The sequence below is a fragment of the Clostridium polyendosporum genome (genome assembly GCF_018332455.1).
GTDB classification, from domain to species: domain Bacteria; phylum Bacillota; class Clostridia; order Clostridiales; family Clostridiaceae; genus Clostridium_AY; species Clostridium_AY polyendosporum.
Genome location: NZ_BOPZ01000031.1, coordinates 1 through 40,577 on the forward strand (window position 1 = coordinate 1; position 40,577 = coordinate 40,577).

General features: G+C 28.0%; 33 protein-coding genes. 3 read left to right on the top strand and 30 right to left on the bottom strand.

Annotation, left to right across the window (positions count from 1 at the left end):
* From CPJCM30710_RS14620 to rfbB, 17 genes are all read right to left on the bottom strand, one after another.
* The coding region (locus CPJCM30710_RS14620; RefSeq protein WP_212904910.1) for a DUF4372 domain-containing protein at positions 1-302 on the bottom strand (302 nt) is incomplete at its 3' end.
* A gap of 182 nt (positions 303-484) precedes the next feature.
* A complete protein-coding gene (locus CPJCM30710_RS14625; protein WP_212904911.1) occupies positions 485-1,399 on the bottom strand; it encodes an NAD-dependent epimerase/dehydratase family protein in 915 nt (304 codons plus the stop codon).
* Positions 1,400-1,724: 325 nt separating this feature from the next.
* Positions 1,725-2,603: a UTP--glucose-1-phosphate uridylyltransferase GalU gene (gene galU, locus CPJCM30710_RS14630; protein ID WP_212904912.1), complete on the bottom strand. Its 879-nt coding sequence runs from the start codon at positions 2,601-2,603 to the stop codon at positions 1,725-1,727.
* A 458-nt stretch (positions 2,604-3,061) separates the two neighbouring features.
* Complete coding sequence (locus tag CPJCM30710_RS14635; RefSeq protein WP_212904913.1) at positions 3,062-3,373, bottom strand: hypothetical protein; 312 nt, start codon at positions 3,371-3,373, stop codon at positions 3,062-3,064.
* A 468-nt stretch (positions 3,374-3,841) separates the two neighbouring features.
* A complete protein-coding gene (locus tag CPJCM30710_RS14640; RefSeq protein WP_212904914.1) occupies positions 3,842-4,354 on the bottom strand; it encodes a hypothetical protein in 513 nt (170 codons plus the stop codon).
* 9 nt (positions 4,355-4,363) lie between these two features.
* Entirely contained in the window at positions 4,364-5,743 is a 1,380-nt protein-coding gene (locus CPJCM30710_RS14645; protein WP_212904915.1) for a VgrG-related protein, read from the bottom strand.
* A 55-nt stretch (positions 5,744-5,798) separates the two neighbouring features.
* Positions 5,799-7,418, bottom strand: coding sequence for a triple tyrosine motif-containing protein (locus tag CPJCM30710_RS14650; RefSeq protein ID WP_212904916.1), 1,620 nt, complete (start codon positions 7,416-7,418; stop codon positions 5,799-5,801).
* 256 nt (positions 7,419-7,674) lie between these two features.
* The gene (locus CPJCM30710_RS14655; protein WP_212904917.1) at positions 7,675-10,107 is read right to left on the bottom strand and encodes a glycosyltransferase; all 2,433 of its coding nucleotides are present in this window, start codon (positions 10,105-10,107) and stop codon (positions 7,675-7,677) included.
* Positions 10,108-10,137: 30 nt separating this feature from the next.
* The gene (locus CPJCM30710_RS14660; RefSeq protein WP_212904918.1) at positions 10,138-11,235 is read right to left on the bottom strand and encodes a glycosyltransferase family 4 protein; all 1,098 of its coding nucleotides are present in this window, start codon (positions 11,233-11,235) and stop codon (positions 10,138-10,140) included.
* On the bottom strand, positions 11,235-12,350 hold the full coding sequence (locus CPJCM30710_RS14665) for a glycosyltransferase family 4 protein (protein WP_212904919.1): 1,116 nt from the start codon (positions 12,348-12,350) through the stop codon (positions 11,235-11,237). The genes CPJCM30710_RS14660 and CPJCM30710_RS14665 overlap by 1 nt, the downstream gene beginning before the upstream one ends.
* A gap of 15 nt (positions 12,351-12,365) precedes the next feature.
* Entirely contained in the window at positions 12,366-13,409 is a 1,044-nt protein-coding gene (locus CPJCM30710_RS14670) for a mannose-1-phosphate guanylyltransferase (RefSeq protein ID WP_212904920.1), read from the bottom strand.
* A gap of 17 nt (positions 13,410-13,426) precedes the next feature.
* Positions 13,427-14,083, bottom strand: a complete 657-nt coding sequence (locus CPJCM30710_RS14675) for a sugar transferase (protein WP_212904921.1) — start codon at positions 14,081-14,083, stop codon at positions 13,427-13,429.
* A gap of 23 nt (positions 14,084-14,106) precedes the next feature.
* A complete protein-coding gene (locus CPJCM30710_RS14680; RefSeq protein ID WP_212904922.1) occupies positions 14,107-14,952 on the bottom strand; it encodes a glycosyltransferase in 846 nt (281 codons plus the stop codon).
* Between the two features lie 395 nt (positions 14,953-15,347).
* The gene (locus CPJCM30710_RS14685) at positions 15,348-16,472 is read right to left on the bottom strand and encodes a polysaccharide pyruvyl transferase family protein (RefSeq protein ID WP_212904923.1); all 1,125 of its coding nucleotides are present in this window, start codon (positions 16,470-16,472) and stop codon (positions 15,348-15,350) included.
* Between the two features lie 15 nt (positions 16,473-16,487).
* A complete protein-coding gene (locus CPJCM30710_RS14690) occupies positions 16,488-17,900 on the bottom strand; it encodes a lipopolysaccharide biosynthesis protein (RefSeq protein WP_212904924.1) in 1,413 nt (470 codons plus the stop codon).
* A gap of 116 nt (positions 17,901-18,016) precedes the next feature.
* Positions 18,017-19,129 carry a glycoside hydrolase family protein gene (locus tag CPJCM30710_RS14695; protein WP_212904925.1) on the bottom strand — a complete coding sequence of 371 codons (1,113 nt, stop codon included), beginning with the start codon at positions 19,127-19,129 and terminating at the stop codon, positions 18,017-18,019.
* Between the two features lie 484 nt (positions 19,130-19,613).
* Positions 19,614-20,648: a dTDP-glucose 4,6-dehydratase gene (gene rfbB / locus CPJCM30710_RS14700; RefSeq protein ID WP_212904926.1), complete on the bottom strand. Its 1,035-nt coding sequence runs from the start codon at positions 20,646-20,648 to the stop codon at positions 19,614-19,616.
* Between the two features lie 221 nt (positions 20,649-20,869).
* Here rfbB and CPJCM30710_RS14705 point away from each other — a divergent pair, with 221 nt between their 5' ends.
* Positions 20,870-21,310, top strand: a complete 441-nt coding sequence (locus CPJCM30710_RS14705) for a hypothetical protein (RefSeq protein ID WP_212904927.1) — start codon at positions 20,870-20,872, stop codon at positions 21,308-21,310.
* Positions 21,311-21,418: 108 nt separating this feature from the next.
* Here CPJCM30710_RS14705 and CPJCM30710_RS14710 read toward each other — a convergent pair whose 3' ends face one another.
* From CPJCM30710_RS14710 to CPJCM30710_RS14720, 3 genes are read right to left on the bottom strand one after another with little or no spacing between them, the layout of a single operon-like run.
* Positions 21,419-22,312, bottom strand: a complete 894-nt coding sequence (locus CPJCM30710_RS14710) for a hypothetical protein (protein ID WP_212904928.1) — start codon at positions 22,310-22,312, stop codon at positions 21,419-21,421.
* Entirely contained in the window at positions 22,312-22,968 is a 657-nt protein-coding gene (locus tag CPJCM30710_RS14715; RefSeq protein WP_212904929.1) for a class D sortase, read from the bottom strand. Before CPJCM30710_RS14715 ends, CPJCM30710_RS14710 begins: the two co-directional genes overlap by 1 nt.
* 22 nt (positions 22,969-22,990) lie before the next feature.
* Positions 22,991-23,521: a hypothetical protein gene (locus CPJCM30710_RS14720; RefSeq protein ID WP_212904930.1), complete on the bottom strand. Its 531-nt coding sequence runs from the start codon at positions 23,519-23,521 to the stop codon at positions 22,991-22,993.
* A 378-nt stretch (positions 23,522-23,899) separates the two neighbouring features.
* On the opposite strand from CPJCM30710_RS14720, the gene CPJCM30710_RS14725 reads away from it, so the two are divergent.
* Together CPJCM30710_RS14725 and CPJCM30710_RS14730 are read left to right on the top strand one after the other, a co-directional pair.
* Entirely contained in the window at positions 23,900-24,922 is a 1,023-nt protein-coding gene (locus tag CPJCM30710_RS14725; protein WP_212904931.1) for an acyltransferase family protein, read from the top strand.
* 566 nt (positions 24,923-25,488) lie between these two features.
* On the top strand, positions 25,489-27,468 hold the full coding sequence (locus tag CPJCM30710_RS14730; protein WP_212904932.1) for a heparinase II/III domain-containing protein: 1,980 nt from the start codon (positions 25,489-25,491) through the stop codon (positions 27,466-27,468).
* Positions 27,469-27,643: 175 nt separating this feature from the next.
* On the opposite strand, the gene CPJCM30710_RS14735 is transcribed toward CPJCM30710_RS14730, so the two are convergent.
* From CPJCM30710_RS14735 to CPJCM30710_RS14780, 10 genes are all read right to left on the bottom strand, one after another.
* Complete coding sequence (locus CPJCM30710_RS14735; RefSeq protein ID WP_212904933.1) at positions 27,644-28,624, bottom strand: hypothetical protein; 981 nt, start codon at positions 28,622-28,624, stop codon at positions 27,644-27,646.
* A gap of 863 nt (positions 28,625-29,487) precedes the next feature.
* The gene (locus tag CPJCM30710_RS14740; RefSeq protein ID WP_212904934.1) at positions 29,488-30,918 is read right to left on the bottom strand and encodes a lipopolysaccharide biosynthesis protein; all 1,431 of its coding nucleotides are present in this window, start codon (positions 30,916-30,918) and stop codon (positions 29,488-29,490) included.
* Positions 30,919-31,015: 97 nt separating this feature from the next.
* Entirely contained in the window at positions 31,016-32,164 is a 1,149-nt protein-coding gene (locus CPJCM30710_RS14745) for a glycosyltransferase (protein ID WP_212904935.1), read from the bottom strand.
* A 30-nt stretch (positions 32,165-32,194) separates the two neighbouring features.
* On the bottom strand, positions 32,195-33,442 hold the full coding sequence (locus CPJCM30710_RS14750; RefSeq protein ID WP_212904936.1) for a hypothetical protein: 1,248 nt from the start codon (positions 33,440-33,442) through the stop codon (positions 32,195-32,197).
* Between the two features lie 223 nt (positions 33,443-33,665).
* Entirely contained in the window at positions 33,666-34,694 is a 1,029-nt protein-coding gene (locus CPJCM30710_RS14755; RefSeq protein ID WP_212904937.1) for a glycosyltransferase family 2 protein, read from the bottom strand.
* Positions 34,695-34,704: 10 nt separating this feature from the next.
* Positions 34,705-35,802, bottom strand: coding sequence for a glycosyltransferase family 4 protein (locus CPJCM30710_RS14760; RefSeq protein ID WP_212904938.1), 1,098 nt, complete (start codon positions 35,800-35,802; stop codon positions 34,705-34,707).
* Positions 35,802-36,554 (bottom strand): WecB/TagA/CpsF family glycosyltransferase, encoded by a 753-nt coding sequence (locus CPJCM30710_RS14765; RefSeq protein ID WP_212904939.1) that lies wholly within the window; start codon positions 36,552-36,554, stop codon positions 35,802-35,804. The genes CPJCM30710_RS14760 and CPJCM30710_RS14765 overlap by 1 nt, the downstream gene beginning before the upstream one ends.
* Positions 36,555-36,778: 224 nt before the next feature.
* Positions 36,779-38,080, bottom strand: a complete 1,302-nt coding sequence (locus CPJCM30710_RS14770) for a UDP-glucose dehydrogenase family protein (RefSeq protein WP_212904940.1) — start codon at positions 38,078-38,080, stop codon at positions 36,779-36,781.
* A gap of 77 nt (positions 38,081-38,157) precedes the next feature.
* Complete coding sequence (locus CPJCM30710_RS14775; RefSeq protein WP_212904941.1) at positions 38,158-39,207, bottom strand: mannose-1-phosphate guanylyltransferase; 1,050 nt, start codon at positions 39,205-39,207, stop codon at positions 38,158-38,160.
* A gap of 11 nt (positions 39,208-39,218) precedes the next feature.
* Positions 39,219-39,914 (bottom strand): sugar transferase, encoded by a 696-nt coding sequence (locus CPJCM30710_RS14780; protein ID WP_212904942.1) that lies wholly within the window; start codon positions 39,912-39,914, stop codon positions 39,219-39,221.
* Positions 39,915-40,577: the final 663 nt, after the last annotated feature.

The window sequence follows — 40,577 nt, forward strand, 5'->3', positions numbered from 1 at the left end:
TTATAAAATATATCCTCAAATATTCTATAATCACGCGATGCGTTTTTACGCGAGAATTGAGATACACTTGGAACATTGATTAAACTTCTTAGCTTTTTATTACAATTTACTTCAGCTTGTATTTCCCTTAAACTCTTGCAGTTCTTTAAATTAGAATAAAGTAAAGAATACAAATGAGATTTTGAATCAAAATGTTGACTTCTATAGTCTCCGCCATACTTTTGTATGATTCGGTTTAGAAATGTTCCTTCAATTTCCGCTATTAATTTATGAAAAACTAATTTATTATTATTATTGAACATGAATGATAAACCTCCTTGTGATTGGTTTCTGGACAAAACCATTAAAACACAAGGAGGTTTATTTTTTTACTATTAATTTTTACCAATAACTGCTACGCGCCGTGTCAACAAGTAAGTTTTACTTTGATGCAACAGCAGAACCAAACTGGCCCTTAATTATTTCTCAGTTTGCTGCTTTAATTTTATTTACTTTTGTAAAAAGCAATAGTTTCATCTAATCCTTCTTTTAATGAATACTCAGGCTTCCATCCACATGCCTTACTAATCTTTTCATAAGTCATATAGCTATATTTAATATCGCCTGCTCTTTCTTCTTTATAAACTGGTTCCAGGTTAGAACTTGTTAATTCGTTAAATATGTTGAAAAGATCATTTACCGAAACCTCAACATTAGTTGATACATTAAAGATTTCATTATCAAGACCTTCTAAAGCTTCAGCATTGGCCTTAGCTACATCCTTAACATAAACAAAGTCTCTCGTTTGTTCTCCATCACCAAAAATATATGGTGCTTCATTTGCTAAAAATTTCTCACTAAAGATTGCTACAACTCCACCTTCTCCAGTAGCATCCTGTCTAGGACCATAAACATTAGCATATCTAAACACAGTATACTTTATTCCAAATAACTTGTAATAAACATCAAGATAATGTTCCACAGTGTGCTTTGTTACACCATAACCACACTGCATATTAAGTGGATGCTTCTCATCTACAGGAAGATATTGAGGCTCTCCAAAGATAGCTGCTGATGCAGGATATATTACTTTTTTAACTCCGTATTTTTTACAACATTCTAAAATATTAAGAGTTCCCATGACATTGATATCTGCATCTAAAAATGGGTCATCTATAGAGTGCGGAACACTTATTTGAGCTGCTTGATGACAAACTACATCAAACTTTTCCTCCTGAAAAATCTTATAAAGCTCTTTATCTCTTATATCAAGTTTATATAATTTTGCATTTGAATTTACATTCTCCTCTTTGCCATGAGACATATCATCCACTATGCACACCTCATGACCAAGGCCTATATATAAATCAACAATATGTGAACCTATAAAACCAGCTCCACCTGTCACTAATATCTTCATAACTAAACTCTCCTTCTTGCAATACATTAATATATTTAAATTATACTTAATAATATAATTATATACAATAAAGTTTAATAGGCATAGAGCTTACTCAGTTTAAACAATCTTTAATGCACATCACCCTATTAAATATGAGCGAGATTTCACTTTGTGAAATGAAAGCAAATCGGACTTCACTTTATTAATAAAAGCAAATAAAGTTAAATAGGTATTAAACCCCTTCACCCTTGTAAGACTTCACCAAGTGAAATCACAATAAGTAAACATAAAAGGAACTGCACTGTAGCATACAGTACAATTCCTTTAATTAAATTTCTGCAAATTATTTTATGTTTTCCCAAGGTTTTGAGCTTAAATATTCAATAAAGTTGCTTCTTAAATCATCTCTTCTTAATGCATATTCAACTGTAGCTTGAAGGAATCCAAGCTTATCTCCAACATCATATCTTTGACCTTCAAAGCTGTAAGCATACATTGCTTCATCTTTGATTAAAGTAGTTAAAGCATCTGTAAGTTGAATTTCTCCACCCTTTCCAGGCTTAGTGTTTTCTAAAACTTCAAATATCTTTGGAGTGATAATATATCTACCTAATATAGCAACATTACTTGGAGCTTCTTCTACTGATGGCTTTTCTACAAGGTCCTTTACCTTATATACTTTGTCTTCAATATGTATACCATTTACGATTCCATATTTGTTTACATTTTCTTGAGCAACTTCCTGAACACCAAGAATAGTAGTCTTATATTCGTTATAGCAGTCAATAAGCTGCTTTAAACACGGCTGCTCATTATTATAAACTACATCATCACCAAGTAGAACAGCAAAAGGTTCATTACCTACGAAAGTCTTCGCACAGTAAATTGCGTGTCCTAATCCCTTTGGTTCCTTTTGTCTTATATAATGAATATCCACCAATCCGGATATATCCCTAACAATCTCTAAAAGTTCACTTTTTCCTGACTTTTCAAGTTCCATTTCTAATTCTACTGATTTATCAAAATGGTCTTCGATACACTTTTTGTTTCTTCCTGTTATTATTAAGATTTCTTCAATTCCTGAAGCTACTGCTTCTTCAATTATGTACTGGATTGTAGGCTTATCCACTATAGGAAGCATTTCCTTTGGTTGAGCTTTTGTTGCTGGTAAAAATCTTGTTCCTAATCCAGCAGCAGGAATTATAGCCTTTTTTACTTTCATAGTTAAATCCCCCATTCTTAATCATTCCCTCTATTTCTAATAATTAACTTTTAAAACTACATCATTAACACTATTCTATCATATTGTGACAAGTTAAACAATTTTTTTTTAGCAATTGTTAACGTTTTAACCTAAAAATTTACATTATTCAACTATTTATTAATAATTTGTTTTAATTAGATTTATATATAGATTAAACACGATCAAATATATAAGGCTCTTCACAATGTACTCTTGCAACACTAAAATATATTGTGAAGAAAGATAGAACTATTTATGTTAACCTTTATCTTGGCAAAAATTTAATTAAATATTGAATCAGCAGGTTATATATGATTAAAACAGGTAAAAGAAAGTAGCATTAAGCTACTTTAATAAATCTTATTAGGAATATATATTTAGTTAAACATTATTATCAACAAATTACGATATTAAAATACTATAAAATCTGTTCACCTTTAAACAGTTGACGTTATATTTCTAAGCTTTTCTATTATTTTTTTATCTATTGTATTGTCTATTGTATTATTATTTTTCTTACAAGCAATTTTTTCGTATTCGGCAGAAGTAATTGGATGGAGTACTTCTTTTTTAAACAGAATTCCCTCTCTTACTACTTTTGCATAAAAAGAATCATTTGTACCCACTTTATATTTTTTTGTAGCTTCATTTTTAGCTATATAAAACTTATTTTTAAAAACATCTTCCCCAAGGAAATATTTGGAATTATTTTCAATAATAGTACATCTATATAGTTTCAAATCATCCATTCAACATCCACCTTTCATAAAAACAATATATCAATTTTTAAATAATTAACCATAAAACAATAAGTTGTTAACAAATCCTTAATAACATTTTATCACCTTTATTAGTATTTTCAACATATAGAAAACGTTTACGTAAAAGTTTTCCTGTTTTTTGTAATATTATTGTATACTTTAATTTTGCTTTTAATCCAATTAAATAATTAAAAAAGATAAAATCAGTTATATTCCAAAAACATCCATTTTTTTCACCAAACGATTATCATCACATACTGACAATCATTTAAATCTTTAGCAAATTACACTTTATATTTTTATTATTTTATACTTTTGCATCCTCCCCCTTCTTTATTTCTGATAATGGATACTATTTACCCTAATAAAATAAACCTAATTAGGCATAGAAACTATTGAATTTTAGTTAGATTGGCTTTGTGAAATCACAGCAAATAAAAAAAGCTAGTTTTAACACTAGCTTTCCTCATACCTTAATAAGCCCTTTTTATCCTTTGAAAACTCAACAAAAAAGACTACATTCTTTTCATTAGTAGCTTTCTTATTATTCTTATCAACCACAGTTTGTTTTAAATTGACTTTTACTTCATATATATCTTGATCTATTTTTTTTATTTCTGTAATTAAATAGTTATCAAAATGTATGGTTTTACCTTGGGCTCTATATGTACTAATATTATTTTCAAATAAGTTTTCTGCCTCACTATTTTTGATAACAACATCATTTAAGAAACTTATGTCCGCGCTACTATTGTTTACTAAATCGGAATAAATACCAATAAAGCTAGCTACTAATTCTTCAACATATGCTTCATTATTCTTAGCATGCGCTTCTTCAACAAATTCACTACCCTTAACTGGTTCCCCAGTAACTCTTGTAACTTGTTCATTTTTAATAAATACGTAAGTTGAAAAGCCAACAATTACTGTAATAAAAACTAATATAATCAAAATTCTTTTTACTCCCATATTATCACCTTAATAACTTATCTCCCTTTGATAAGTTCTAATTATTTCTGCACTCTCTTCATCAAATCTTTCTTTAACACCATTATATATGGCTACTACCCCTGGATCTGAACTATCTGGAGGATAACTAGCTGCTATTATTACAAATCTAGCTTCATATACTTTTCTAATATAATCTTCCATAGGTAAATTAGAATCTATATTAGAAAAAATCCTATATGCTCCTGTTGGTCCGTGCTGTATTGCAGTAGACCATATCATATTCCTAGTAGAACTATGATTTAAAAGCCTTCCTGGTTCATATCCATTTGTTCTAGCAATTTGAATAAATTCATCATAAAATAAGTTTTCAGCAAATTCCTGCTGTATATTAAAGAACTCATCATAATAATTATTTGCTATAGATATCCATGCAGCTTTGAAATTATCCTTATAACTATTATCATCTTTAACTCTTGCATCATTTAATACTGTATAAAATTCTGGTTTACGAGATTGAAGCCACATCATGAATCTTCCTAAAGATCCTGCATTACTAGAAAATTGCCAAACTCCACAGGATACTCCTCCTAAATCACTAGGCTTGTCCAATATAGCTGCCGGATTAAAATCTGATTCTTCTTTCCCTGATATGTATCCAAGCATAGAATTGTTTTTATCATCTTGAATAAAATCAAGATAATAAGGAACATATCCTGTTAAAACAGTGCTTTCATCCTTATGCCACTTAACCTCATAGAAACTATTAGTTCTCCTTACGACTTCTACCAGTGCAGCACTAGGAACATCTACATCTGATTTTGGAGACCAACTCGGTTGTTGTCTAAGATTTACTGCACACTGTGCTACTGCTAAAACGCCTTTATAACCTGTAGTATTATTCAAAAGCTCTGTACCAAACTTTGTTATAACCTTACCATTTCTTATACTTGAAGTATTTTGGACAGCATCATAATAATTAGGGAATTTTGTTATTAGTGTCTCTCCATTATATGTCCAATATCCAGTACTATCCCATATAATCTTATCTTCATTTTTTACTACTGCATCTTTGTATCTAGATGCAGTTTTTATAGCTTCTATTAATTTTCCATTAGAAAACCCTTGTATAAACTTTCCACTTGAATCGAAAACCTTAAAAGCAGATTCATTAATATTTTTTGATATTTTAGCAATATCAAAAATATCAACAATTCCATCTTGATTTAAATCATATTTGGAGTTATTTGTATTATAATTAATTTCAGCTTCAATTATATCTCTTATATCTATTATACCATCACCATTCACATCTGCATTTGCTGTTAAAGCACTAACATTTTTTCCTGGTGTACTATATATAAACATGCAGAGTAAAGTAAGAAATAAACACTTTTTTTTAAACTTCATTATATCACCCTAAACTTAATTTTATTTCTAAGAAAAACGGCAAGTAAAAACCTGCCTAGTTTACCTTATAATATATTTCTCTAAACTTATCTACCCCGTTACCAGAATATCTATTCTTAACATCAACCCATATTCTATAATTTCCTGCTTTTGCTGGAGTAAAGTAATAAATATTATTCGCTGAATAACTTTGTACTATATTCCACGTATAGCCATCAAAAATTGTAAATCTATATAGCAGATCTGGTCCACCAGATGTATTTGCTGTTACTTTAATTTTATTTCCTACAGTTTGAGGAGATGGTTTATCCGTCGTTATGGAATAAAAATCAAAATTATTTATTATTTTATAACTTATTTCTCTAAACTTATCTACAGTGTTATTTGAATATCTATTTTTAACATCAACCCATATTCGATAATCTCCTGCTTTTGTTGGAGTAAAGTAATAAACATTATTCGCCGAATAACTTTGTACTGTCTTCCACGTATAACCATCAAAAATTGTAAATCTATATAGTAGATCTGATCCACCGGATGTATTGGCTGTTACTTTAATTTTGTTTCCTACAGTTTGAGCAGATGGTTTATCCGTCGTTATAGAAGAAAAATCAAAATTCTTTATTGTATAATTTATCTCTCTAAACTTATCAACAGCATTATTTGAATATCTATTCTTAACATCTACCCATATTCGATAATTTCCTTCTTTTGCAGGACTAAAGTAATAAATATTATTCTCAGAATAGTCTTGTACCATTTTCCATGTATAACCATCAAAAATTGTAAATCTATATAACCAATCTTGTCCTCCAGATGTATTTGCTGTTACTTTGATTTTATTTCCTAAAGTCTGAGGAGATGGTTTATCTGTTGTTATGGAATAAAATTCAAAATCCTTTATCGTATAATTTATCTCTCTAAACGAATCAACCCTATTAGGTGAACTCTTATCTTTTACATCAACCCACAGCCTATAGCTTCCAACACTTGCTGGTTTCCATAGATAAGTATCTGAGGCAGAGTAATCTTGAACTACTTTCCAAGTCTTTCCGTCAAAGATTGTGAACTTATATAATATGTCTTTTCCTCCAGCTACATTTGCTTTTAACCTAACATCTTGGCCTATACCTTGTGGTGTAGGCTTATCAGTAGTTATACTTTGTATAAATACCTTTTCATACAAAGGAAAGCTTAAGTTTTTATAATTAAAATTTATAGCATTAGCACTAGAATCAGCTAATTTAATCTTAAAATTATTAAGAAAGTTAAAATCTAATTGACCCTTTCCAAGTGTTTTTATTCTGATTTTAAACAACGTGCTTTCATTTGTTATATTTAAACTGTTGCTTTGACCTAACATAGTTATAGCAAGATCAAGCTTTCCTGTACTAGTATCATTTTTTTGTATTTTATAGATCTTATTATCTGGAAACAATCCAATACTATAATTTTCAATGCTTACTAGACTTTTATTATAAGTCCATTCCAATGATGCTCCATATAAATTACTAACATTTGATACATTTATGGATATATCATATGCTTGTCCTTCAATACCGTATAAACTTGAAGGTTTAATTGAAACATCAGCAGCCATAGCTGATTTATCGTAAACAAAAAATAGTATAAAAGTTAAAACAAAGATCTTAAATAGATTTTTGCAATTGTTCAACTTTCTCCCCCTTTCTGAGCATACATTAATATTATACGTTTTTTTCCTACATTTTTCGAGGTTATATAATAAATTTTAACTTAAAGTTTAAAAATATGCAGTTATTATATAATAAAATAGCAAAATCAGTCAAATTTTTCTCTATAAATGGGATCAAATAAAAAGGAATAGGTATCAAACCTATTCTCTCTTTTATCTAAATTCACTTTATAAAGTTACATAAAATAGGAACAATAGTAGATATTGAATACACTAACTATCTATTATTCATTTCAATATATAAATTCTCTGTCTTCTTAACCATATCTACATGCCTAAAATCATTTAAAAATATTTCATATCCTTCATTTCCCATAGAAATTCTTAGAGCTTCATTGGAAGAAAGTTCTTCAATAGCTTTCTTTAATTCTTTTGTAGATTTTGGTTTTACTAACAACCCATTATTTCCATGCGATATTATCTCAGATACACCTCCAACATTAGATGCAATACAAGGTTTTTTATGACTCATAGCTTCTAATAAAACAAGAGGTAGACACTCTCTATAAGAAGTTAACACTAAGATATCTATAGCTTCATACACAGATTGAACATCATTTGTAAAACCAAACATAATTACTCTATCATTTATATTCAGTTCAGAGATCTTATCTGTAATGTCATCCTTAAGTTCTCCATCACCTACAATAATTAACTTTACATTCTTATTATCTATTTTGCTAAATGCCTCTAATAATAATAAATGACCTTTTTCGTAACTAAGTCTTCCTACAATCCCTAATAAAACATCCTCTTCTTTTATATTAAGCTCTTCTCTTAAGTTAGTATTTTTTTCTTCAACACATTCATCACCAATACAATTATGTATTACGACAATCTTATTTTCATCAAAATATGCATTATCTACTAAAAAGCTTTTTACAGCATTAGCTACAGCTATTATCTTTGTAATAAATAGCGATAGCAATCTGTGTATAAAAAGATGTATTTTATTAGATATCATAGACATTTCTTCATTAAAGGAACTCCAAAGATGTTCTGTAGTAATTATCGTCTTAACTCCTGCTAATCTAGCTGCAATTGTTCCCATAAGAGTACTTATACTTAAGTGGTTGTGAACTATATCATAATTTTCTTTTTTTATCAGCTTATACAAATCAATTATTGCACGTAAATCCTTATTACCCTTTACTTGAATTGTATGTACCTTAACACCCATACTTTTAAACTTTTCTTCCAGTGTTCCCCCACAACATATTACATCTACTTGGAACTTTGATTTATCAAGCTTTCTTACCAAATCAATAATATGCTTTTCAGTTCCTGCAATATGTGAGGATAAAATCACTTGTAATATCCTTATCAAGTTTCCTTCTTTTAAGTTTCTATAATATATAACACCAGCTAAATAAAACCAAAATATTTCTTGATAGAAGATATTACTTAAAGTTAAACTAGAAAAAATACTACAAATCATTATTGGCAATAAGGACGCTACTATCCAATATTCTTCAAAGTTTTCTTTAATCTTTATTACATTTACTACTGACATCTTTAAAAATTTCACTATTAAAATCACCATTACTATAAGAGCAAAAATACCAGTCTCAGCAGTTATTTCAAGTAATGAATTATGTGCAACAAAAGGTGGAATTTTAGCATTATACTTTGAAAATATATGCACAAAATTACCAGCACCTATACCAAGTAAAGGATGATCCTTAATCATAGCAAAAGCTACATTCCATATCTTAAATCTTACATTTACATCTCCTCTACTAAAGTTGAACGCACTAAGCAACCTCTTAACAAAAAGCGAATCTTTAAAAACAATGATAGCAATTATAAATATTAATACCATACTTAATAAAACATAATAGAAGGCTTTTCTTCTCTTTTTGTCTTTCAATAAGTAGATAGATATAGAAATCACAAAGCCTATAACTATACTTAGTGTAGCACCTCTAGATAGAGAAACAAAGGTAGCTGCTACCGAACTCAACATAGTAACTAAATAAATAATAGTACTTAAGTTTACTTTAAGCTTATACTGATATATCCACTTATTTAATGCCAACAGAAATATAGGAACTAAATAAGCACCTAGGTAATTTGCATCTGTAAAAGTTCCATCCGCTCTAATAACACCTTGGTAATTTCCTTCAATATTAAATAAAAAGTTACTTAAACCAAAATACGCAAAGCCCCACTCTATAATAGTATATATGCTGATAAATAAACCTATATATATCATATAATTAAAGAAGTCTTTTCTTTTATTTGCTGTCATTTCACGAAGTGAAATCTGACTCAAGCTGAGTAGGCTCGATGCCTGATCAGCTTTATTTCTTATAAAAAGGTTATATACAGTAAAATACACTGTAATATCTAATAAAATTTTTAATAGCTTTTTAAAAACCCCAATATAATTTACGGCATTTATGAGAGATAGTAAATTTATCGATACTAATAACAGGACAAAAAGCATACCATAAGGTATCTCTAAATTTTTTTTAAACACTCCATATATGCATAATAGAGTAAGAATTATTAAAAAGAACTGATTTAAAAGCAATCCTATACCAAACAAATTTATTGCAAAATTCTGCAAAGGAAAAGTTATTAAAAAAATTAATAAAAGTTTATCTAGTAGAAAATCAAAGGTTAATCTATTCTTAAATGTAATCATAATTGCCCCCGCTAAGCTAAAGAAGCTCAGTTATATCTCCTTGTAAATTTCATAGGTTAAATCAAATGTATTTTGCCAATCATATCTATTCATCCAATCCTTTAATTCCTTCTCATTATAAAGTAATGGACTTTCAATACACTGGTTTATCTTATTAGATAGGTTAATATGATCTTTAGCATCAAACTTTAATCCATAATTTCCAACAACTTCTGGTAATGATGAAGTATCGGAAACTATTACTTGGCAACCACACGCCATTGCTTCAAGTGGTGGAAGACCAAACCCTTCATAAAGTGAAGGAAATACAAATACCTTTGCTTCACTATAAAGTACTGGCAGATCCTCATCATCAACAAAACCAATAAACTTTATTCTATCATTCACATCATATTCTTTTATAACTTCTCTAAGTTTATCATTTAACTTACCATTCATCACTAGAAAATAATTTTTATCTTTAACAGTCTTCATAGCCTTAACCAATGTCTCAACATTCTTATGAGGCTTCAAGTTACCTATATATAAGATAAATTTATCTGGCAAATCATATTTATACTTAACTTTTTTAAGCGTTGTTTCATCAGATATATGTTTGAAATCCGAATCAATACCATTGTATGTAACAACAACTCTGCTATCTTCACACTTTAACCATCCAAGTAATTCGCTTTTCGCAAAATTAGAAACAGTAAGTACTTTCTTACTGTTTAAAGCTGATGGCTTTACAATGTATTTATAATAATATTTATGAAAAGGTGTATAAAATTGAGGATATCTGATATGATTTAAGTCATGAATAGTCATAACTGTATCAATTTTAATAAATGGACTGCTAACAAAAGATGGTGAATGGAATATAGCTTTCCCTTTATACTTATTTAAAATCCTAGGGAGTTCTATCTGCTCTTTTAAAGACAAGAACTTTGAATTCATTTTAATAAATTCCAAATTATCGACTTTATTAAATATAACTTTTGCTTTCCTTACATCGTTAACTAAAAGCGTATATTTAACCTTACCGCTAGCAGCACCTTTTTTAATAAGTTCATAAGTATATCTTGCTATTCCATGTAGATGCTCATCAACCATTCTAGCATCAATTATTACGTGCACTTTATCCTTCATTACTTCAGCACCTTCCAATGCTTTGTTGTATTAAACTCTTCATATTTTTCATTTATAAAACTTTCTATCTTTTTCTTAAAAATCTCTTCATCGAAAGTCTCTGCATGTTTTCTTATTTCAAGCTTATCAAAACTCATTTTTTCAAATTCTTTTACTGCATCAACCAATGAAGTAACCGTTTGATCATTAAAGAAAATCCCTGTTTTTCCTTCAATAACAGTTTCTAATGCTCCACCTTTTCCGTAAGCTATAACAGGTCTTCCACTTGCCTGTGCTTCTAAAGGAGTTATTCCAAAGTCTTCTTCACCAGGAAAAACAAATGCTCTACATTTTGAATAATATTCTTTTATAACCTCATCCGGCTGTCTGCCTAAAAATATTATATTTCCTTTTGCCATTGATTGAAGCTTTTCTCTTTCTTCACCATCTCCAATGATAACTAAAGGTAATCCTAACTCATTAAACGCTTCAACAGCCAAGTCTAGTCTCTTATATGCAACTAATCTTGAAAGGATTAAGAAAAAATCCCCATCTTCTTTGCCAATATTAAACAACTTACATCTTACAGGCGGATGTATAACAACAGACTCTTTTCTATAATGTTTCCATATCCTACGTGCTACATTTTCTGAATTTGCGATGAAATAGTCTACTCTATCAGCAGCTAATCTATCCCACATTCTCATATAATTCATAAAGTACTTTAAGAATAACTTTTTAAATTTTCCTATGTCTGTTTTATCTGCATACTCATAATAAAACTCCCATGCATATCTCATAGGAGTATGACAGTAGCACACATGCATTGTACTTGGATTAGTGACTACCCCTTTAGCACAGGATGAACTACTACTAAGCACTACATCATATCCATTTAAGTCAAAGCTTTCAAAGGCCATTGGCATAAAAGGTAGATATCTTTGATGACCCTTTTTTACTTTCTTTTGTAAAAAGGATGTACGTACATCAATATCTTGTAACTCTTTATCAAGCTTTTCTGGATTATACATTGTTGTATATATTGGTGCTTCCTTATATAATTCTTTAAAATTAATTACAACTCTCTCTGAACCTGCCATGTTAGTTAACCATTCATGAACTAATGCTACTTTCATTTAACCACCTCATAATCATAAGTGCTCTTTTGCAACTTTAATATCCTGCTCATGTATTTTTGATGAAATCATAATATAATCATCTGTTTCTACTATAATCAAATCATTTATATTATTTAATAGTATTTTCTTATTGGTCAAAACTATATTATTATTAGATTTAAAAAGATATCCTTGTGCATTAAAAACATTTCCCATAGAATCTTTATCAGAATATCTTTCTATACTAGTCCAGTTACCCACATCATCCCATCCAAAATCACAAGGTATAACATAAATACTTTCTGCTCTTTCCATAATTCCATAATCTACAGAAATATTATCAACTTTTTCATAATTTTTATCAATAAGATCCTGAAGTTCGTCTTCACTTACATCATCTATGAATTTTAAGGCCTTATATGTAAAGGACAGATACTCTTTAGTAAGGTTTATAATATTATTTGCCTTCCAAATAAACATTCCACCATTCCATAAGTAATTTCCAGACATTAGATATTCTTCTGCTTTTTCATAGTTAGGCTTCTCAACAAACCTATCTACCTTCATTATTGAATTTGTTTTTCCGCAAACTTCCTTGTTTCCAATCTTAATATATCCATAACCTGTTTCCGGTCTGTTTGGTTTCATTCCTAATGTAACTATTGCATCCGTATAATCATTTATAAATTCATTTCCACACTGTAAAACTTGTAAAAATTCTTCTTCATCTCTAATAAGATGATCAGAGGGTAATACCGCAATTGCTGCATTTTCATAATACCTTTTAATTATAAAAGCTGATAAAGCTATACAAGGTGCTGTATTTCTCCCCTCCGGTTCAACAATAATATTTCTTTCAGGAAGATATGGAAGTTGTTCCCTAACTAAATCAACATACCCTTTTCCAGTACAAACGAATATTCTATCCATAGGAATAAGTTTTTCAATTCTTTTAACAGTCATCTGAATCATTGTATCATCGCTTAAAAGTTTTAAGAATTGTTTTGGCTTATCCTCTGTAGATAAAGGCCAGAATCTAGTGCCTTTTCCTCCAGCCATTATTAAAGCACAAAGCATTTTATCCCTCCTTTTCTCTACATTGCTCCTTCTTTTCTGATTACAGAAATAAATGTTTTTGCAATGATTTTTATGTCTAACCATAAAGATCTATTATCAATGTAATACATATCCATCTGAACTCTTTCTTCATAAGTTGTATCGCTTCTTCCATGTGCTTGCCAGTAACCTGTTAACCCCGGTTTCACACTAACTAGCTTATTTGCATACTCTTCATATTTTTCGATCTCTTTTTCAACCACAGGTCTTGGTCCTACTATACTCATGTCACCGATAATTATATTCCAAAGTTGTGGCAACTCATCTAAACTAGTTTTTCTTAAGAAATTTCCTACTTTTGTGATTCTAGGATCATCTTCAAGCTTGAAATTTATCTCAAATTCTTTTTTCTGATCAGGTGTAAAGTTTCTAAACACTTCTTCTGAATTCACAACCATTGACCTAAATTTGTACACCTTTATAATTTTACCATCTTTACCTATTCTATTATGTCCATAAATTATAGGCCCTTTGGAATCAATTTTAACACAAATACATAGTATTATATAAACTGGCAGCAGCAAAATAAATCCAACTACACTAAGAGTAAAGTCAAATATTCTTTTTATAAAATTGTACGAACTATATTGCTGTTCTGTACTTTGAATATTATAAACTTTATTATATTCTGTCATGAAATACCTCCACTACTATAATTTTAATTTTTATAAACGAACTTCTTAACCAGTATATAGATTACTTTTAAAATCTTATATTTTATATCATCCACTTTATTAACTACGCCATTAACATTATATGAAAGGTCTTCCATATTGTGATTTGTATCTTTATTAATTAATCCATTCTTATACATATATTTAACATGGCTTGTCATTAACTTTTGCTTTGTTAAATTACTTTGAGAAATCCCATTATTTCTTATTCTGTAACTAATTAATGGTTTATCAATATTTGAAACCTTGTACCCACTTTTAATAATTCTGCATATCAAATCATAATCTTCTGCTAGAGGTATATCCCTATAACAGCCAATACTTTTTATAATATCGGTTCTATACATTAAGGAAGGGTGAAAAAAAATATTTCTATAATTTAATGCTTTGCTTATAAAAAAATCTTCTTCCATTAAATACTTCTTATAGTAAAGAAACTCATCATTCTCCCCAATTCTATATGCATTACTACCCACAAGTACTATATCTATATTGTTTTCTAAAAAATCATATTGTTCTTTCAATCTATTTGAAGCCGCAATATCATCTGCATCTATTCTCGCAATATATTTACCTTTTGCTAAACTAATACCTTTGTTTAATGATTTAACTAAACCTAAATTCTTTTCATTTTTAACAAAGATAATCCTTTTATCTTTATAACTTAAAATAAAATCCTCTAACTCTTTATTATCAGGCTTGTCTAATATAATTATAAATTCAAAGTTACTAAAAGTTTGAATTAAGATAGAATCTATTGTCTTTTTAATCCATTCAATTCTTTCATTATAAGTAGACATTACAACGGAAATTACTGGTATATACTTCATTTTTCCTCCATACTTTCAAAATTTTATGAATTATCAAAACATCAATATCATACAAGAATGATATCATAAACTTAAAATATATACTAATCTCAATGCTTTTCTATGGTTTTAATATTATGTTACAGTAGGCTATTATAAGTGATATAGTATATAACTTTATCAATAAACGTTAAAAACTACACTAATATTAAGATTTAGCGTAGTAAAGATAAACAACTTCAATCTTTAAACAATTCCTGAAAATAGCCTCGACATTCAATGCTTTTTCAGGAATTATAAGTTAAATTATGAAGTTGTATATCTATAACATCTTATTTCCTTTATTCCCTAACTTGTATCCTTTAGATATACAACTTTCAGTTGATATTAAACTAATGAAAAATTGATTCCTTTACTTAGGAATTTTCGTTATAAACTTTGCAACTATTGAACTTTTGTAAAATCTCCATAGAAGAATAATCTTGTATTTGTATTACATTCTCTTCTAATCCAAGCAATTTATAAAATCCAACATTTTTTATATAATAATACTTATCAGAATATAAGCCTAAAGTTGGTTTAGCTAATGAATTTGAAAAAACATTGAAATGATATGATAAGCCCATACACATATCCATTTTGCTTATTATCCACTTTATATTTTGTGGATTGATCTTTTTTACATCTATAAAATCTTCAACAAAAAATATACCTTCACGGTTATGTAATTCTTTCTTTAAAAATCCATTATCTATATATTCTTCACTTCCACCATAAGCTATAGGTATAAAATAAACATCATATTTATTTTCCTTCATTAAATACTCAACAAATTCTATAATATGCTGTTTGAAATTCTCAATATTATTCCATGGTCTAATGCTTATACCAACTTTGATTTTATCTCTATTTAAAATCTTTAATAGAGAATTATCCTCGATTGGCGCTACCTTTAGATCCCAGGCCTCATCAATATCCACTTTAATCTTATCTTTTAGTCCCATTTTCACTGCTAAGTTATAACTTTCATGCTCTCTAACTAAAAATTCATCAGACATTTTAATTATCTTTTTTAGCATGTATTTGCAAACAGCACCTTTTATTCCTTTAAATGGTCCTAAACTTTGAGGTCTAAAATATACCTTTTTACCGTTACTCTTAAACAGTTTAGTTATAGTATATATATCAAACATGGTACCTAAATATATTGAGTTTAGGTTACCTCCACCACACATAGTAAACTTAGAATATTCTTCAATAGGACTTTTTAATCTTAACTTAACATGTTGTTTACTACTATCAAAAATTGAGCCAAGAAAAACCTTAAGTTTTACAAATTTATTTGTGTTTACGCCTTCAAAAGGATTATAAAAGCAATGCTGTGGGTACTGCTCAGCAGCTCTTTTATAAAACGTAGACATAACTTCAACATTTTTAGAATGTAATAATGAACTTTTATCCAAGTAATTTATAAACATACTCTCATCGCCATAGTTATCATTTCCTACAGTTGAAAAAATTAATTCCTTACCATTCTTCAAAACTTTCACCTCTCCTTAATTAATTGCCTTACTCTTTAGTTTCCTCTTACCAAAATAACTTCCAAACTTCTTAATAAATTCTAGGTTCAGGTACCCGAATACTAATACCCCTCCTACAATCAATATAACTGATAGAATGAAATTTTCAATATATGATAAATAAATATATATACCCATTAAGAAATTTAATAATAGGAACTTTTTAGTATCTATATCAACATTTACAAACTCCTTAGTATGAACAGCTCTCATTATGAAAATAACTATATATGAAATCATGGTAGATAATGATGCACCTTGTATTCCAATAACAGGTATAAGAACTACATTTAAAACTATATTTATTAATGCACCAATCACTGAAGTATAGAAATTTCCTTTTGTATTCTTAACACTTAAATAAAACACACCATAAAATGAAGAAAACACCGAGAAAACCACTCCAACATAAAGGAAAGGTGTATACTTCCATGCTTCATAAAAGTCAGGACTAACTAAAAACTTCATTAAATACTTATTAATAGATATCAACCCTATTGCTGCAGTACATTGTAAGACCATTAATAAAGAAAACATTTTAGAATAATCTTTTTTATTTGAATCATGTTCTGAAATAACAGTATCCTGCCAAGCTAAATAAAAAATAGTATTAATAGTAATCAATATGCTTGGCAATTTATTTGCAATAGCATATATCCCTGTTGATTCAATTCCTTTATAGTAAAGTAATAAATATCTATCTGATAGATTAGTAACCCACCAACTTAGCGCATTAGGGATTAGTGGTAAAGAAAACTTCAATAATTCATTTCTTATTTTTCCGTTAACCATTGAAAAATTAATATACTGAAATAAATCTATTGTTTTTGCTATGTATAATATACTCACTACACTAGACAAAATAATTGATATTAAGAGTGCTTCAACTTTTAACCCTAGAAAAACAATTAATATAATATTACTAATTAAGTTTACAAGGGTATTTAACATACCAGCATATGAGTATTCCTTATTTTTTTCTAAACCTCTAGCAACCTGAAGAGTTATATCTTGAGTGCACATAAAAATAACCTGGAATAATACTAAATATACAAACTGAAATTTATAGAATAATTGTATAAGTAAAACTAATAATATAAAAATAATCAAATTCTTTATCACTATAAAATAAGAGTTTGTTATTATTCTTGATTTTTCTTTTTCATCATTAGTATCTAATATATATCTATATAATCCTTGGTTAATTTGACATGATACAATTGGTGCAATAAACCCTATCAAGGTCATAATAATATCATAACTACCAAACTCACTTTGAGTTAAGTAATATGAATATAAGGGTAATAATAAAAACACTAATAACTTAGATCCTAAGTTTCCTATTGCATAAATAATAAAATTATTTACTAATTTACTCTTCTTCTGCATTCTCTCTTCTCCCTTTAAAATACCTTAAACCCGAAAAATATCACACCAAATTATATCATAGTCAATTATTAAAAAGCAAAGTGGAATAATAATACAAGGATTGAAGTTGTGTATCTCTACCACAATGGATAATTTCTTTTATAATCTCCGTGTGAAAATATCTGCCACTCATCTGTTCTACGTCTCCATAATCCTAAAAGTCTTGTTTTATTACTGTAACTCCAAGCTTGAAAATCACCTTTTATCTTATTACTTGTTATATTACCGCTCTTAACATCCTTTAAGAGAGTTGAACTTGATAAACCGCCCGAACCACAATTGAATGCAAAGCTAACTAATGCATCAAATTGTTGTTGAGTTAAATGAACGCCTGAAACCAATCTATTAACCTCATTAACTGTTCTTTGCAAATCCTCTTTTAATAACTCTTTTCCTTTTTGTCGTGTGATTCCATTACTAAAATTTTCACCTGAACGTATTACGTGACCATATCCAATTGTTGCGTGTTGTTCCCCAAATCCACTATAAGGTTTTGAGGAAAACCATTCATACTGAGCGATAAAGTTAACCAAATTATCACTAACTTGCATAGACTTTGCAGTAGAATTCTTGGAATAATTTTTAGTAGTAGTTAAAACTGTTTGTCCTGCATTTACTTTTGAATATGAAGATGTAGTTGTAGTATTATTGGTCAAATAAATATATCCTTTTAAATACAAAGTTCCTCTTTTTATCATTTTATCTTTAGGTAAGCTTTCTAACGCACCATCATAAGCTCTATATCTATCCAAATTAGCTTCATTAAAATATACAGTATTACCTTCAACCTTCTCTACAAAGGCTACATGTCCATAATTGCCATTACCGCCTCCCCAAACTGCTATAGAGTTTGCTCTCGGCTCATTTCCGTAATTATATTTTTTTGATTTTGCATTATTATCCCACCAACTTGATGCATGTCCCCAAAATTCACTTGATAATTTTATATTTAGTTTTTCTGATACCCTTCCCCAACAAAACCAAGTACCTCGTCCTTTATAATTCTCACCAAAAATATTTTGACTACCATAACTGCTACTACTTAAATTAGGTGTATTAGAAATAGTAGCCGCGTAAGCTTTAATTGTAACAATGAATAAATCATCTGATAAGTTTAATAAAGGACAAAAATTAAGGATACCTACAACCATAATAACTATGTGTATGGTTCTAAAAATATTTTTTTTCAAATTACCATCCCTCCAGTACATTATCTGTATGTCTTAAAAGATTATTTATTTAAAAAAGCACTGCTTTATTTAGCAGTGCTTTGTTCTTGTATAATACCATCTTTTTTTGGTATAATTTACATATATTTCAAATTAAGTCTTATTCTCTCATTGCACTGCAAGATAATATTAATAATGCTATTTATGTAATAATTATTACATATTTTTGCAGGAATTAAAACCACTTTTTTGTAAAAATTTAATATTTTCTTTATTTTAATTAAATTTTTAATTAAAGTTATTTCTGATGCCGGTAATTACATATAACTTTATAACTAAATAACAGCAATATAAAAAGGCAGCATATGGATTCCCCCCTATACTACCTTAATTTTTTCAATTTAAACTGAAGTTTAACCTTATCAAACCTAAATTAGTTTTAAAGTTCCGATAATCAACAAATTGCCTAATAAGTAAGACTGTGATTATTTAATCGATGGATTTTTCATAATAATTCTAATATTCTACGAGAAGCAGCATTCTTTATCCACTCTTGATTATCTAAATACCATTGAATTGTCTTCTTTATTCCAACCTCAAATGTTGTTTCTGGATACCACCCTAACTCTTCTTTTATCTTAGTTGGATCAATTCCATATCTTCTATCATGACCTTTTCTATCCTCAACATATTTAATTAAACTCTCAGTTATTTCTCTATCTAAATGCTTATTTAAATAAGCTATTACTGTCTTAACTATTTGTATATTAGTTCTTTCATTATGACCACCTATATTATAAACCTCACCAAACCTTCCATTGTTTATAACCATATCAATTGCCCTACAGTGATCTTCAACATATAGCCAGTCTCTTATATTTAATCCATCTCCGTAAACTGGAAGATCTTTATGCTGTAAGCAGTTATTGATTAATAGTGGTATAAGCTTTTCTGGAAACTGGTATGGTCCGTAATTATTTGAGCATCTTGTTATGTTTATTGGCATCTTATATGTATCACGATACGCCTTAACCATTAAGTCCCCACTAGCCTTACTTGATGAATATGGACTATGTGGATCAAGTGGGGTTGTTTCCGTGAAGTATCCCATTTCCCCTAACGAACCGTAAACCTCATCTGTTGAGACTTGAAGAAATTTAATACCGTCCTTCCATTTACCTTCAGTTTCCCATGCCTTCTTAGCACAGTTTAATAGATTTACAGTTCCTAAAACGTTTGTTTGAACAAACATTTCGGGATTTCTTATACTTCTATCAACGTGGGATTCTGCAGCAAAGTTAGCAACATAATCTATTTGATACTTTTCAAACAATCCTTCAATTAGTTCTTTATCACAAATATCTCCTTGAACAAATATATGCTTTGAATTATTTTCTACTTCTTTTAGATTTTCTAAGTTTCCCGCATAAGTTAGCTTATCTAAGTTTATTATTTTAATGTTATTATATTTCTTTAACATGTAGAGTATAAAATTTGAGCCTATAAATCCCGCTCCTCCTGTTACTAAATACGTCTTCATTTCATTATTTCCCCTTAGATACAAATGATATATATATTATACAATCTCTTTTCAGTTATTTTCATATTCTCATATTATTCGATATAAATTATAATCTCCTATAATTCATACCTGCCAGCAAAATCTTTAATGCTACTTTTATTTTACCAAAAACAGCATATTACATGTATTTTTAGTTAATACTAAATATTAAGTTATTATGCATCTAATGAGGTATTTCTATGAAACATAAAAAAAATGTAGTATTTATAATAATTATCTTGTTACTAATTGCTTTATACTATTGCGTATTAACTATAGCTAATACTCCAAATTCTGTAGTAACTAATAAAACACTTAATGAAAATAATCCTATAGAAAAAAGAGGAAATCCAACCTACGATTATATAATAGGTAAATATGGCTTACCTCATTATCGTGTATTCTTTTGGGTTCCAAAAAACTCTACTAAGTACATACCTTATGCTGATAATGGTATAAATACCAACGTGTCAAATCATGGTTCTGTTGAAAAATGGACTGTTGTTGAAACAAAAGAAATAACAGAAAATGAAAAATTAGTTTTTATATACGTTCCTAAGACTTTTGTTTTTCTACATGGAAAAGATTTTGAAAAGGTAATTCATTTATACTATAAAAACATCTCTGAGATTAGTCCATAATTTATTGGCTTGTCTCAGAGATGTTTTTATAATTTGTTAATTTCCCCGTAAATTATTTAATCTAAACTAATATACCAAGAATAAAGCACCACTAAATTTAGCAGTGCTCTATTCTTGTATAACATCAACTTTATTAGATATTACTTCTCTATTGCTTAAGCAAATATACATAGCTAGTAATGTAATACCTAATGCAATAAACAAAAGACCAATAAATAGTAAAAAATATGCATACTCCAGCATAAATTTAGTTAGCCCTTCTTTGATATATGGTGTAGCAACTGAAATTCTATAGGGTAACTTATAAACTAAAGCAATTGTCGCTGGAATTAGTGTCATTAAACCTGCTGGTATAAAACTACTACCAACCCACATAAATGTATTCCAAGGCCTTCTTCTGTTTAATAATCTTAATATTAACATCAAAATTACTGAGGATATAATATATAATAAACTATAATTGCCCAGGAAATAGCATATCTTTCGAAATTTTTGAAATTCCCCAAATTTCGCAACCGCTCCAAGATTAAAAAGATTAGTATAATCATTAATACGATCACTAGTATTTATAGCTACTTCCTTAAGTTGTTTTTTTACTGCATTATTTATTTCTATATTTTTTTCCTTAGCATAATCTTCAAGATTCTTATTTATTGATTGTTCAATAACTTGAATATCCACTCTAGCTGCCAATAAATTACTTTTATATTTCATATACTGAGATGTATTATCAAGATTTTTAAAGGTTTGTTCCTTTATAAAATCTTGATTAACTGAACCTAAAAGCATGTCTTTAGGAATAGCTGTCATTATACTTAAATTATTAAAAGTTTTATCTACTTCCTCATATAAAAGAGTAAAATAATCAGACTTTTCAATCGTTTCCTTATAGAAATTACTATTTAGCAGTTTAAAATTTATAAAAATACTTACCTGTACTATAAATAAAAAGAACATCAATAAGAGACTTATAATAAACTTTAAAGCATCCTTTAATCTCATTACTGGCTTCCCCCTTCCCTTAATAACATTGCACCTTCTATCAATTCACCTATAACAATATATCTCTGAGGAGGAATGCCTATAGTATTAAAGGGATAACAAGTATATATGGTCAACTTTTCTTTATCACTAGGAATAGTGACAGTTCTATCATTAGCCTCAACAATTTTTATTTCAGAAACCTTGTAGACATATTTCCCATAAGAAGTATTAAATATTATGCTATCATCTTTTTTAACCTTACCAAGGTTTTTAAATACAGTTTCACTATGACCAGCTAAAACCACATTTCCATTTTCCCCCGGAAACCTGGAGCTATCAGAATGAGCTATACCATTTAAAAGATCCACATCTCTATCACCCTGTATAACAGGATAATGAATAGATGCACTTTCTATAATTAACTCTCCAAACTCTTGTCCAAGATAAGGAAATTTAATATTATTATCGTCAACTTTAACCGTTGCAACATTTTCAATATTATATTCATCTCGAATAAAAAGCCTGGATAGAAAATAAGCCTGTTTCATATAATTCCATCCACCAACAGATATCAACCCAATCCCGCATACAAATAACAAAATGGGAATTCCTAAAAGAATTCCCACTCTTGCTCTTTTGCGGGACTTATGTATTAAAGTTTTTTCTTTTTTCATATGTCCCTCCAGCTTGTTACAACTATGCAGTTGCTACTCTCTTAACAAACATAAGTGAACCAGCAGCAGCTATTATCATCATTGAACCAAGTACTAATACAAAACTTCCACTTCCAGCTTTCTTCATAATAATATCATCTGCAGTTGCAGAAACAACTGCCTTTCCATTACCATCGAATAAAGTAAGTACATATGTACCCAACACATTCTTTGAAAGTGAAGCAGTAAGACCTGCAGCATTAGCAGCTTGTTCTATAGCAGCTAAAACCTGAGCTTTGGATTCTTTACTTAATTGTGAAATACCTGATACCTTTTCTGCTTTTACTATGTCACGGATCTTATCAATCTGGGACACAACTTCCTTTGTTTGTGCTTCTGTCAACGTGTTAGTCTTTAGATAGTTTTCAGTCTTAATGATATAAACATCAGGTGCTTTTGCTTGCTTTAAGGCTTTAACAACATCATCCTTTGGTTTTGCAAAAGCTGTTACTGATGTTCCTACCACTAGAGTTGCAACTGCTAGTGTGCTTACTAGTAATCTTAATTTTTTCATATTTCCACCCCCGAACAATATTAGCAATGTTATACATTACATAATAATTATTACATATTTTTGTATAATTTCAAATAGTTTTTTCGATATTTTTAACATTTTATTTATTTTCATTAAAATTTAAATTAAAGTCTCCCCCTTTTTTATTAAATTAATTCAAAATTGATTTAATAAAAAAGCTGAACTACACTAATCATAAATTAGCGTAGTTCAGCTTTTTTATATCTTTATATTCCTCTATTAAACTTATAATTTTAATTAGATGATCCATGAAGAGTATGCTTTAAAAGAAAAAGTTATCATTAATACAAATAAAACAACAAATATTGCATCAATATGATATAATTTATCTAATAATTTAAGGAGGTATGATAATAAATGAATCAAACAGTAAAACTTGATAGAAAAGGTTACATAGACATTGCTAAAGGACTTTTAATAATTTTAGTTGTTGTTGGGCACTCAAAAATTGAAAATTTTGATTATATTTACTGGTTTCATATGCCAGCATTTTTTATAATTAGTGGATTCCTTTTTAAACCATTCCAACTAACAGAAATTAAAGCATGGTTAAACAAAACCTTTAGTAGATTTCTTATACCATATATAGCATTCTATATAATTAGTTGGCTATTACTTACTATGCTTAACTATGATAAAATAACCTTTAAAAGTATAATAAAGGATTTCATTATGTTTGTTTATGGTGGACGTGCTATTGGTGGTGTTTATTGGTATGTGACATGTTTAATCGTAACTCAGTTAATTTTTTCAATTTTACAAGTTAAACTCAAAAAGAAATATGTATTAATTTGTCTTGTTACTGCATATATTATAGGCCATTTGGAGTCTATATATATATTACCAAGTAGTGATTATTATAATATGCCTATGAGATTTAAGTTCCCTTGGAATATTGATGTTTCATTAGTAGCATTAATTTATTTTGGAATAGGATTCTATTGTAAAGATTTAATAAATTCAATTTATACAAAACCAAAAGTTTTAATGACAACATTAACAGGATTAGGTTGTAGCGTTTTAATTATCATATCTGAGTTAGGTATATTAAAATATAGCTTAGATATGAAATATAGTCAGTATAGACACTTACTATTAGATTTATGTATTCCTGTGTTATTTACAGTTTTTGTTTTATTAATAAGTATGCTAATGGATAAAAGAAGTAACCTTGTTGGATATATTGGTAAGCAATCTTTAATTATAATGTACCTTCATTTACCTATAAATACAGTTTTACAATCTATTTTTCATTATAATAGTTATATGTTTATCTTAGTTGGCATTGTATTTCCTTTAATATGTTCGATAATATTTGAAAAGAATCCTATAACTGAAAACATTCTATTAGGAAAAGTTACTATAGTTAAGGCACAATAGAAGATGTGTAATAGAATATGTCAATGATTCTTCCGATTCAACTACAGTTTAAATTAATAATAAACAATATAACATCCTAAGTACTTAGAAAATAAAATCCTAATTCTCTCTAGAGCCTTTTAATTCTGTAGTAATAGATTGTTGGTTATAAATCATAAAATCCACCTTAACTTAGTATAGTTGGACTTAAACTTCAGTTTTATACTACTAAGTAAGGTGGCTTTTTACTTTTTCAGAATAATAAATTTACAACATTGACTTCCCTAATTATATACATCCTTACTATTCGTAAATCAACATACTGAGAAACATAATGAAAAACCTCTTTATTGTTAGTTTGTGGACAAAACCATTAAGACATAAGGATGTTTTTTCGATGTTAATTTTATCAATAATTACTGCGTTCATATCAACAAATAATACTTTCTTTCATAAAAATACGATGATGAGTTCTTTAATACTTTAGAAACTTCAATTTAAACTTTCAGTAGTATTATTTATAAAATTATTATAATATAGTTATGTACTAAAGGAGATATAGCAATGGGAACCTTAGGAGGATTAATGTGAAAAAAATATCAACTAAATTTTTCCTATTATTTTTATGTCTTAGTATTATACTTTTTTTGTTATCGTACTATATATCAACCTATATTAATAAAACCTTGCCACAAAAAAAATACAATGCTGAAGCATCAGATATAATTAAACTTTTAAAAGACAAGAATAAAAATAACAGCCACCCTAGATTAATGGCTACATATACTGATTTTAAAAGAATCAAATCTCAAATATCACAAAATAAACTTATAAAAGAACAATATAAATATATTAAGTCTAGGGCGGATCTAATGCTACATGAAAAACCTGTTAAATATGAGCTATCTGATAATACACGTCTCTTATTTGTAAGTAGAAAGGTACTTGATAGAATACAAACATTATCTTTTGTCTATAGAATAAGCGGGGAAAAAAAATATGCAGATCGCGCTTGGCTTGAATTACAAACTATTTCAGATGCAAATCCTGACCGTAAAAACTTTTCTTTTCCAGATTGGCATCCATCACATTTCCTTGATACTGCAGAAATGACTAATGCTGCAGCAATAGGTTATGACTGGCTTTATGATTATTTATCTAGTGAACAAAAATCTATAGTCAGAAGTGCCATTCTTACCAAAGGACTTAATCAAGCATTAAACTTCTATCACAATCAAAAAGAATGGGTAGTTAACTCTAGTAATTGGAATGGAGTTTGTAACAGCGGAATTGGTTTAGGCGCTCTTGCAATAGCAGATGAAAGTAAAGAATATGAGTTAGTTTCAGGCGAAATACTTGAAAATGCTATTAAGTCTTTACCAACCATGTTGACTCAGTATAATCCTAACGGTGGCTGGTATGAAGGTCCAAATTACTGGGATTATGGTATAACATATTCTGCTTATTTTATTTCTGCATTAGACTCAGCTTTAGGGACAGACTACGAATTGTCTAAATCATCCGGATTCTCTTCTGCCGGTGATTTCCCAATTTTTATGACAGGTACAAACGGAACTTTCAATTTTGCTGATGCTGAAAGTCCCAAACTAAAATCACCAGTAATGCTATGGTTAGCAAATAAATTTAAAAATAGTAATTATGTATGGTACTACAACAAAGAGGCATCTGTAAAAAATAGCAGTATTATGTCTCTTATCTGGTATGATAAAAGAATAAAAGAATCTAAACCAAAGATACAGGATAAATACTTTAGAGAAATAGAAGTTGCTACACTGCATAGCTCTTTACTTGAAAGTAATGACTCATTTGTTGGCTTTAAGGCAGGAAAAAATAATTTAGCGCATAGTGATCTAGATATTGGAACTTTTGTATATGATTCTTTAGGCGTAAGATGGTTCTGTGACCTCGGAAGTGAAAATTATAATGTTCCAGGATACTGGAATATGGGAATAAACGGACGACGTTGGCAATATTATCGAAAAAGAGCTGAGGGTCATAATACTTTAGTTATAAATCCTGGATTAAAACCTGATCAGAATGTATATGCTAATACAAAAATCGAATTATTTAAATCAGATACAAAAAGATCTTTCGCTATCGCTGACATAACAGATGCCTATAAAAAGGATGCATTATCTGTAAAACGAGGTGTGATTCTGTTTAAGAATTCTGGACAAATGCTGGTTCAGGATGAAATTTCTACCAATAAACCATCTGATATTTGGTGGTTTGCTCATACCCCAGCAATTATTAAAATAAGTAGTGATAAAAAAAGTGCTCTTCTCTTAAAGGATGGAAAAACATTAAAAATTTCTATTTTATCACCAGTGGAAGCTAATTTTAATAAAATGGAGGCTAAATCGTTACCTAGTTCACCTACACCTGCAAATCAAACATATAATGCTGTTCAAAAGTTATACATTCATTTAAATAATGCACAAAACACAACAATTAGTATTATAATGTCACCAATAACACCTAGTAAAACTGAACCCTTAAGATTACCTAAAGTTATAAAACTGAAAGATTGGAACATCATTAACTAAACTCTTTTATAAATTTAACATCCTTACTTCATTAAGACTAGAGATAATTTTGATATTAAGTTAAAACGAGGGTGTCCCAAAAGTATAACTTTTGGGACACCCTCGTTTTACAATAATATACTTAAAGATGTCTTTTTATTTATTAAAATGGAAACTTTAGTATAGAACTTAATTTTTATTCTAATTTATATACATTTGTTATTAATGCCATTACTATTATAAAAAGCAAGTTGGCATTTATATCTATCAAATAAGGATAATAAAACATTAATAGTACCAAAGCTATTAGTAAAGATATACTTGCATTCGATAAACATTTATAATTAATTTTATTAGTTTTCTTTAAAATTTTAAAAGATCTAAGAAATTGAATACTAATAATTAAGTAGAAAGTTATTAAACCTATAATACCACCTTCTAGATAAATAATATTCATACTAGAAAAATGATAGCCAAAATACAGACCATATTCTTGATATAATTTAGTTTCATATAGGTTAATAATACTTCTACCTCTAGGTACAAAATCCGCTGTATAATACCAATTTTCATCTGGCATTGCATATCCAATACCTAACCCTGTAATTTTATCTTTTTGTGATGTTAAAATATAGTTATTAGTATATGCTATATTTTCAATTCTTCCCAAATAAAACCTCTCATCATTAGTTCTCATAGTATAGTTGTAAATATTTTGTCCTATATAATCATAACTAAAAAAACTCTTAAAATTTGGGCTAATTTGAACTAATATATTAAAACCAATAATAATCATAAATACTATAGGAATGCCTATTTTAAATAACTTTATATAATTTCTTTGATTCAATACTATCCCTATTATTGAAATAACAGGAATAATAATAAATGCTACTTTTATTTCTCCTATTCCACTTATAATAAATATAACCAACGAAATAATGGAAAACAACATTAAATTTATTTTATTATAAAGATAACGTGTTAATCCAATACAATAAATTATTAAAAGAAATAAGAAAAATCCTTGTACATTAGAAATACCAAAGACTCCAGATACATCATCTCTCCAACCAAGTCTTGACTGAATAATTACTAATATTAGATTTAATCCACATAAAAAATAAAAATCATGCTTTTTATAATCATTTTTAGAAATAGACAAAATAATGTACATCGGCAAAAACCTAATATAAATTCTTAATGACATAATATAATCTATAAAATCCACTTTATTAAAGAAAGAGATTATTGGAGAAAACACTATTAGCAACAAACTTATTATTACAATCTTATCTTTTAAACACCTAGAATATTTTTTAAATCGAAACAATATCTTTAATGTTAAAATAATACTTATAACATCAATTAAATACTTAATTTCCATAGGAATATTTAAGTATGTCCATCGCCATAAATTAGTATAAATAACACTAAATGAGATTGACAGAATTATTTGATTAGTCACACCATCGTTCTCATTTATATAAAAAATAAATATTATATATATAACTATTGATATAGTTAAAGCAATATGATTTTTTTGAGTATTCTGTATTAAGCATATAAATAAAAACAAAAAATTTATTATATAATAAATTAACGATTTCTTAAAAGAATTTATCACTTGAATATCTCTCCAATCATCTAATAATGTTCTCTAAACATTAGATACGAAAACTATCATCTACTCATCAAAGTATATAGTTAAGGTGTTACCCATAAGCAACTTAGAAAGTTTCCTTTGAAAATATCATTTTTTACTTTTAGCATCTTATATCCTAATAATGAATGATCTATTATAAAAAACAGGAACAGTCTTTCTAACCTCATGTTAATATTAAAATAAATGCTTGCATACTAATGTAGTACATTTAACCTTACATTATTAAGCTTCTCTTCCCTTTAAGCTTGCCTAATATAATTCACAACATACTTATAGAATCATTAATGTATAAACAATGAAAGAAAATAGACTTTAAAACTCTTATTTACATTATATTACATATGGCATTTTTATATCACAAACCAAGTTCTTAATTATCTTTTAAGAAGTACGCTTATAAATAACTTGTACTCTTTTGTAATAAATAAACCTATTGAATATGTTAAAATCCCTACAATAAGTTTTATAACAATACTTAAGTAAAGATTTGATATATTTAGAGGAGAAATTATTACGTATCCTATTACCATACAAATGGTAATAACTATTATACTTTTTAATTGCAAAAGAAACTTTATAAAATCTCTATTAAAAACATTTTTGATTAATACATAAAAACATTGGATAAAATTAAAAATGAAAGAAATTACAATTCCAATAGATAAATATACTATACTTCCTTTTAAAACACCTATTAATATCGCCGTTACAGTGAAAATCGAAGATATAATACCTGTTGAAAAGAGCTTGTTTACATATCCTGTAGCCTGAAATATAGATCCAATACTTGATAATATCATTTGAACAACTATTGAAATTGATAATATTTTAAATATTACAATACTATCTCCCCATTGTGGTCCATACATTATGTAAATTATTTCTTTAGCAGAAAAAAGACAAAATACAGAAACGAACACACCTGCAACTGCTAAAAATTTTACTATTTTCAAATATGTTGCATATATTACTTCTTTATCATTTTGATAATCTGAAAGAACTGGATGTAACACAGGAGTTATTACATATGTTAAGTTCTGTACTGGATATAACATAAGTTTATAAGCTTTATCATAATAAGCCAAACTATTAACACCTAAAAACTTACCCACTAATATATTATCTAAATTTCTAGTAAAATAATTTATAAAATTAAATAAAAATTGATAACTAGAATATCCTCTAATTTTTTTAACAGAATTTAAATTAAAACTTTTATAAAGTCTAATTTTACTATTAATAAAGCACATACAGAACATAGATAAACTTTTTAAAATAGAATCGAGTATTAACGCATAATATGACCAACCTTTAATTGCTAAACCTATAGTTATACATCCTACTATTACATTCGTACCAACATTTATTATTCCTACTAACTTAAAGTTTTTATCTTTATATATTAATGCATTAGGAACAACATTAATTATACTAAAAAAAATAGAAATTGATAACATAGCTCCTAACGTTATGTATATTTTATTCTCATAAAAATAAGATATAAAATATGAGAAGAAATAGAATCCAATGGCTATAATCACTGCTGCAAACACAGAGAAAATAAATATATCTGAAATTTCTTTTTTACTTAGAGTTTTATCTTGAATTATAGCAGGGCCTATTCCCATATCTCCTAAAACTGTAAAAAACGATATAAAAACCATCACAATAGCTACTAATCCAAATTCAGAAGGAGCTAACAATCTTGCTAATATAGAATTTATTAAAAGTTGTAGTATTATATTACTGTATTTAGAAACAACATTTATTAGTATTCCTTGTTTTAATGTAGTTGTTTTATTCATTCACTTCCTCCAAGTAATCTAATTATATAACTATATTTTATAAATTATATAAATTAGTATATTATCTATAAGTATCTTTATATTTTGTTTATCATTTTTATTTTTTTCCTAAAATATCCTTATAGACTTGTTCAAACTGTGTAATAACTGCTTTCTCTGAAAATCTCTTAATACAATCAGTTCTTATTAATTCAGCGTCATAACAAGAGATATTATCAATGATTTTTTTCATTGCTATTGAAAGCCCCTCTATATCTTCTACTTCTACTAAGAAGCCATTTCCTTTATTAACAATTCCATCCGGTCCCCCAGTTTTTGTTGCAATAATTGGCTTGCCACATGCTAATGCTTCAATAAATACAACTCCAAAAGTCTCGAATCTACTTGGGAGAACAAATGCATTACAACTCTGCATATTTTCTATTACTTCATCTCGATTTAATGCTCCTAAAAACTTAACTTGACTTGAGATACCTAATTCATTTGTTAACCTAAGGAGATTATCTTTTTCTTCACCATCGCCACCTATTATTAATTCAACATCTTCATAACCCTTAAAACTCTTTGCAAAAGCTTTAAGTAATATATCTAATCCTTTTTTCTGCATTAAATAACAAACACTCAAAAACTTAAACTTGTCATTTTGTGATTTTTGTTCTCTCAATGCAAATTTATTTACATCAACCATATTACTTATAACTAGAATCTCTTTACCTAATGAGTATTCCTCTAAATCATTTTTTAACCCTTCACTTACAGCTATAACTTTACTTGCATATTTAATTTGCTTTTTTATTAAAGGTTTTTCATGGCTTTTTATTAATCCCCTTGAATACTTTGTGAAATGTTCAGTTATTAAATATGGTATATTTTTTTTACTTGATAATTTCATTGCACTATATCCTGCCCACAGACATGAGTGAGCATGTATTATATCAGGAGTACCTACTTGTTTAACCGCTTCATTATACAGGTCATTAATTCCTTTATAAAAAGACACATTAAAACCAAAGCATCCTGTTTTAGGGATCATATACTGTTTCTTTGTATAAGTTGATACACCTTCATCATCAAAAATAGATATTTTTGTATTAAAAATATCTTTAGTGTCATATGATATTTCTGGAAAAAGCAGAGTAACTTTATGGCCTGCCCTTACTAACGCCTGAGCTTGTTCTCTAAAAAAACTTCCTAAAGTAGGATTAGATTCTGTCTTATACCAAGAAGGAATTATTAATATGTGCATAATATTACTCCTTTTAATATTAAAATAAAATTAAGATTTACTATTTTCAATAATTATTTTATCTATGTTTAAAAATAAAAAAGTAATAAAACAAAATTGTGCCATGAAATCCCCTGGATTTGTTAGACCATTATAAGAATTTACATCTGCTAATAAAATAATATACATAAAACAAAGATAAAAATTTCTATGGTATATTAGTAAAATAATTGGATAAACTGTAATTAACCCATACATGAATATAGTTGATATAATTCCTAAATCATAAGCAAACATTATAAATGGATATTCAAAACTAGTTGCTCCACTTCCTGTAGCTAATCTAACATAATAAGAATAGTATAATCCATCACCTAATAACCCTGGTTTACTTACAAAACCATCTAGCATAGCACTCATAATCTCATTTCTTCCACTCGTTAAATCAGAACTAGAAGACAGTCTTTCAATAACAGTAGAATAAAACAGATTAGAATTCACAAATATAATTATCATTATTATACTTACTATCCAATATAAATATTTCTTTTTAGAATTGTTTGTATTGCATACTAATATTAATATTAATGCTAATAACACCCCTAATTTACTATTAGAAATAGTTACACCTATAAGTGTACTAATAGAAATAACCACAGAATTAATCTTTGTATAAAAATACTTATTAAAAATATTATTACATATAAAAAATATTAAAAACAATTGAGCATTTCTAAGAGGATGTCCAAAAAAAGAAAAATATCTATATATACCATTTAAATTCATATATACTAATTCTTTATATCGATCATCAAAATATGCAATGTTAGCTAAAAATAATTGAGTCATTCCCTTTGTTAAGTAATCAATTATTCCCAAAAATAGGACAACAAAAGTTAAAATATTTAAGATATTTAAAGCACAGTTAAAGAACTTACTTGTTATGTAATTATCTAATCTCCCCCCTAAAAGTAAGATAGGTATCATATAGCAACCTATTACAATTATATAATCATTTATTGTTGAAGATTTCATAAACAATGAAATCATAGAAAAACCTATAGAAATTATTAGCAAGTACAATACTTTCATATCATACTTCTTTTGTCTTACATTAGTAAAAAAAAACAAAATGGTACACACTATAAAAAAGTAATTTACACGTGCAATTACAATAAAATCTACATTAAATAACTTAAGCATTATGGCTGATCGAATGTTATCAAAAATTACAAATATACTTATAAATATACTTATTAATAAACCATAATTATTTATTTTATAATTTTCTTTATTCATACAACTCCTTTTTTACCTATATAATAATATTAATGATATCTAAATATCATATATTTTTTAATTTTCGTTTTTCACCTTTTTTTCATCGCATTTATTAGACCTAAATCCAGGTTAATATCAAACAGCTTCTTTCATTTCTATTAGCTAGCTTTTTTCAATAAAAGCAGTTGTTACATTAAATTACCTACACCAAATTACCTACACCATCTAGAGCTATTCATTATTACTTTTTCATATGTTTAAACCATACTTTTATATATATAACTAACTTATCAATAGCATTTAATCTTTCAAACTTGTATTTTGTATTTTCTAATGATATATTATTAAGCTTTGCATTAACAAAAAAGTAATATCGTTGCATTTGAATTTCTTTCATCAATAAACTATTATTAAATATTCCATTTTCTATATTATGATTACATAATTTCTCCAATAATGCATATATATTTTCTAAATCAGTTATATTATTAACATCTTTATTCTTTAACATAATAGTAGTAAGTGCATTAATATCATCTTCATTGTAACTTAAATTTATATTTTCAAACAATTGTTTACTTAATATTTTATGGATAGCTTCTCTTTTAGATTTACTCTTCTGAGTAACATTACCATGTCCAAACCTATATTTAAGTAACTTTTTACTTATTATATGAAAATTTGTTTTAGTAAGTAGATCTATCCATAAACCATAATCTTGACCACTTGAATATTCAGCTCTATATTTTATATTATTTTCAATCAATACTGATTTTCTTATCATTGCAGAAGGATTGGATATAAAATTAGAAAAAATGAGTTTAGCTTTAATTTCTTCTGAGTTTAATTTCTTATTAAAAAACGCATGGAGCCTAATATTGTCTTTAATACTCATTTTCCCGAATACTTTAACATGTGTTGATACAACACCAACGTTATCATTATTATCTAAAAAATCCACTTGTGTTTTTATTCTGTCTTTATAACAAATATCATCAGCATCAATTAATGCAAAATATTCTCCCCTTGATAATTGAAGACCTAAATTTCGAGTATATGGCAATCCCATATTTTTTTCATTTTTAACAACTTTTATTCTTGGGTCATTATAACGCTCTATTATATCTAATGTTTTATCAGTGGAACCATCATCTACAATTAAAAATTCATAATCTGTAAAAGTTTGAGAAAGTATACTCTCAACAGTTTCGCTTATAAACTCTTCTGAATTATAAACTGGCATAAATATAGTAACCTTAGGCTTGTTCATTTTTTTCTCCTTAAATATATTCCATATAATATTTCTTATAATTTTCTATCATTCGTTCTAAAGTAAATTTATTTAAGTAAGTATTAAACCCATTTACTCCATATTCAGAAATTAAATCGTTATTATTATACAAATTGACAATAGATTTACAAATATCATCTGAATTTTTAGGATTAACTAAAATCCCATTATACCCATCAGCTACGATTTCTGGAGTACCATCGACATTAGTTGCAATTATAGTTTTACCTTGTGAAAAAACTTCTATAGGAGTTAAAGGTAATCCTTCCCATAATGAACTTAGTACTACTATATCTAACTGATTTATAATGTTTAATACATCCTTTCTAAAACCAAGGAACTTAACATACTTGTCAACATTTAATTGTCTGCATTGATTAACCAGTTCATCTTTTAACTCTCCATCGCCTACAATTATAAATCTTATTTTATCATTTACTTTCGCTACTTCACTAATTGCATCAATAAAGTATTTAAATCCTTTTTGTTCAGATAATCTTCCTATGTTACCAACTATGAAATATCCTTGTTCTTTTAATTCAGCTATTTCTTTAACCTCATTAGGTTCAAACTTTTCTTTAGCTATTCCATTGTATATAACCTGTACTTTACTTTTATCTAAATTAAAATAATCAACTAAATTTTTCTTAACATTTGCTCCCACTGCTATAATATCTACATTTGAGAGTGCAAATTTAGTAAAAAGCTTCTTATCTGTAAATGTATTATGCGCTGTATGTACAACTTTACAGCCGGTAAATGCAGAAATAATCTTTGCATAAAAGGTTCCCATCCTATGGTGACTGTGAATAATATTTATACTCTCTTCTTTTACAATACGACGTATCTCAATAACTGTCTTGAATATATTGCTTAAACTTTTATTATCAAAATCACCTATTTTATAATGCTTAATACCTAACTGGTTCAGTTTATCTTCATGTACTCCACCTGTAGAACAAACTACTATATTATTAAAATTATCTGTTAAATTTTCACAAAGTTGCATAATAACTTTTTCTGTTCCACCATAATTCATAGTCTTCGTTAAGTATAATATATTCGTATTATTTATACCTCTATCCATTATGCCACCACTTTTTTCCTATATTTTATCACAACTCTCAATATTGCTAAGTCATCAACAAGATATCTTTTAAACATACGTTTAGGCTCCTTTATCAGCCTATAAAACCATTCTAATCCTAAACTTTGCATTAATTTAGGTGCTCTCTTTATATTACCTGCCTCAAAATCTATAGTCGCACCAATACCTAAAGAAACTGGAACTTTCAACTCAGATAAATATTTATAAATAAACTTCTCTTGTTTAGGAGCACCTAATCCTACTGCAAGTATATCAGGCTTTGCTCTATTTACAATTTGTATTATTTCTTTAACTTCATCTTCTTTTTTTTCAAATCCATAACTTGGTGAATAAGTCCCTACAATCTCTAATCCTGGATATTTACTTTTTAAGTTTTTAGCTGCTATATCAGCAACACCTTCTCCAGCCCCTAATAAAAAGATTTTGTACCTCTTTTCAGCTGCAACTTTGCAGACTTCCGGGAAAAAATCAGAACCTGAAATTTTTTCTTTAATAGGAGTTTTACTTAGCTTTGATATCCAAACTAATGGCATTCCATCTGTTAAAATTAAGTCTGCTTTATCATAAATCTCCTTAAATTCTTTATCATGTTCTAACTTTACTATATGATCAACATTTGGTGTTACTACATAATGGTACTTTCCATCATGTAGTAAGCCTTCTAATTTATCTACTGCTTCTTTCATAGTTAAATTATCAACCTGTGTATTCAAGAAATTCATTCTATTCATAACTTTTCTCCTAAAACATAGATTATGTATTTTATAATTATAACAGTATCTTTATAATTATAGCTGAAAGTTAATACAAAATGCTGTATTTAGTACCTTCAGCTATAATATTATATTTCTGTATGAATCTTTTTAGCAAATTATCTTTTTATCATTGAATAAGACAGACTTAATTCTATTATCCATCTTTTTTATTATTGTTATATTAATACTAGATTTTATATTTATACGATAGGACGTCCCACAGAATGATACTCAACTCCTGATAATTTAGCTTCATCTAACTCGTAACAATTACGTCCATCAAATACTACAGGCTTCTTCATTAATTCTTTATATCTATCTAAGCTTATTTCTCTTATTTCTTTCCACTCAGTAAATATAAATGCTAAATCTGCATCTCTTAAAGCATCTTCAGGCTGAGATACATATGATATTTGTGTTGGGAATAACTTCTTAAAGTTTTCAGTTCCAACTGGATCATATGCTACTACCTCTGCACCTTCTTCTAATAACAGTTTAACATTTGGAATTGATGCAGCTTCTCTTAAATCATCAGTACCCGGTTTAAAAGTTAATCCTAAAACAGCTACCTTTAATCCTCTAAGTATCTTAAATCTTTGTTTAGCTTTCTTCATTAATCTAAACTTTTGATTTTCGTTAACGTCTATAGTTGCTTTAACAGTTTTTAATTCATATCCGTGACCATCTGCTAGCCAGTGAAGTGCTTTTGTATCTTTAGGGAAGCATGAACCACCATAACCTATTCCTGCTTTTAAGAACTTATCCCCAATACGTGAATCATAGGACATTCCATGAGCAACATCTTCAATATTAGCTCCAACTAATTCACATAAGTTTGCTATTTCGTTGATAAATGAAATTTTTAAAGCTAAGAAATCATTTGAAGCATACTTTATCATTTCACAACTTCTTCTATTAGTTACAACTATTGGTTGATTAAATCTTTCATAAACTTCTCTTAATATTTCTTCTGCTCTCTTAGATTCTACTCCTATTGCAATACGGCTAGCATGAAGCGTATCCTTAACAGCTGTTCCTTGTGCTAAAAACTCTGGATTTGATGCTACATCTATTCTTACATCATTCTTTAAGTTTTCTTTAATGAAACTTTCAACTTCATCATTAGTACCTATTGGAACTGTTGATTTAACTACAACTAGACAGTCTTTTTCTATATTTTCAGCAATTTGCTTTGCTACTATATAAACATAATCTAAATTAGCTGAACCATCTTCTTTTTCTGGAGTACCTACGCCTATAAAAATAACATCTGCATCTTTATATGCATTCTTATAATCCGTTGTAAAATCTAATCTTCCTATATCATGATTCTTCTTTAATAATTCGTCTAATCCTGGTTCATATATTGGTGAAATTCCATTTTTCATCATTTCAACTTTTCTTTCATCAATATCTACACAAGTTACACTATGTCCTACTTCAGATAAACATGCTCCTGTTACTAATCCAACATATCCAGTACCGGCTACTACAATTTTCATAAAAATATCCCCTTCCGCCCCTATTATGTCATTATTAAAAACTCTCAATCACTTACTCTCTATTTTACTTAACTAAACTACAATACTATATCTTTTAATGATTTAATTCTATCTACATTCTCTTTTTTACCTATAATTATTTTTCCATTATTCTCTATAACATATATATCACTTAGCTCATCAATAATGATATTATTACTTGATGCTACAACCAAGTTATTAGTACCATTAAAAATATTCACTTCACCTATATGTATATTAGAGTTTTCATCTTTTTTTCTGTATCTTTCTACAGCATTCCAAGTCCCTATATCATCCCATCCAATATCAGTTGGAATAACATGTATACTCTCTGCTTTTTCCATAATACCATAGTCAACAGATATACTATCTGTTTTACCATAGTTATTATTAACCTCATCTTGAAGTTGATCTTCTTTTACAAGCTCTATATTCTTTAAAGCTTCATATGTATTAGGTAAATGTGCATCTATAAGTTTTAGTACATTATCTACCTTCCAAAGAAACATTCCACCATTCCATAAGTAATTACCTTCGCGTAGGTACTCCTCTGCCTTTTCCTTATTTGGCTTTTCAACAAAACTTTCAACAGTTATAACTTTATTATTATTTATTTTAATGTGTTCATTACCAGACTTTATATAACCATATCCAGTTTCAGGTCTATCTGGAGTCATACCTAAAGTGATAATAGCATCTTGATAATCACTCAAAAGTTCCCCAGCATCTTTTATAATATTTAGGAATTTTTCTTCTTCCTTTATTAAATGATCTGAAGGAAGTACTACCATTGTAGCATCCTTATAATATCTTCTTATTACAAAAGCTGAAAGAGCTATACAAGGTGCTGTATTTCTACCTTCTGGTTCTACTATTATATTTTTCTCGGGAAGCTCTGGAAGCTGTTCCTTAACTAAAGAAACATACTGCTCACCTGTGCAAATAAATATTCTCTCAATAGGAATAAGTGGTTTCACTCTATTAACAGTCATTTGAATCATTGTCTCATTTCCAATTAAATTTAAAAACTGCTTTGGTTTTTCTTCTGTTGACAATGGCCAAAATCTAGTTCCCTTTCCCCCAGCCATTATTAATGCACATAACATTTGTCTTCCTCCTATCTTGCATGCTCGTCCCCGAACAATACTCCTACTGTCTTAAAAACAAGCTTTATATCAGTCCAAATACTTCTTTCATTTACATACTTAATATCAAGCTTCATCCAATCAATAAAACCTATGTCATTTCTACCCATAACTTGCCAATAGCATGTAAGTCCTGGTTTAACCTCTAATCTTTTCAGCATCCAAGGTTCAAAATAAGCTACTTCCTTAGGAAGACTTGGCCTTGGTCCCACTAAGCTCATATCACCTTTTAAAACATTTATAAGCTGTGGCAGTTCATCTAAACTTGTTTTCCTTATAAACTTTCCAACCTTTGTTATTCTAGGGTCATCTTTCATTTTAAACATAGGACCTGACATTTCATTTTGTCCCTTTAGCTTTTCTTTTAGCTCTTCGGCATTAACAATCATAGATCTAAATTTATACATTTTAAATCTTCTGCCTCTAAAACCAACTCTCTCCTGAGAGAAAATAACAGGGCCCTTTGAATCAAGTTTAATTAAAATGGTAATAACCAAAAATATTGGACTTGCAATAATAAGCCCCACTGCTACTCCTATGATATCCAAGATTCTTTTAATAACATTGTATAAGATCTCTTTATAATTTTTTTGTCCTTCGTATTCATTAAAAATTTCTTCTGTCTCTAAATCATCAGTCAATTCTCTCTTTAAAATATTTTCAGACATCTTTTCTCCCCCTCCCCATATTATTTAACTAGATTATTATAGGAAAATTTTTAATAATTTTAATTGTACAATTAAATTTATTAATAATAACTGATTCGTAACTTGTAACATATTATAATTATAAATACTATTTTGTAAATTGTCCAACTAAATTGCATCATTTGGATATATTTTCCTTGTCAGTTTTTAATTTATTTTTTAATTTTATTAAAGGAAACTTTAGAAAAATTAATCTATTTTTTTAAAAACCTCCCTGAAAATGTTTACTTGTTAATTTGCGCAAAATTTGGAGTAATTGGAAGAATAATTTGTCAATACTTTTGTAATTTTATACAATTAATAAATACATTTTTTGTGACATATTACTAATAATCAGCATACACTTTAAATTTAATTAACATTTGTTAAGATATTTAAAATCCAACTCATTTGTTCTAACAATCGTATTATTAAACTATACATCTAGTCTATTATCTATAACTTAACGATTTTATAATTTGCTATAGAGTAAAAAAATAAAACACTGCTATTTAACAGTGTTTTATATCAGTTTGCTGAAAAACCCCCTGTTTAAAAAACAGAGGGGTTTTCTAGCAAACTTGTGGATAAATTTTAAAAGAGAGCTTTTCTATTAATTTGAATAAAATTTTATATAAATCTATA

Excerpts from the sequence above, each read along its gene's own strand:
- CPJCM30710_RS14665 (WP_212904919.1), bottom strand. The coding sequence starts at position 12,350 with ATGAAAGTAGCATTAGTTCATGAATGGTTAACTAACATGGCAGGTTCA.
- CPJCM30710_RS14720 (WP_212904930.1), bottom strand. The coding sequence starts at position 23,521 with ATGAAAAAATTAAGATTACTAGTAAGCACACTAGCAGTTGCAACTCTA.
- CPJCM30710_RS14735 (WP_212904933.1), bottom strand. The coding sequence starts at position 28,624 with ATGTACATTATTTTGTCTATTTCTAAAAATGATTATAAAAAGCATGAT.
- CPJCM30710_RS14745 (WP_212904935.1), bottom strand. The coding sequence starts at position 32,164 with ATGCACATATTAATAATTCCTTCTTGGTATAAGACAGAATCTAATCCT.
- CPJCM30710_RS14645 (WP_212904915.1), bottom strand. The coding sequence starts at position 5,743 with ATGAAGTTTAAAAAAAAGTGTTTATTTCTTACTTTACTCTGCATGTTT.
- CPJCM30710_RS14775 (WP_212904941.1), bottom strand. The coding sequence starts at position 39,207 with ATGTTATGTGCATTAATAATGGCTGGGGGAAAGGGAACTAGATTTTGG.
- CPJCM30710_RS14780 (WP_212904942.1), bottom strand. The coding sequence starts at position 39,914 with ATGTCTGAAAATATTTTAAAGAGAGAATTGACTGATGATTTAGAGACA.
- CPJCM30710_RS14635 (WP_212904913.1), bottom strand. The coding sequence starts at position 3,373 with ATGGATGATTTGAAACTATATAGATGTACTATTATTGAAAATAATTCC.
- CPJCM30710_RS14750 (WP_212904936.1), bottom strand. The coding sequence starts at position 33,442 with ATGAATAAAGAAAATTATAAAATAAATAATTATGGTTTATTAATAAGT.
- CPJCM30710_RS14760 (WP_212904938.1), bottom strand. The coding sequence starts at position 35,802 with ATGGATAGAGGTATAAATAATACGAATATATTATACTTAACGAAGACT.
- CPJCM30710_RS14625 (WP_212904911.1), bottom strand. The coding sequence starts at position 1,399 with ATGAAGATATTAGTGACAGGTGGAGCTGGTTTTATAGGTTCACATATT.
- galU (WP_212904912.1), bottom strand. The coding sequence starts at position 2,603 with ATGAAAGTAAAAAAGGCTATAATTCCTGCTGCTGGATTAGGAACAAGA.
- CPJCM30710_RS14675 (WP_212904921.1), bottom strand. The coding sequence starts at position 14,083 with ATGACAGAATATAATAAAGTTTATAATATTCAAAGTACAGAACAGCAA.
- CPJCM30710_RS14690 (WP_212904924.1), bottom strand. The coding sequence starts at position 17,900 with ATGCAGAAGAAGAGTAAATTAGTAAATAATTTTATTATTTATGCAATA.
- CPJCM30710_RS14710 (WP_212904928.1), bottom strand. The coding sequence starts at position 22,312 with ATGAGATTAAAGGATGCTTTAAAGTTTATTATAAGTCTCTTATTGATG.
- CPJCM30710_RS14670 (WP_212904920.1), bottom strand. The coding sequence starts at position 13,409 with ATGCTTTGTGCTTTAATAATGGCTGGAGGAAAAGGCACTAGATTCTGG.
- CPJCM30710_RS14755 (WP_212904937.1), bottom strand. The coding sequence starts at position 34,694 with ATGAACAAGCCTAAGGTTACTATATTTATGCCAGTTTATAATTCAGAA.
- CPJCM30710_RS14740 (WP_212904934.1), bottom strand. The coding sequence starts at position 30,918 with ATGAATAAAACAACTACATTAAAACAAGGAATACTAATAAATGTTGTT.
- CPJCM30710_RS14770 (WP_212904940.1), bottom strand. The coding sequence starts at position 38,080 with ATGAAAATTGTAGTAGCCGGTACTGGATATGTTGGATTAGTAACAGGA.
- CPJCM30710_RS14765 (WP_212904939.1), bottom strand. The coding sequence starts at position 36,554 with ATGAATAGAATGAATTTCTTGAATACACAGGTTGATAATTTAACTATG.
- CPJCM30710_RS14715 (WP_212904929.1), bottom strand. The coding sequence starts at position 22,968 with ATGAAAAAAGAAAAAACTTTAATACATAAGTCCCGCAAAAGAGCAAGA.
- CPJCM30710_RS14640 (WP_212904914.1), bottom strand. The coding sequence starts at position 4,354 with ATGGGAGTAAAAAGAATTTTGATTATATTAGTTTTTATTACAGTAATT.
- CPJCM30710_RS14725 (WP_212904931.1), top strand. The coding sequence starts at position 23,900 with ATGAATCAAACAGTAAAACTTGATAGAAAAGGTTACATAGACATTGCT.
- rfbB (WP_212904926.1), bottom strand. The coding sequence starts at position 20,648 with ATGAAGACGTATTTAGTAACAGGAGGAGCGGGATTTATAGGCTCAAAT.
- CPJCM30710_RS14680 (WP_212904922.1), bottom strand. The coding sequence starts at position 14,952 with ATGAAGTATATACCAGTAATTTCCGTTGTAATGTCTACTTATAATGAA.
- CPJCM30710_RS14660 (WP_212904918.1), bottom strand. The coding sequence starts at position 11,235 with ATGAAGGATAAAGTGCACGTAATAATTGATGCTAGAATGGTTGATGAG.
- CPJCM30710_RS14705 (WP_212904927.1), top strand. The coding sequence starts at position 20,870 with ATGAAACATAAAAAAAATGTAGTATTTATAATAATTATCTTGTTACTA.
- CPJCM30710_RS14655 (WP_212904917.1), bottom strand. The coding sequence starts at position 10,107 with ATGATTACATTTAAGAATAGATTAACCTTTGATTTTCTACTAGATAAA.